59 protein-coding genes, 17 pseudogenes and 1 other annotated feature (1 of these 77 only partly in view) are annotated in these 56,840 nt (G+C 41.9%); of the genes and pseudogenes, 20 read left to right on the top strand and 56 right to left on the bottom strand.

Going from position 1 to position 56,840, the window contains the following annotated elements:
* From floA to rpsU, 4 genes and pseudogenes are all read right to left on the bottom strand, one after another.
* Positions 1-535, bottom strand: the 5' portion of a protein-coding gene (gene floA / locus JCM19055_RS08810; RefSeq protein ID WP_370543064.1) for a flotillin-like protein FloA. It extends 449 nt beyond the left edge of the window; only the first 535 of its 984 coding nucleotides appear in the window; its start codon is at positions 533-535; its stop codon lies off the left edge, out of view.
* Between the two features lie 56 nt (positions 536-591).
* Positions 592-1,200 carry an NfeD family protein gene (locus tag JCM19055_RS23375; protein WP_052366124.1) on the bottom strand — a complete coding sequence of 203 codons (609 nt, stop codon included), beginning with the start codon at positions 1,198-1,200 and terminating at the stop codon, positions 592-594.
* A gap of 31 nt (positions 1,201-1,231) precedes the next feature.
* Positions 1,232-1,888 carry a nodulation protein NfeD gene (locus JCM19055_RS23370; RefSeq protein WP_152549817.1) on the bottom strand — a complete coding sequence of 219 codons (657 nt, stop codon included), beginning with the start codon at positions 1,886-1,888 and terminating at the stop codon, positions 1,232-1,234.
* Positions 1,889-2,088: 200 nt separating this feature from the next.
* Positions 2,089-2,264: pseudogene (gene rpsU / locus JCM19055_RS08800) on the bottom strand (30S ribosomal protein S21).
* 177 nt (positions 2,265-2,441) lie between these two features.
* Between rpsU and JCM19055_RS08795 the strand changes: the two are divergent.
* Positions 2,442-3,368, top strand: a complete 927-nt coding sequence (locus JCM19055_RS08795) for a Na/Pi symporter (RefSeq protein ID WP_042359472.1) — start codon at positions 2,442-2,444, stop codon at positions 3,366-3,368.
* A gap of 112 nt (positions 3,369-3,480) precedes the next feature.
* On the opposite strand, the pseudogene mtaB reads toward JCM19055_RS08795, so the two are convergent.
* From mtaB to gpr, 15 genes and pseudogenes are all read right to left on the bottom strand, one after another.
* Positions 3,481-4,820, bottom strand: a pseudogene (gene mtaB / locus JCM19055_RS08790) (tRNA (N(6)-L-threonylcarbamoyladenosine(37)-C(2))-methylthiotransferase MtaB).
* 6 nt (positions 4,821-4,826) lie between these two features.
* Complete coding sequence (locus JCM19055_RS08785) at positions 4,827-5,576, bottom strand: 16S rRNA (uracil(1498)-N(3))-methyltransferase (RefSeq protein WP_042359471.1); 750 nt, start codon at positions 5,574-5,576, stop codon at positions 4,827-4,829.
* Positions 5,576-6,537: pseudogene (gene prmA / locus JCM19055_RS29080) on the bottom strand (50S ribosomal protein L11 methyltransferase). The gene JCM19055_RS08785 and the pseudogene prmA overlap by 1 nt, the downstream one beginning before the upstream one ends.
* Positions 6,538-6,609: 72 nt before the next feature.
* Positions 6,610-7,729 (bottom strand): annotated as a pseudogene (gene dnaJ, locus JCM19055_RS30880) (molecular chaperone DnaJ).
* 128 nt (positions 7,730-7,857) lie between these two features.
* Positions 7,858-9,705, bottom strand: a complete 1,848-nt coding sequence (gene dnaK / locus JCM19055_RS08770) for a molecular chaperone DnaK (RefSeq protein WP_042359470.1) — start codon at positions 9,703-9,705, stop codon at positions 7,858-7,860.
* A 61-nt stretch (positions 9,706-9,766) separates the two neighbouring features.
* Positions 9,767-10,333 carry a nucleotide exchange factor GrpE gene (gene grpE, locus JCM19055_RS08765; RefSeq protein WP_042359469.1) on the bottom strand — a complete coding sequence of 189 codons (567 nt, stop codon included), beginning with the start codon at positions 10,331-10,333 and terminating at the stop codon, positions 9,767-9,769.
* A 49-nt stretch (positions 10,334-10,382) separates the two neighbouring features.
* Positions 10,383-10,541, bottom strand: a complete 159-nt coding sequence (locus JCM19055_RS29065) for a hypothetical protein (RefSeq protein ID WP_265181964.1) — start codon at positions 10,539-10,541, stop codon at positions 10,383-10,385.
* On the bottom strand, positions 10,538-11,257 hold the full coding sequence (locus JCM19055_RS08760; protein ID WP_265181963.1) for a heat-inducible transcriptional repressor HrcA: 720 nt from the start codon (positions 11,255-11,257) through the stop codon (positions 10,538-10,540). The genes JCM19055_RS29065 and JCM19055_RS08760 overlap by 4 nt, the downstream gene beginning before the upstream one ends.
* Complete coding sequence (locus JCM19055_RS29060; protein WP_265181962.1) at positions 11,244-11,423, bottom strand: hypothetical protein; 180 nt, start codon at positions 11,421-11,423, stop codon at positions 11,244-11,246. The genes JCM19055_RS08760 and JCM19055_RS29060 overlap by 14 nt, the downstream gene beginning before the upstream one ends.
* A gap of 79 nt (positions 11,424-11,502) precedes the next feature.
* Positions 11,503-12,183, bottom strand: coding sequence for a coproporphyrinogen-III oxidase family protein (locus tag JCM19055_RS29055; RefSeq protein ID WP_052366120.1), 681 nt, complete (start codon positions 12,181-12,183; stop codon positions 11,503-11,505).
* On the bottom strand, positions 12,183-12,449 hold the full coding sequence (locus JCM19055_RS29050) for a radical SAM protein (protein WP_052366119.1): 267 nt from the start codon (positions 12,447-12,449) through the stop codon (positions 12,183-12,185). Before JCM19055_RS29050 ends, JCM19055_RS29055 begins: the two co-directional genes overlap by 1 nt.
* Before the next feature lie 221 nt (positions 12,450-12,670).
* A pseudogene (gene lepA, locus JCM19055_RS08750) lies at positions 12,671-14,499 on the bottom strand (translation elongation factor 4).
* Positions 14,500-14,601: 102 nt separating this feature from the next.
* Positions 14,602-14,871 carry a hypothetical protein gene (locus JCM19055_RS08745; RefSeq protein ID WP_042359468.1) on the bottom strand — a complete coding sequence of 90 codons (270 nt, stop codon included), beginning with the start codon at positions 14,869-14,871 and terminating at the stop codon, positions 14,602-14,604.
* Positions 14,868-15,751: pseudogene (gene spoIIP, locus JCM19055_RS29045) on the bottom strand (stage II sporulation protein P). The gene JCM19055_RS08745 and the pseudogene spoIIP overlap by 4 nt, the downstream one beginning before the upstream one ends.
* A gap of 314 nt (positions 15,752-16,065) precedes the next feature.
* Positions 16,066-17,164: pseudogene (gpr, locus tag JCM19055_RS08735) on the bottom strand (GPR endopeptidase).
* A gap of 188 nt (positions 17,165-17,352) precedes the next feature.
* Between gpr and rpsT the strand changes: the two are divergent.
* A pseudogene (gene rpsT / locus JCM19055_RS08730) lies at positions 17,353-17,618 on the top strand (30S ribosomal protein S20).
* Between the two features lie 66 nt (positions 17,619-17,684).
* Here rpsT and holA read toward each other — a convergent pair.
* Both holA and JCM19055_RS08720 read right to left on the bottom strand, forming a co-directional pair.
* Positions 17,685-18,482, bottom strand: a complete 798-nt coding sequence (gene holA, locus JCM19055_RS08725; protein WP_042359467.1) for a DNA polymerase III subunit delta — start codon at positions 18,480-18,482, stop codon at positions 17,685-17,687.
* Positions 18,445-18,726: a hypothetical protein gene (locus JCM19055_RS08720; protein WP_042359466.1), complete on the bottom strand. Its 282-nt coding sequence runs from the start codon at positions 18,724-18,726 to the stop codon at positions 18,445-18,447. Before JCM19055_RS08720 ends, holA begins: the two co-directional genes overlap by 38 nt.
* Before the next feature lie 346 nt (positions 18,727-19,072).
* On the opposite strand from JCM19055_RS08720, the gene JCM19055_RS25340 reads away from it, so the two are divergent.
* Positions 19,073-19,213, top strand: coding sequence for a YqzM family protein (locus JCM19055_RS25340; protein WP_042359465.1), 141 nt, complete (start codon positions 19,073-19,075; stop codon positions 19,211-19,213).
* A gap of 39 nt (positions 19,214-19,252) precedes the next feature.
* On the opposite strand, the gene JCM19055_RS08710 is transcribed toward JCM19055_RS25340, so the two are convergent.
* From JCM19055_RS08710 to JCM19055_RS08650, 16 genes and pseudogenes are all read right to left on the bottom strand, one after another.
* Positions 19,253-19,663, bottom strand: a complete 411-nt coding sequence (locus tag JCM19055_RS08710) for a ComEC/Rec2 family competence protein (RefSeq protein WP_370543060.1) — start codon at positions 19,661-19,663, stop codon at positions 19,253-19,255.
* Positions 19,555-21,594, bottom strand: a complete 2,040-nt coding sequence (locus JCM19055_RS08705) for a DNA internalization-related competence protein ComEC/Rec2 (RefSeq protein ID WP_042359463.1) — start codon at positions 21,592-21,594, stop codon at positions 19,555-19,557. The genes JCM19055_RS08710 and JCM19055_RS08705 overlap by 109 nt, the downstream gene beginning before the upstream one ends.
* Complete coding sequence (locus tag JCM19055_RS08700) at positions 21,595-22,872, bottom strand: homocysteine synthase (RefSeq protein ID WP_042359462.1); 1,278 nt, start codon at positions 22,870-22,872, stop codon at positions 21,595-21,597. It lies immediately after the preceding gene.
* A 61-nt stretch (positions 22,873-22,933) separates the two neighbouring features.
* Positions 22,934-24,562 carry a glutathione ABC transporter substrate-binding protein gene (locus JCM19055_RS08695; protein ID WP_042359461.1) on the bottom strand — a complete coding sequence of 543 codons (1,629 nt, stop codon included), beginning with the start codon at positions 24,560-24,562 and terminating at the stop codon, positions 22,934-22,936.
* A gap of 88 nt (positions 24,563-24,650) precedes the next feature.
* Entirely contained in the window at positions 24,651-25,289 is a 639-nt protein-coding gene (locus JCM19055_RS08690; RefSeq protein WP_052366117.1) for a helix-hairpin-helix domain-containing protein, read from the bottom strand.
* Between the two features lie 102 nt (positions 25,290-25,391).
* The gene (locus JCM19055_RS23345) at positions 25,392-25,709 is read right to left on the bottom strand and encodes a hypothetical protein (RefSeq protein WP_052366116.1); all 318 of its coding nucleotides are present in this window, start codon (positions 25,707-25,709) and stop codon (positions 25,392-25,394) included.
* A complete protein-coding gene (locus JCM19055_RS23340) occupies positions 25,675-26,151 on the bottom strand; it encodes a class I SAM-dependent methyltransferase (protein WP_052366115.1) in 477 nt (158 codons plus the stop codon). The genes JCM19055_RS23345 and JCM19055_RS23340 overlap by 35 nt, the downstream gene beginning before the upstream one ends.
* Before the next feature lie 13 nt (positions 26,152-26,164).
* A complete protein-coding gene (gene rsfS / locus JCM19055_RS08680) occupies positions 26,165-26,518 on the bottom strand; it encodes a ribosome silencing factor (RefSeq protein ID WP_042359460.1) in 354 nt (117 codons plus the stop codon).
* An 18-nt stretch (positions 26,519-26,536) separates the two neighbouring features.
* On the bottom strand, positions 26,537-27,106 hold the full coding sequence (yqeK, locus tag JCM19055_RS08675; protein ID WP_042359459.1) for a bis(5'-nucleosyl)-tetraphosphatase (symmetrical) YqeK: 570 nt from the start codon (positions 27,104-27,106) through the stop codon (positions 26,537-26,539).
* Positions 27,099-27,464 (bottom strand): nicotinate-nicotinamide nucleotide adenylyltransferase, encoded by a 366-nt coding sequence (locus JCM19055_RS29040; RefSeq protein ID WP_265181961.1) that lies wholly within the window; start codon positions 27,462-27,464, stop codon positions 27,099-27,101. Before JCM19055_RS29040 ends, yqeK begins: the two co-directional genes overlap by 8 nt.
* Complete coding sequence (locus tag JCM19055_RS29035) at positions 27,457-27,681, bottom strand: nicotinate-nicotinamide nucleotide adenylyltransferase (RefSeq protein ID WP_265181960.1); 225 nt, start codon at positions 27,679-27,681, stop codon at positions 27,457-27,459. The genes JCM19055_RS29040 and JCM19055_RS29035 overlap by 8 nt, the downstream gene beginning before the upstream one ends.
* A gap of 11 nt (positions 27,682-27,692) precedes the next feature.
* Positions 27,693-27,988 (bottom strand): annotated as a pseudogene (gene yhbY / locus JCM19055_RS08665) (ribosome assembly RNA-binding protein YhbY).
* Entirely contained in the window at positions 27,972-28,595 is a 624-nt protein-coding gene (locus JCM19055_RS08660; protein ID WP_052366114.1) for a shikimate dehydrogenase, read from the bottom strand. The pseudogene yhbY and the gene JCM19055_RS08660 overlap by 17 nt, the downstream one beginning before the upstream one ends.
* Complete coding sequence (locus tag JCM19055_RS23335) at positions 28,588-28,818, bottom strand: hypothetical protein (RefSeq protein ID WP_052366113.1); 231 nt, start codon at positions 28,816-28,818, stop codon at positions 28,588-28,590. Before JCM19055_RS23335 ends, JCM19055_RS08660 begins: the two co-directional genes overlap by 8 nt.
* A 10-nt stretch (positions 28,819-28,828) precedes the next feature.
* Complete coding sequence (yqeH, locus tag JCM19055_RS08655) at positions 28,829-29,935, bottom strand: ribosome biogenesis GTPase YqeH (RefSeq protein WP_042359458.1); 1,107 nt, start codon at positions 29,933-29,935, stop codon at positions 28,829-28,831.
* A gap of 14 nt (positions 29,936-29,949) precedes the next feature.
* A pseudogene (locus JCM19055_RS08650) lies at positions 29,950-30,449 on the bottom strand (YqeG family HAD IIIA-type phosphatase).
* Between the two features lie 227 nt (positions 30,450-30,676).
* Between JCM19055_RS08650 and JCM19055_RS31550 the strand changes: the two are divergent.
* The 10 genes and pseudogenes from JCM19055_RS31550 to JCM19055_RS08610 all read left to right on the top strand — a co-directional run bounded on the left by JCM19055_RS31550 (position 30,677) and on the right by JCM19055_RS08610 (position 37,440).
* Entirely contained in the window at positions 30,677-30,922 is a 246-nt protein-coding gene (locus JCM19055_RS31550; RefSeq protein ID WP_370543059.1) for a sporulation histidine kinase inhibitor Sda, read from the top strand.
* 284 nt (positions 30,923-31,206) lie between these two features.
* A pseudogene (locus JCM19055_RS08645) lies at positions 31,207-33,617 on the top strand (Na+/H+ antiporter subunit A).
* The gene (locus JCM19055_RS08640; protein ID WP_307189918.1) at positions 33,614-34,048 is read left to right on the top strand and encodes a Na(+)/H(+) antiporter subunit B; all 435 of its coding nucleotides are present in this window, start codon (positions 33,614-33,616) and stop codon (positions 34,046-34,048) included. The pseudogene JCM19055_RS08645 and the gene JCM19055_RS08640 overlap by 4 nt, the downstream one beginning before the upstream one ends.
* A 1-nt stretch (position 34,049) precedes the next feature.
* The gene (locus tag JCM19055_RS08635) at positions 34,050-34,388 is read left to right on the top strand and encodes a Na(+)/H(+) antiporter subunit C (RefSeq protein WP_042359457.1); all 339 of its coding nucleotides are present in this window, start codon (positions 34,050-34,052) and stop codon (positions 34,386-34,388) included.
* Complete coding sequence (locus JCM19055_RS08630; protein ID WP_370543058.1) at positions 34,381-35,583, top strand: proton-conducting transporter membrane subunit; 1,203 nt, start codon at positions 34,381-34,383, stop codon at positions 35,581-35,583. The genes JCM19055_RS08635 and JCM19055_RS08630 overlap by 8 nt, the downstream gene beginning before the upstream one ends.
* Positions 35,513-35,863: a hypothetical protein gene (locus JCM19055_RS31545; protein WP_370543057.1), complete on the top strand. Its 351-nt coding sequence runs from the start codon at positions 35,513-35,515 to the stop codon at positions 35,861-35,863. Before JCM19055_RS08630 ends, JCM19055_RS31545 begins: the two co-directional genes overlap by 71 nt.
* A 192-nt stretch (positions 35,864-36,055) precedes the next feature.
* Positions 36,056-36,352, top strand: a complete 297-nt coding sequence (locus JCM19055_RS29030) for a Na+/H+ antiporter subunit E (RefSeq protein WP_305047337.1) — start codon at positions 36,056-36,058, stop codon at positions 36,350-36,352.
* Positions 36,352-36,633, top strand: coding sequence for a Na(+)/H(+) antiporter subunit F1 (locus tag JCM19055_RS08620; protein ID WP_042359456.1), 282 nt, complete (start codon positions 36,352-36,354; stop codon positions 36,631-36,633). Before JCM19055_RS29030 ends, JCM19055_RS08620 begins: the two co-directional genes overlap by 1 nt.
* A 78-nt stretch (positions 36,634-36,711) precedes the next feature.
* Entirely contained in the window at positions 36,712-36,996 is a 285-nt protein-coding gene (locus JCM19055_RS08615; RefSeq protein ID WP_370543056.1) for a cation:proton antiporter, read from the top strand.
* A 168-nt stretch (positions 36,997-37,164) separates the two neighbouring features.
* The gene (locus JCM19055_RS08610) at positions 37,165-37,440 is read left to right on the top strand and encodes an HU family DNA-binding protein (RefSeq protein ID WP_042359455.1); all 276 of its coding nucleotides are present in this window, start codon (positions 37,165-37,167) and stop codon (positions 37,438-37,440) included.
* A 62-nt stretch (positions 37,441-37,502) separates the two neighbouring features.
* Here JCM19055_RS08610 and sigK read toward each other — a convergent pair.
* The 4 genes and pseudogenes from sigK to JCM19055_RS08590 all read right to left on the bottom strand — a co-directional run bounded on the left by sigK (position 37,503) and on the right by JCM19055_RS08590 (position 40,446).
* Positions 37,503-38,213, bottom strand: a pseudogene (sigK, locus tag JCM19055_RS08605) (RNA polymerase sporulation sigma factor SigK).
* Positions 38,214-38,429: 216 nt separating this feature from the next.
* Positions 38,430-39,434, bottom strand: coding sequence for a YncE family protein (locus JCM19055_RS08600; RefSeq protein WP_042359454.1), 1,005 nt, complete (start codon positions 39,432-39,434; stop codon positions 38,430-38,432).
* A gap of 80 nt (positions 39,435-39,514) precedes the next feature.
* Complete coding sequence (locus JCM19055_RS08595; RefSeq protein WP_042359453.1) at positions 39,515-39,730, bottom strand: hypothetical protein; 216 nt, start codon at positions 39,728-39,730, stop codon at positions 39,515-39,517.
* A gap of 119 nt (positions 39,731-39,849) precedes the next feature.
* Positions 39,850-40,446 carry a ParB/Srx family N-terminal domain-containing protein gene (locus tag JCM19055_RS08590; protein ID WP_042359452.1) on the bottom strand — a complete coding sequence of 199 codons (597 nt, stop codon included), beginning with the start codon at positions 40,444-40,446 and terminating at the stop codon, positions 39,850-39,852.
* Between the two features lie 207 nt (positions 40,447-40,653).
* On the opposite strand from JCM19055_RS08590, the gene JCM19055_RS31540 reads away from it, so the two are divergent.
* The 3 genes from JCM19055_RS31540 (at position 40,654) to JCM19055_RS08580 (ending at position 43,346) form a co-directional block, all read left to right on the top strand.
* Positions 40,654-41,175, top strand: a complete 522-nt coding sequence (locus JCM19055_RS31540) for a TolB family protein (RefSeq protein ID WP_370543055.1) — start codon at positions 40,654-40,656, stop codon at positions 41,173-41,175.
* Entirely contained in the window at positions 41,069-42,646 is a 1,578-nt protein-coding gene (locus JCM19055_RS08585) for a prolyl oligopeptidase family serine peptidase (RefSeq protein WP_370543054.1), read from the top strand. Before JCM19055_RS31540 ends, JCM19055_RS08585 begins: the two co-directional genes overlap by 107 nt.
* 76 nt (positions 42,647-42,722) lie before the next feature.
* Positions 42,723-43,346: a CoA pyrophosphatase gene (locus JCM19055_RS08580; RefSeq protein WP_042359501.1), complete on the top strand. Its 624-nt coding sequence runs from the start codon at positions 42,723-42,725 to the stop codon at positions 43,344-43,346.
* A gap of 49 nt (positions 43,347-43,395) precedes the next feature.
* Here the strand turns inward: JCM19055_RS08580 and JCM19055_RS27270 are convergent, their stop codons facing one another.
* The 14 genes and pseudogenes from JCM19055_RS27270 to alaS form a co-directional block, all read right to left on the bottom strand.
* A complete protein-coding gene (locus JCM19055_RS27270; RefSeq protein WP_042359451.1) occupies positions 43,396-43,575 on the bottom strand; it encodes a hypothetical protein in 180 nt (59 codons plus the stop codon).
* A gap of 117 nt (positions 43,576-43,692) precedes the next feature.
* Positions 43,693-44,394, bottom strand: coding sequence for a 5'-methylthioadenosine/S-adenosylhomocysteine nucleosidase (gene mtnN, locus JCM19055_RS08570; RefSeq protein WP_239575557.1), 702 nt, complete (start codon positions 44,392-44,394; stop codon positions 43,693-43,695).
* 73 nt (positions 44,395-44,467) lie between these two features.
* The gene (locus tag JCM19055_RS25330; RefSeq protein WP_265181970.1) at positions 44,468-44,812 is read right to left on the bottom strand and encodes a YrrS family protein; all 345 of its coding nucleotides are present in this window, start codon (positions 44,810-44,812) and stop codon (positions 44,468-44,470) included.
* 50 nt (positions 44,813-44,862) lie between these two features.
* Positions 44,863-45,084, bottom strand: a complete 222-nt coding sequence (locus JCM19055_RS08560; protein WP_042359449.1) for a hypothetical protein — start codon at positions 45,082-45,084, stop codon at positions 44,863-44,865.
* A 112-nt stretch (positions 45,085-45,196) separates the two neighbouring features.
* Positions 45,197-45,670, bottom strand: a complete 474-nt coding sequence (gene greA / locus JCM19055_RS08555; RefSeq protein ID WP_042359448.1) for a transcription elongation factor GreA — start codon at positions 45,668-45,670, stop codon at positions 45,197-45,199.
* Positions 45,671-45,806: 136 nt separating this feature from the next.
* Complete coding sequence (locus tag JCM19055_RS31535) at positions 45,807-46,058, bottom strand: hypothetical protein (RefSeq protein WP_052366112.1); 252 nt, start codon at positions 46,056-46,058, stop codon at positions 45,807-45,809.
* Complete coding sequence (locus tag JCM19055_RS31530; RefSeq protein WP_370543063.1) at positions 46,036-46,275, bottom strand: O-methyltransferase; 240 nt, start codon at positions 46,273-46,275, stop codon at positions 46,036-46,038. The genes JCM19055_RS31535 and JCM19055_RS31530 overlap by 23 nt, the downstream gene beginning before the upstream one ends.
* Positions 46,276-46,289: 14 nt before the next feature.
* Positions 46,290-46,448: a hypothetical protein gene (locus JCM19055_RS27265; RefSeq protein ID WP_193745365.1), complete on the bottom strand. Its 159-nt coding sequence runs from the start codon at positions 46,446-46,448 to the stop codon at positions 46,290-46,292.
* Positions 46,445-47,299, bottom strand: a pseudogene (mltG, locus tag JCM19055_RS08545) (endolytic transglycosylase MltG); the annotation flags it as partial. The gene JCM19055_RS27265 and the pseudogene mltG, both read right to left, overlap by 4 nt.
* Before the next feature lie 43 nt (positions 47,300-47,342).
* On the bottom strand, positions 47,343-47,621 hold the full coding sequence (locus JCM19055_RS29020) for a hypothetical protein (RefSeq protein WP_265181958.1): 279 nt from the start codon (positions 47,619-47,621) through the stop codon (positions 47,343-47,345).
* A 97-nt stretch (positions 47,622-47,718) separates the two neighbouring features.
* Complete coding sequence (locus JCM19055_RS08540) at positions 47,719-48,045, bottom strand: DUF1292 domain-containing protein (protein WP_239575558.1); 327 nt, start codon at positions 48,043-48,045, stop codon at positions 47,719-47,721.
* Between the two features lie 21 nt (positions 48,046-48,066).
* A pseudogene (gene ruvX / locus JCM19055_RS08535) lies at positions 48,067-48,493 on the bottom strand (Holliday junction resolvase RuvX).
* A 5-nt stretch (positions 48,494-48,498) separates the two neighbouring features.
* Positions 48,499-48,759: an IreB family regulatory phosphoprotein gene (locus JCM19055_RS08530; protein ID WP_042359446.1), complete on the bottom strand. Its 261-nt coding sequence runs from the start codon at positions 48,757-48,759 to the stop codon at positions 48,499-48,501.
* Positions 48,760-48,824: 65 nt separating this feature from the next.
* Positions 48,825-51,463, bottom strand: a pseudogene (gene alaS / locus JCM19055_RS08525) (alanine--tRNA ligase).
* A 47-nt stretch (positions 51,464-51,510) separates the two neighbouring features.
* Positions 51,511-51,719: a binding site (T-box leader), on the bottom strand.
* 198 nt (positions 51,720-51,917) lie between these two features.
* Between alaS and JCM19055_RS31525 the strand changes: the two are divergent.
* The 4 genes and pseudogenes from JCM19055_RS31525 to JCM19055_RS08510 all read left to right on the top strand — a co-directional run bounded on the left by JCM19055_RS31525 (position 51,918) and on the right by JCM19055_RS08510 (position 55,952).
* On the top strand, positions 51,918-52,187 hold the full coding sequence (locus JCM19055_RS31525) for a hypothetical protein (RefSeq protein ID WP_370543053.1): 270 nt from the start codon (positions 51,918-51,920) through the stop codon (positions 52,185-52,187).
* The gene (locus tag JCM19055_RS08520; RefSeq protein ID WP_370543052.1) at positions 52,132-53,232 is read left to right on the top strand and encodes a sigma-54 interaction domain-containing protein; all 1,101 of its coding nucleotides are present in this window, start codon (positions 52,132-52,134) and stop codon (positions 53,230-53,232) included. Before JCM19055_RS31525 ends, JCM19055_RS08520 begins: the two co-directional genes overlap by 56 nt.
* Positions 53,233-53,430: 198 nt before the next feature.
* Positions 53,431-54,978, top strand: a complete 1,548-nt coding sequence (pruA, locus tag JCM19055_RS08515; RefSeq protein WP_042359445.1) for an L-glutamate gamma-semialdehyde dehydrogenase — start codon at positions 53,431-53,433, stop codon at positions 54,976-54,978.
* A gap of 61 nt (positions 54,979-55,039) precedes the next feature.
* Positions 55,040-55,952, top strand: a pseudogene (locus JCM19055_RS08510) (proline dehydrogenase family protein).
* A gap of 5 nt (positions 55,953-55,957) precedes the next feature.
* On the opposite strand, the pseudogene JCM19055_RS29015 reads toward JCM19055_RS08510, so the two are convergent.
* Positions 55,958-56,808: pseudogene (locus JCM19055_RS29015) on the bottom strand (AI-2E family transporter).
* Positions 56,809-56,840: the final 32 nt, after the last annotated feature.

Below are 56,840 nucleotides of genomic sequence, written 5' to 3'. Positions count from 1 at the left end.
CGATCGTTGATACGATACCTTCACCTACACGGGCGATTACTGTATCTTCACCAGCACCACCGACGAGGCGGTCGATGTTCGCACGTACGGTAATACGTGATTTCGCTTTAATTTCAATCCCGTCCATCGCCACACCTGCAATAAATGGTGTTTCAATTACTTTCGGGTTTACACTCATTTGAACCGCTTCAAGTACGTCACGACCCGCTAAGTCAATTGCTGCTGCACGCTCAAATGTAAGTTCAATATTCGCTCGGTGAGCTGCGATTAAAGCGTTAATTACGCGGTCTACATTACCACCAGCTAAATAGTGCCCTTCAAGCATGTTAATCGTTACATCAAGGCCTGCTTTCTTAGCTTTGATCAATGGTTCTACAACTCGTTTTGGAACAACATTACGTAGTCGCATCCCGACTAACGTGAAGATCCCTACTTTTACATTGGCAGCGACCGCTGCAATCCATAAACGAACTGGAACGAAAGTAAACAAAATCGCGAACAAAATGATTACAATTGCAACAACTACAATAATCATAATGTTACCTGTGTTGAATAGTTCATCCATGTTACTAAATCCCCCTTAATTGTAGTTTACAGCTTTTCTCGTACAACAATACTTGCCCCGTTCGTCCGAACGACTTGAACTTCTTTTCCCCGCTCAACAAAGCTTCCCTCTGTGACAACGTCAATATTCTGACCGTTAAATTCACCGATTCCACCTGGACGTAGTGGGGTTAAAGCAACGCCAACTTCTCCAACGAGTTGCTTTTGGGTCAGGTGTCGCTCTTCAGATTCTTTCGTTGACAACTGATCTGCCAAGACAAATCGTTTCATCAAACCAATCCGACCGAAGTATTTAAATAACACGAAAGCCGCCGCTGCTGCAGCTGCTACTGCAATTCCGATCGAAACAAAAATCTGCGACGTATCAAAGGAGGCAAGGGAAATACTGCCGATAATAGCTCCAACACCTAGTAAACCAAACAATCCAAAGCCTGTAAACACTATTTCAATAACTATAAGAATTAATCCGACTATAAGAAGGATTAAACTTTCCCATCCAGCAAATCCTGCAAACAAATGACCAAAGAAAAATAACCCTAAGGATGAAAGACCGATTAAACCGGCAATACCAAATCCAGGAGTGAAAAACTCGGCAATTAGTCCAACTGCACCTACTGCAAGTAGAACCGAAATCATCGCTGGATGAGTAATCCATCTCGTTAGCGTCTCAAAAAAATGTAATCTCTTGCTCTACGATTTCCGCATCAGCAAGATCTAATTTCGCAAGCACTTCTTCCCGATGATCGACTTTTCCTTCAGCGTAGCCATTGTTAACAGCTTCATCAGCAGATAAAGAAATTGGTTTATCTGGATTCACCATCTCCTCTGCAATATCTGGTGGTCGGTCATGATCACTACTTTGCGCTGCTGTCCGCATCTCTGTTGCCCAGTTTTGAGCAACCTTTTGATCTGCTGCATTACCAGCACCATCAATCACACTCGCGTTTCCAATTTGAGCACCTGGCTGCATAAAGATATTGTCTGTATACAAAGCAATATAAGCACCCGCTGAAATCGCGCCGTAATTTTCACCTAGCACAAATGTAGTAATCGGAACTTCTGTCTCTTGTATTTTCCCTACGATATTCGTTGCTGCGTTCACAGCGCCGCCCGGCGTATCCATTTCTAGTAGAATATGGTCCGCGCCTTGTTCTACGGCAGTGTCAATCGCTCGATCTAAAAAGGCTTCAAGCCCCCGCTCTACCGTCTGTTCAACAGGGATCACATGCACGGTTTGATCACTTTGCGCACTTGATAAAAACGGCAAAAACATCCCTGCAACGAGCAGCAACAAAAACAGAGAAATTCGGTGCACCTTACTCATTTGTTCCCACCCTTCTATCGCTTACGTAACCGTTATCACCATTTTACACAACGAAGAAGCACGAAGACAAGCGCTGCCACTTGTTGCTTTACACTATTTACGTAATAAAACCCTTACGGGTTTCAAAAAAAATCGTACGAAAATGTGAAAAACCCTCGATACAATTGTACCGAGGGTTTCATACGCTCGTTTAGAAAAACTTAGAACTTACGCTTACGCGCAGCTTCTGATTTTTTTTCTTTCGTTTAACGCTTGGCTTCTCATAATGTTTACGCTTGCGGACCTCAGCTAGAGTACCGTCTTTCGAAACATTTTTCTTAAAACGGCGCAACGCTGAATCGAGCGACTCATTCTTTCTAATACGTGTTTCAGCCATTTTGAATCCCTCCCTCCGCAGTACCGCTCACAATCATGACCTCTTCGTATAAAGATCTTGTACTAGTGAAGTCATTTTACTAAATTGTACTGCATACTTAGTCAGTTTGCAAGAGTTATTTCAGTTTTTGAATATTCTCTTGTTGTCCTCATATAGATGAACTATGGAGGACGGGCTATGGAATCTTCGTTTATGATGATTGTCGTTTACATTTTTATTTTCTTATTCGGGATTGCACTAATACGTTTAGGATTAGAACGAGCCACACCCGCACGGGTGAAGACGATGATTTATACGAGTACGAGCCATCCATTGCTCGGATTTATCGTCGGCTTCGCTGTAACTGCAACGTTACAAAGCTCCACTGCCGTCATGGTTCTCGCAGTTAGTCTCGTCGCAGCTGGGCTGATTCCTTTTAGGCAAACGATTGCTATTATACTCGGCGCAAATGTCGGTACGACGATTACGCTAGAAATCCTCGTACTATCTGGAGAAACACTCGGAATTATCGCACTGGCACTCGGCTTTGTTTGTTTGCTTTCTCGCTATAAAGGTCTGTTTCTATTCGGGATGATTTTCAGTGGGATCGGTTGTATGTTTCTTGCGATGGATGGTATGGGCAATTGGGGTCAAAACTTGGCAACAACCTCAATTCTCCAAGCATTTCTAAACCAAGATTTTAGTAATTTATCTTCGTTACTTGGTGGTACTGTAATCGCATCTATTATTCAATCAAGCACGGCAACGATTGCCATCGCCATTCAATTGTATGCGAATGACTTGTTAAATTTAAATGAAGCCATCTCAATTATGATGGGTTCAAACGTTGGAACTTGTTTAACGGCAGTCATTGCCGCAATCGGAGCTGGACGAGGCGCGATGCAAACAGCGATGGCAAACGTCGTGCTAAATCTTGGTGGGGCACTATTGTTTTTACCGTTTGTTGGCTTATTCTCTGACATTGTTATGCACTTAACGAGTGATCCTGCGGCACAAGTTGCGCATGCATCGGTGATTTTTAATTTAGTTTGTTCTCTCGTACTGTTGCCGTTCATTCACCCTTTTGCAACGCTGATTGAGCGAATGACAGGCGGTAGAGTATAGAAAATTACTATATCCAACAAACACCTATCTCAATGGTTTATACAAAAAACCTTTTGATACTCGGAGCGCTTCATTGCTCCTTCATCAAAAGGTTTCTTTATGAGTACAAGCGTTAGATTGAAGCTGGCGCTTTCACGTCCATCACACGAACAAATTCCGCTTCGTTATGAGGATATCCGGCTTTCGTAATCTTTGCTTTTACGATTTGACCGACCATTTCTTCTGTCGCCTGTACTTTAACTTTCAAGTAGTTCGTCGTATAACCGACGTAAATGCCTTTTCCAGGTTGTTCTTTGTCTTCTTCTTCTGGGATGACTTCAACGACTTCGTCTTCAAACCTTAATGCATATTCTTTTGCCATTTGCTCAGATAGAGCAATGAGTTTATGCACACGTTCGTTCTTCGTTTCATCGTCTACTTGGTTTTGATGTCTCGCTGCAGGCGTGCCTGTACGCTTGGAGTACGGAAACACGTGAAGCTCAGAGTAACCAATCTCTTGAATAAATGCATACGTTTCTTGGAACTCTTCTTCCGTTTCACCAGGAAAACCGACAATGACGTCCGTTGTAATCGCTAGATCTGGGAAGATACGCTCCAAACGCGCAACGCGCTCACGATAGAATTCAGTCGTATATTTCCTTCTCATTCGCTTTAAAACCGTATCAGAACCCGCTTGTAAAGGAATGTGGAAATGGTTAACGATCTTATCAGATTGCTTAACGACCTCAACGACTTCGTCAGTAATTTGACTCGCTTCGATTGACGAGATCCGTAGGCGCTCGATCCCATCGACTTGCTCAAGTTCTCGAAGAAGTGCCGCAAAGTTGTAGTCTTTAAAGTCTTCGCCGTAACCCGCAGTATGAATGCCTGTAAGTACAATCTCTTTGTACCCTGCTTCTACGAGTTGTTTCGCTTGAGATAACACTTGTTCTGGTTCGCGAGAACGAAGTAAACCTTTTGCCCATGGAATAATACAGAATGTGCAAAAGTTATTGCAACCTTCTTGGATTTTCAAACTCGCACGCGTACGATCACGAAATGCTGGAACACCAAGTTCTTCATACGTACGTGTTTTCATAATGTTGCCAACTGCATTCATCGGCTCACGTGTTTTCCTGAACTCATCGATGTATCCAATCATTTTCTTACGATCTTGTGTACCGACGACAATATCGACGCCAGGAATATCCATAATTTCTGCTGAAGATGTTTGTGCATAACACCCAGTTACACAAATGACCGCTTCAGGGTTGTTACGAATCGCACGTCGAATGACTTGGCGACTCTTCTTATCACCTGTGTTCGTTACTGTACATGTATTAATTACGTAACATCCGCTTCATCTTCACCTTCACGTTGCGCGTAACCCGCATCTTTGAAGAGCTGCCAAATTGCTTCTGTTTCGTAATGGTTGACCTTACAACCGAGTGTATGGAATGCCACACTTGGCATAAAACTTCACCTCATTAATTCAAATTGATAACTGATCATGCTAAGTAATGCAAGAGATGCCGTTTCGGCACGCAAAATTCTCGGTCCCAAACTCACCGGCTGAAAGCCTTCCTTAACGAGTCGCTCATGCTCTTCTTCGCTAAAGCCACCTTCAGGACCAAATACAGCGAGCAAACGATCCCCGAATTGTACCTGCTGCATTGCTTCATATAAAGCCTCATGCTTACCGTCTCTTGCTGCGACTTCAGAAATAATCCAGCGATGGTCATATGAATCACTTAGGAGTGAATCGACGTTTGGAAAGTGCATAACTGAAGGAAGCACTAAGCGTTCCGATTGCTCGGCAGCTTCTTGAACGATCTTCTGATATCGAGAAAGCTTTTTCTCTTCTTTTTTGTTGTCCCATTTAACGACCGAATGCTTTGCAGAAAATCCGTGAAAGCGACTCGCACCAAGTTCTGTGCCTTTTTGGAGGACATATTCAAACTTGTCACCTTTAATATCAGCTTGAGCTATTGTAACATGAATCGAAAGTTCAACGTCAGATATCAATTCTTCTTCAAACTCGACAACGACGTGTTGCTCAGCGAGTGACTGAATCCGAAATACACCTGCAAGTTGGTCTTCTTTATTAACACAAACGACTTTGTCACCTTCACGCATTCGCATCACTTTTGCAATATGCTTCGCTTGCTCACCAGTGAGCGTCACCGTTTGTTTCGTCCACTCGTTTTGCTCAATGAAATATCGCTGCATTATTCGCCTCCAACTTCTGTTAGTCTACAACGAATAGCGACCCAATCTTTTTGCTCTAACACGTCATCAATTTGGAAGTTTTCCTGCTTTAACACGTCAATGACTTCTTGTTCTTTTTGCTTAATAATTCCACTAACTACAAGCTTTCCACCGACTTTCAAGTGACGGTGAATATCAGGAGCAAGCGCGATGACGAGGTGTGCGAGAAGATTGGCTACGACAATGTCTGCTTTTTGTTCGTTTGATGATTCACTTAACAAATCACGTTGTTCAATCGTTATACGTTCACTTACGTTGTTCGCTTCACTATTTTCCTTTGCTACTTGAACCGCTAGTGGATCAAGATCAACGGCATGAACAGCCTTTGCCCCTAGTTTAGCCGCTGCGATGCTAAGTATACCAGAACCTGTACCGACATCAATGACTGTATCCCCATCGTTCACAATATGTTCTAAAGCTTGTAAACAGAGTAAGGTTGTTTCATGTGTACCTGTCCCAAATGCCATACCAGGGTCCATTGTGATGACGTGTTCATCTTCTCGACGTTTCTCATAACTTTCCCAAGTCGTACAATGCTCATCGTCTCACTCACTTGCACCGGTTTGTAATACGCTTTCCACGCCTCAGCCCAATCTTCTTCATGCACTGTCGTAAGCAGAATTTCAGTCTGTGCGACCGGTTGATTTGTTGTCGCTTCTAATTGAACGAGATCTTTTTTCACAGCACTTAATGTCGCTTCGAGCGTACCGTCATCAGGGAAATAAGCTTTTACAACGACACCATCGGTCGGCAAATGTTCCGTCTTTGGCTTTCCAATAATATCGGTCCACGGCTCCGGGGTAAAATCTTTCCCGCGACTATCTTCTAAAACGGTTCCATTCGCTCCATGCGTAATAAACAGTTGTGCGATTAATTCATGTGCTGCATGTGTTGTATGTACACGACATTCAATCCATTGCATCAACAATCCCTCGTTTCTTCACTTAAAAAATAGAACGGGACTCCCTAAAAAGGAAGCCTCGTTCTTCATTCATCAATCACCACGAAATGCTCGTTTTACCTTATCGAAGAAGCTGTCGCTATGCTCATCAACGGTTTCTCCACTTTCCTCAGCAAACTCTTTAAGCAATGTTCGTTGTTTGTCCGTAAGCTTCGTTGGTGTAATGACACGCACCGTAATAATTTGATCTCCAGTACCACGACCATGTACATTTCTTGCACCTTTACCACGAAGTCTAAATTGACGCCCAGATTGTGTTCCTGCTGGCACTTTGATTTTCACTTTACCACTTAAAGCAGGAACTTCAATCTCGTCCCCGAGTGCCGCTTGGGTAAACGTCAGTGGCATTTCACAACGAATATCATCGCCATCACGTTCAAAGAACTCGTGAGGCTTTACATTAATGACAATATACAAATCGCCTGGAGGCCCACCGTTAACACCAGCTTCGCCTTGCCCTGCTTGACGCATTTGTTGACCGTGATCAATGCCTGCTGGAATGTTTACGCGCACTTTTTTTGCGTTTTTGCACACGACCATCGCCACCACACGTCGTACACTTGTCTTTAATCGTTTGTCCTTTACCTTCACACGTATCACACACTCGACGGTTAACAACACGCCCAAACGGAGTATTTTGCTCAACGTTTAGTTGGCCGCTACCACCACATCGGTTACACGTGTCAGGTGATGTTCCTGGTTTCGCACCTGAACCTGAACACGTATTACAGCTTTCTTCTCGCGGAATTTCAATTTCTTCTTCTTTACCGAAAATCGCTTCTTTAAATTCAAGCGTCATCGTGTACTGTAAGTCAGCACCTTGGCGTGGAGCGTTCGGATCGCGTCTTCCGCCACCGCCACCAAAGAACATATCGAAAATATCACCAAAACCACTGCCACCAAAGTCAGCACCACCACCGCCAAATCCTTGGTTTGGATCGGTATGACCGAATTGATCATAGTGGGCTTTCTTTTGTGGATCGCTCAACGTATCATAGGCTTCTTTTACTTCTTTAAATTTATCCTCGGCATCGCTTTCTTTGTTCACATCTGGATGATATTTACGCGCCAATTTACGGTACGCTTTTTTTATCTCATCACCTGATGCACCTTCACTTACACCGAGCACTTCATAGAAGTCTCGTTTACTCATTCTCCGTTTCACTCCCGTTCCTTCTCACATGACGATTATCTTACAGGGAATTACAAAAACCCGCAAGGTGTAGACACTATGTAAAAAGCCAAAGTCAAGCGAACCTGACTTTGACTTTTTACGTAGTGTTACTTGTTCTCTTTATTATCTTCGTCGTCTTTTACTTCTTCAAACTCTGTGTCAACGACGTCATCTTCTTGCTTTGTGCCTTGCTCTTCGCCTTCAGCACCTTGCGCTTGTTGCTCTTGTGCCATTTGCTCATACATCTTTTGAGAAAGAGCGTGGACACTTTCTTGAAGTTCATCTTTTGCAGTACGGATAACTTCTAAATCCGTTCCTTGCAATGCTTCTTGAAGCTTCGTTTTCGCAGCTTCTGCTTTTTCTTTGTCTGCTTCTTCTACGTTTTCACCAAGATCTTTGATCGTTTTATCAACAGTGAAGATTAGGCTGTCCGATTCATTGCGAAGCTCTGCTTCTTCTTTACGAGCTTTGTCGGCTTCAGCATTTTCTTCAGCTTGTTTAACCATGTTTTCGATCTCATCATCAGAAAGACCTGAAGAAGATGTGATCGTAATGGATTGTTCTTTGTTCGTGCCTTTGTCTTTCGCACGAACGTTAACGATTCCGTTCGCATCAATATCGAAGCTTACTTCGATTTGCGGAACACCACGTGGTGCTGGTGGAATCTCATTCAATTGGAAACGACCGAGTGTCTTGTTGTCACCAGCCATTTCACGCTCTCCTTGAAGAACATGAATATCTACTGACGGTTGGTTATCAGCAGCCGTTGAGAATACTTGAGACTGGCTCGTAGGGATCGTTGTATTACGCTCGATTAAACGAGTGAATACGCCACCCATCGTCTCAATTCCAAGTGAAAGTGGTGTAACGTCTAAAAGAACAACGTCTTTTACGTCACCTGCAAGTACACCTGCTTGAACCGCAGCACCAAGTGCAACGACTTCGTCAGGGTTTACACCTTTGTGAGGATCTTTCCCTGTAAGTTTCTTAATTCCATCTTGTACAGCTGGAATACGAGTCGAACCACCTACAAGAATGATCTTGTCGATCTCAGATGCAGAAAGACCAGAATCTTGAATCGCACGGCGTGTTGGTTCCATTGTACGCTCAACGAGATGTGAAGAAAGCTCATCAAACTTCGCACGTGTAAGGTTCATCTCAAGGTGCTTAGGACCTGATGCATCTGCTGTAATAAATGGTAGTGAAAGTTGAGTATTCGTTACACCTGAAAGATCTTTCTTCGCTTTCTCAGCTGTATCTTTAAGGCGTTGCATCGCCATTTTGTCTTGTTTTAAGTCGATGCCGTTTTCTTTCTTGAATTCTTCTACCATATGATCAATGATTACTTCGTCAAAGTCATCTCCACCGAGCTCATTATCACCAGATGTTGACTTAACTTCGAAGAATCCATCGCCAAGCTCTAGAATGGATACGTCAAACGTACCACCACCGAGGTCATATACGAGAATCGTTTGATCTTCGTCTTTCTCAAGGCCATATGCAAGTGCCGCTGCTGTTGGCTCGTTTACGATTCGCTCAACTTCAAGACCTGCAATTTTACCAGCGTCTTTTGTTGCTTGACGTTGAGAGTCATTGAAGTAAGCTGGAACGGTAATAACTGCTTTAGAAACCGTTTCACCGAGGTATGCTTCCGCATCAGACTTAAGCTTTTGAAGGATAATGGCAGAGATTTCTTGTGGTGAATAATCTTTACCTTCTACTTCTTCTTTGTGGTCTGTACCCATATGACGCTTGATTGATAAAATCGTGTTAGGGTTCGTGATCGCTTGACGTTTAGCGACTTCCCCTACTTGGCGCTCTCCATCTTTAAATGCAACAACTGAAGGTGTTGTACGGTTACCTTCTGGGTTAGGAATGACGACCGCTTCGCCACCCTCCATAACTGCCACACAGGAGTTTGTTGTTCCTAAGTCAATACCAATTACTTTACTCATCGCAAATGTCCTCCTTGAATCTCCATTACATCATAATCAAATTCATCTATCGCCAAAACGCTTACGCGTTGACTTTCACCATTGCAGGTCGCACGACCCGGTCTTTTAGTAGATAACCCTTTTGAAGTTCTTCCACTATTTGATTGCTTTCAAACCCTTCTTCTTCTACTTGCATCACTGCTTGATGAATAGTTGGGTCAAATGCTTCACCTTCAGTTGGAATTTCTTCTAAGCCCTCAGACTTCAATGCTTCAACGAGTTGGTCGTATACCATAGCCATCCCTTTATGGATGTTCTGACCTTCCTCAGTTTCAGCTTCGTGCTTCAAAGCACGAGAGAAATTGTCCATAGCAGGTAGAACAGATTCGATTAAGCGTTGAGAGCGATATTTCGCATCCGCTTCCTTCTCTTGTCTCGTACGACGACGGAAGTTATCGTAATCTGCTTGTTGACGTAGAAGCTTGTTACGAAGCTCCGTAATCTCAGCTTCTTTAGGGTCGTCACTATCTGTTTCTTCTACCTCTGTGTCACCGTCTAAGATTTCTACGTTCTCATCCGTAGAGTCTTCAACTTGTTCATCGATGACCGTCTCTTCTTCTCGTTGTTCGTTGTTCTTATCTTCAGTCATGCGAGGCACCTCCAAACGTATCCACGTCTCTTATTGTAACTTAATCTTGTTATGCATCGTGACGATACAATCTCGTCAATGATGTGGATAAACCGTCTGCCATCTGAGTAATAATTTGAATCGCTCGTTCATATTGCATGCGAGTAGGGCCAATGAGCCCAATACTACCGACCGTATCACCATCAATGGCATACGTCGCAGTAATCATGCTAATGTCATCGAACAGTTCAAAACGATTCTCCTCACCAATTTTGACGGTAAGTCTTTTGAATTCATTGCATTTAACAATGAATAGACTTCTTTCTTATCTTCAAGCCACTCTAGCATTTGCCTGATCTTCTCAACGTCTTTAAACTCTGGTTGAGCAAGCAAATTCAACATGCCATTATAGAAAATCTGCTCATTTACTTTCGGTTTAAAAGCAGCAGACAAATCTTGATGGATCTTCTCATAATGATCAACATGCTGTCTAAGGAGACGCTCGATTTCATTCGACATTAAAGCTTCCCATTGTTTAATTGGACTATCAGCAAGCTGTTCGTTTAATATATTTACGAATTTCTCCAAGTCGCTTAACGACATATTATGGGGAATATCAAACGTACGATTCTCAACATGACCAGAGTCTGTAACGAGAATTGCTACAGCTTGAGTCGTAGATAATGGGATAATTTGAAGTTGTTTCAATTTCGTATTCGACATTGCTGGACCTAATACGACAGATACGTAATTCGTCATCTCTGAAAGCACCGCAGCCGTTTTTCTCATGACTGCTTCAACTTCAGAAACTCTTGAATCAAATAGTTGTTGCACAGAAGTGATCAATCCTAAATGATTGTTCTCTGTTACATTTAACAGTTGATCTACGTACAGGCGATAACCTTTATGAGAAGGAATACGTCCAGAAGAACTATGAGGTTTCATTAAAAAAACCCATTTCTTCTAAATCCGCCATCTCATTTCGAATCGTAGCTGCGCTAAAATCCACATCTTCACGTTTGGAGATGCTTCTTGAGCCTACTGGTTCAGCTGTTTGAACGTAATCATCTACAATTGCTTGTAAAATGTATAGTTGACGACGACTTAACATACGCCTATCACCCCTGTTAGCACTCGAATATCTTGAGTGCTAAATCTACTCAATAATTTATCAAAAGCGATTCGGTTTGTCAACGAATCGCTTCTTCATCTTTTGGTAGTAAAAATTGGGCAAAGACTTCATTGCCAAGTAGTTGACCTCGCTCCGTTAAACGAAGGCAATCACCGTTCCACTCAACGAGTCCATCTCGTAACAACCGTTCAATGGCTTCCCCATAAACCGATTGCATCGTCACTTCATATTTACGATCGAAATTCGCTTGGCTTACTCCTTTTCGAAGACGTAATCCTAAAAACATCTCTTCTTCCATCTGTTCATTTTTTGAAATGCGATCTACTTTTCTCGTTGGTAATTCTTCGTTTTCAATCGCTTTTAAATAATGGGGAATCGGACCGATGTTTTGGTAACGCTCGTGCTCAACATAACCGTGAGCACCAGCGCCGAGCGCTAAATACGATTCATTCTCCCAATACAAGAGATTGTGACGACTCTCTTTTCCTGCCTTAGCAAAATTGCTAATTTCATATTGGAAGTAGCCAGCTTTCTCTAGCTTGTTAATGAGCAACTCATACAGATCTGCTTCATCATCTTGATCCATTGCGACAATTTGACCAGATTTTTGCCAGTTATGAAATTGCGTTTTTGGCTCAATTTTTAACCCGTACGCAGAAATATGATCGGGTTGTAGTTCTATCGCTCGATCAACGGTTTGAAGCCAGCTCGCTTCTGTTTGTCCCGGTAAAGCGTACATCAAATCAATGGAAATGTTATTAAACCTAGACCACGTGCCTTCTCAAGCAATGCATGTACGTCAGCAACACTATGCGTCCGACCAATTGTCTCAAGCAATGTCGGGTCAAAGGTTTGCACACCTACACTGAGTCGATTAATGCCGTGTGTGCGAACAACTTCAAGCTGTTCTGTAGTTACACCATCGGGATTTACTTCTAACGTGACTTCACTCGCTTCATCCCAGCTAATCCCTGCTTTATGCAAGTTTGTAAACAACTGATCCAATTGGTTCGCTGACAGCGCCGTTGGTGTTCCTCCTCCAATGTAAATCGTATTGGAGTGATACGTATTCCCACGAAGCCGTAAGCGCCTTCGGTTAAAAGAGCACTTACATACGCATCTACGGGTTGGTTTTTGACGAGCACTTTATTGAAATCACAATAATGACAGATCTGTTTACAAAATGGGATATGAACATATAACCTTGTTTCATCGCAATCAACCTCTTATTTTTGGTCGTCCATTTTTAGTACACTCATGAATGCTTCTTGAGGAACTTCGACACTTCCGACGTTCTTCATGCGCTTTTTACCTTCTTTTTGCTTCTCAAGAAGTTTACGCTTTCTCGTGATGTCTCCTCCGTAACATTTTGAAAGGACGTTTTTACGGAGCGCTTTAATTGTCGATCTCGCGATCACTTTGTTTCCGATACTCGCCTGTACAGGCACTTCAAATTGCTGCCTTGGAATGAGTTCTTTTAATTTATCTACGATGATCTTCCCGCGATCATACGCCATGTCACGGTGTACGATAATCGATAAGGCATCGACTTTTTCGCTGTTCAACAAGATGTCCATCTTCACAAGCTTAGACGTTCGGTATCCGATCATTTCATAATCAAATGACGCATACCCTTTTGTATTTGATTTTAATTGATCAAAGAAATCGTAGACAATTTCAGTTAATGGTAGCTCATAAATCAAATTCACACGATTGGCATCCATGTACGTCATATCGATAAAGTTGCCTCGCTTCTTTTGGCAAAGATCCATGACAGCTCCAACGTAATCATTTGGTACCATCACTGTACTTTTCACGTACGGTTCTTCAACAAAATCCACTGACTGAGCATCTGGCATGTTGGACGGGTTATCAATTTGAACCTTTGATCCGTCTAATAGCGTCACATCATAAATTACACTCGGTGCCGTCGTAATAAGATCGATGTTATATTCTCGTTCAATTCGCTCTTGAACGATCTCCATATGAAGAAGACCGAGGAATCCACAACGGAAACCAAATCCAAGTGCTTGTGACGTTTCCGCTTCATACTGAAGAGCACTATCATTTAACTCAAGACGCTCTAGTGCATCTCGCAATGCGTTATAGTCACTTGCATCAATTGGGTACAACCCACAGTACACCATCGGGTTCATGCGCTTGTAACCTGGTAACGGCTCATCTGCAGGGTTGACGACTGACGTAATCGTATCCCCGACACGAGAATCTCCAACGTTTTTGATTGATGCTGTTAAGAAGCCAACATCTCCAACCGTCAACTCTTGTGTTGCGATTGGTTTTGGTGTCATAATCCCTACTTCATTGACTTCAAATTCTTTACCAGTTGCCATCATGCGAATCTTATCGCCTTTTTTTTGACAGTCCCTTCAACGATTCGTATGTACGCAATCACGCCTCGGTAAGAGTCATAGAGAGAATCAAAAATCAACGCTTTTAATGGCGCTTCAGGATCACCCGTTGGTGCAGGAACTTTCTCGACGACTTGCTCTAGAATATCGCCGATTCCAATACCACTTTTTCCAGAAGCATGAACCGCGTCTCCTGCTTCAAGTCCAATGACATCTTCGATCTCTTGTTTCACGCGCTCAGGTTCAGCACTCGGTAAATCGACTTTGTTAATGACAGGCAGAATTTCTAAGTCGTTATCTAGTGCTAAGTACACATTCGCAAGCGTCTGTGCTTCAATTCCTTGGGAGGCATCCACAACGAGTAAGGCACCTTCACAAGCAGCCAAACTTCTCGACACTTCGTATGAAAAGTCGACGTGGCCTGGTGTATCAATTAAATGAAAGATGTATTCCTCGCCATCTTTTGCAACATATTTCAACTGTACAGAATTCAGTTTGATCGTAATGCCTCGTTCACGCTCTAAATCCATTGCATCTAGCAACTGATCTTGCATCTCACGCGCGGATACGGTTTTTGTTTGTTCTAAGATCCGATCGGCAAGCGTAGATTTACCATGGTCAATATGAGCAATGATAGAGAAGTTACGTATTCTCTTTTGTCGCTCTCGTCTTTCTTGATTGTTCATTCCATCACTCCTGATCTTAAAGAACCTCGTCCTCAATTGAAAACTACCCTACATTATAGCAATACGACACACATACAGCAATTATAAAGCAAGAAAAAACACTCAGCGAGGCGAACCTCCGAGTGTTTTACCGAGATCTGAAAAGAAGTTCGACGAGTCATTTTGACGAAGCTGTTCTTGACGTTCTGAAAGGTTCATACCTTGATCTTCCATGCCTTCAGATTTTTCTTTTAGCACTTCTTCATCGACGACTCGTTCATCATGGTACACTTCTCCCCATTGATAATACGCATAATAATGACCACTTAAAACGCCACTTAAAAACAGCACGAGTCCAAACATTAGCAGTGATGCGCCACGCTTTAGCCTCATTCGCCTTCCTCCTCTTCTAACTGTTCATAAATATACGTTTCTACAATCGTTGCGAACGCTTCTGCACTACGGTTTAATTCATCAAATGTATTATCAATGCCACCCATTTCAATGAGCATCGCGTTTGGGGAGAGGTCTTGATTGAAAACTCCATTTGTTCCTGCTCCTCCACGTTCCAACACCCCACGACTTAAACCTGGATACTCGTCTTCAAGGCGATAATGAAGTTCCGTTGCAAGCGCCTTGTTACGTTCGTAGTCAGGATGGTCGGTTCCTACAACAAAGAACGTTCTTGCCATGCTTCGCCATTGATTGTTGCGGTCGTAATATCGTGTGGCTGAGAGTCGCGATGAACATCGATGAAAAACTCCAAGTTGTCATTTTTATTTTTCGCATCTACAACAACGTCTCTTGAAACATCATACGACCTACTAAAATGCAAACCTCGATCAATGAGCATCCCGTGAATGTCATCTTCATTTACATCCACTGGAATTCCCGCTTCATCTAAATGTCTTCCGATTTCTTTTCCAACTTCAACGATGTTTTGTTCAGTGGCGTAGTTCTCACCACCACTATATGGATGAAAGGCTTCTCGGTTGTGTGTATGGACGATGTGCACGAGCGCATCTTCATGAGAGAGCGAAGGTCTTACTTCTTCTTTTTCTCCCTTATCCTCTTCTTGATCTATAAAAGCATCAGGAGGTGGAGAAGATTCAATAGACATCGTTGTTAAGTCTGTTCCTTCCCCTGCTACGACAATCGTGTCATCAAACACTTCAAACCCAGGGAGTTCCCGTCCTAGAAAGGTTCTCGGATCCTCTAGATTCACTTGTGTTGCTAGTTCTAAAGCGACGCTTGATAGGTTCGGTGTACTCATCTCTGGTGCAGCTTCCAGGTAATGTCGATTCTCTGTGCCAATGACATGAATAAACAGTTCGCTTTGTAGCGAAGACGTAAAATCGTGAACCGCCGTTGATGCAAAACGGCTATAATTCCCTGCCGTTGTTAACATAGCAATCACAACAAAGGAAACGATGACAAACGCGATCACTGTAATGACGAGTGACTGTATCTGTATTTTCGAAACTGTAATAACGTGTGACTGTTGGTAACGCAAGAGCACTCCCCCTTACGCTACCATTCTATGAGCATGTCGAACGAACAGAACTAAAACTTGTACAATTACTAGAATTAATTGTGAGTATAGTGACCACTGTTCTCGTCGGTGACCGCTTCGTGTAAGGCAATGTTCAATCCTTCAGCAAGCACATTAGCCATATCATCCATAAATGTATCAACCTCTTTTGGGGTTACCATCAGATTGTGACCTAGTGGATTTAGCACCTCTTCAATAAGCTGACGTTTATCAGCTTCTGGTAGTTTCCCGACAATGCCAAAGTATTGTTCCCGTTCTTCTTCACCTAGTTGGTCTTCATCGGTTAGTTTCTTTCGCTCACCAAAAGTCATTCCACTCGGCACGAGTGAAGAGGACGGTTTATCTTGGTCTTTAATTTCTCTACCAAAGTGTTTGAAAAGAAAATCAATCGTATCACTCGTAATCGAAACGGCATCTACTACGGTTGGAATTCCAATGGCAATGACGGGTACGTGAATGGTTTCTTCATTAATTTTTTTGCGAGCATTTTGAACACCTGAACCTGGATGAATGCCTGTATCTGAAATTTGCACAGTCGCATTTACACGTTCAATGGAGCGCGCTGCTAGTGCATCAATCGCAATTACAAAGTCAGGCTTTACTTTTTCGACCGTCCCGTAAATAATTTCTGATGTTTCAATCCCAGTCACACCCATCACCCTGGTGCAATCGCTGCAACCGAACGATAACCGTCACTTGCTTCTTTATGACCAAGCTCTAGCAGGTGTCTAGTGATTAACAATTGATCAACCGTTCTTGGACCTAATGCATCTGGCGTGACATCACGGTTACCAAGGCCAACGATCAAACAAGTGCTCGTTTTCTTAATTCCTGCTTCATCTAGAAACTTCATCAACTCTCTACTAAATACTTTAATAAAATCCCCTTGTAGCTTCGGATCTTTTTGCCGGATTCCTAATGCTTCTAACGTCAAATACCGACCCGCTTGTTTCCCTGTCATCTCCGCTGCTTTCTCATCGATTGTTACATTCGTGATGGTGATTTCATCTTCTTCATGTTCTTCAACGTGGATTCCATCTCGATGACGATTCGGTAAGACGTTTCATCTTCAACTGCCAAATCCGTTCTACGAAAAAATGTTACTTTACTATTATCAAATTCTTGCTCAGACATGTCGTTATCCACCTCAACTTCATCAAATGTATTTTTAGGCTTTCCTAGTCACTATTTTTTATCCTAAGATCAGCTTGCATCAGTCGGTTGGATTTGGTACAATTCATCTGTCATACATTGGATACATGCGATGATTTTATATAAACGTATTAATCTGTAGCATGAAGTAAGTTGGGGAGGTGAATGATTTGGCTAACATTAAATCAGCTAAGAAGCGTATTCTTGTTAACGAACAAAAACGTGTTAAGAACCAAGCGTTTAAGTCTGCGATGCGTACAACAATCAAAGAATTCGATAAGAAAATCGATCTAACGATGTTGAAGGTGCAAAAGCAGTATTTTTACTCGCTGAGCAAAAAGTAGACAAAGCTGCGAACAAAGGGCTTATTCATAAGAACAAAGCTGCTCGCAAAAAGTCTCAAATGGAGCGTAAACTAAACGCTGTTGCTAAATAATGTAACGACTCTAGCGAGTCGTTTTATTACTTAAAAGACCCCTGAACTTTGTTCAGAGGTCTTTTTTTAAGCTTCATGTAATTGTTGACTAAGCCTCGCAATATAGGTAACCATAGCGGTCTCCTTATCAGCGTAACCCGTTTTCATCTTGTAATCGACTTCTGCTAGAGTTGACAGCGCCTCATGTAGTGCACGAGGATTAAGCCCTGTCGTTTTCTTGCGAATCTTACCGGCGACAAATGGCGGCACACCTAAACCTTGCGCCATCTTCTGTTGAGAATATCCCCGTTCTTCCATATCAATAATAAGACTCATCATTCGTAGTTGTCTTCCAATTAACGCAACGAGCTTAATCGGCTCTTCACCTTGAAATACAAGATCTTGATACATCATCAGCGCTCGTTCTGCTTGTCCGCTTGAAATCGCATCGATTAATGTGAACACGTTATCTTCCAAGCTTTTTGAGACGAGTTCATTGACAGTATCCTTCGTAATTGTCCCACCGGGACCTACGTACAATGCTAATTTCTCAATTTCGGTTTTTCTCGCTTGCAAATCTGGTGTCGTTACTTCAAGAAATAACGTAATCGCCTCGTCCAAAAACGTCACGTCGTATTGCTTTGCTTGTGAATTGACGAATCGTTCAAGTTCTGTACCGGCAAGTGGCGCTGCTTGTACCACCGTTGCATGCTTTTTTAGCTTTTTTACGATTTTCTTTCGTTCATCTAACTTTTCAGCTTCAACTGTAAAAATGACATAATCATGCTCTTGATCTTCTTTGTCCAAGTACCGCTCAAATTGACGTAAATCATGTTCAGCACTATCTTTACGTTTCTGGCCGGTTAACAAGAAGGCATGTTTCATAACGATGACTTTTTCCGTGCCGAAAAAAAGATGGTGTTTCAATATCTTCTAATCCGACTTGAATGGCTGTGTCACGTAGATCATATTGTGACAAGTTAAATTCTGCATCGTCTTCACGTAACACCTGTTTGACAATCGATTGTGTAAGATCATCAATCATGTACGTTTCCATTCCATAAATAAGGTAAACCCGACTTAACTTTCCTCGATCAATGTCCTTTTTTGCTTCTATGTAAGAAGTCATGATCTCACTCTTTCATGCATACACTTTGCGTATTCGTTTCATCATATCTATTGTATCACCAATTATGTATTAGAAGAAATGGGAGAAGCAGTCTAGATTTCTCTACACTGCCTCAATTTATATGAACGCTTGCCAGAGAGACCTAGGAACTGTCCGGCAAACGGTAATCATGAAGAACTTCTGCTTTTATCGTATCCTATGCCATCGTTCTTTATGGGTGACAACTCTTAACAAAAGTGAGAAATCACACTTCACATCCCTTAAAAAAACTAAGGTATTTTTATGACAAGAGTAGATTTTTTTTCATGCTTGTCTTATACTTGACGATGAATGAGGAGGGTCACGAATGCATAACAATTTTGAAAAAGAAGTGCAAAGTAAACGTAACGATTTCAACGACGCGATCGTTGGAGTGGCTGTTTCCTTCGGCTTTTTCGCAACGATTTTTGTCATTGGAGTTATCATTGAGTTCGCAAGTAGAATGTAGCACGTAAAAAGACCTTCCTATTATTAAGAAGGTCTTTTTTTAATGTACTAAACTTTTCTTCACCTCCACCCTCCAAGAATAACCATCGTGTATAAAGCGAATGGCCCCGTTTTCATGAGTGCCAACGACTTGGACATCGTGCTCTCGAAACGTTTCAACAACGTCAGGGTGAGGGTGATTAAAGCGATTGTTTTCACCTGCCGTAATCACCGCTACATTTGGTTTGATATGAGCGATAAAGGCATCCGTTGATGAGGTTCGACTACCGTGGTGCCCAGCCTTTAAAACATCTACTTGCAATGTCGGATACTCCCCTATAAGCTGTCGTTCACCTTCTTCTTCTAGATCGCCAGTAAACAACCAAGTAAGTCCACCAATTTCAACGAATAAAACGAGCGAATGGTCGTTCTTATTGTCAATCGTACCTGTTGTCTTCTTCGGGTGCAGCACCTGGAAGTTCGCATGAGAAGTGACAATGACATCCCCCTTGCTTGCAGCTTCACAGTCGCCCCTCGCTCCAATGCACGAGTAAGTAACCGTTGTTCAACTTCCCCTTCAAGCTCTATATGAGGGTATATAATCGTCTTAACATTGAACTGTTCTATGATTTCAAATAGACCACCAACATGATCATAATCAGCGTGTGATGCAACGACATAATCGACTGTCTTGATTCCCCTCGCTTTTAAATAAGGAGCTACGCTTTGCCTACCTGGGTCAGGTGCAACTTTCCTTCTCTCCCAATCTTCCATTGGAATCGGTAAGTAGCCACCCGCATCAATTAACATCGTCTCTTCCCGCCTTGGAAGTTCAATAAGAATGCTATCCCCTTGTCCAACATCAATAAACGTAATGACGGTTTCATTGCTAAAATATGGAGAATACAGTGGATAAAGCAGACTACTAACATAAGCAACTGTTACGATTACTAGTAGCTTTCGCTTTCTACGTACTAGCAAAATCAGCATCACAGTCGTCAATAGAAGTAGTAAACCTACCCAAAGCGTTGATGTCTCGCCAAATGCCGTCCATCCTGTAGGCACTGTTGCACCGAGACAAAAAAAGTGATGAATAAACTGAAGAACATGCTCTAGTACGCAATCACCAAACTTCATTAATGGCATCGAAAAAAAGGATACGAAAAACAAACCCCACAAAATAGGCAGTAGAAACACCGATACAAACGGAACATACATAATATTGAGTACTAAACTCCATAGGGAATACGTATGGAAATAATAAACGATGATTGGAAATGAAAAGAGTTGCGTAAGAACACAAATAAAAAGGGATTGCAGAATTTTCGTTCGAAGTTGTTGCATGTAATGTACGGAGAGGATAATTGAGAACGTTAAACTAAACGATAATTGAAATCCAATATGGAAAAGGTAATAAGGATTCATGATTAACATTACACAAGCCGCGAAGCTCAAATTATGAACAGAAAATGCTCGCCAATGCATTCGAATCGCAGCAAAAACGATCATGGTCATCGTCACCGCACGTATAACTGAAGGCGCTCCTCCAGCAAGTACGGCATACACCGGTAATAATACAAGTAAAATTTCGGCTGATCGCTCTTTCGTAACTCCACTTCGTTTTAGCACATAGTAAGCCATCCCACTTACGATCCCTACGTGTAGTCCAGAAATGGCGAGTAAATGTATAATACCGAGGTCTTGATACGCAGTTAGTACGTCTACGCCGATGAATGAGCGATCACCGAATAAAAGAGCGGTCATGACACCACTCACATGCTCACTAAACCGTTCATCGATCACAGTAAGCGCATAGAGTCGCCATTCATGAATACGGTCCCAACTAAGGAGATTTGCACGTTCCTCACAACTCATTTCTGCACTCGTTGTCGATAAGATCCAGTGTATGTGTTGCAAGTAAAGGTACTCCTCATAGTCAAAACCATGAAAGTTGCGTGATGGACTCGGGCTTATGAGTTCTCCGGTAATATGACAGACCTCACCTACTTTTGTAGTCTTAAGTAAGTGTTGATCTTCCACCGAATCAATGCGCAAACGCACAGCAACCCGTTCGTTCTCTTCTAGCGTTTTCACTTGAAAAGTCGCAAGGTTACCGTCCACTTGAATGAGAGAGTTCAACTCAACATGAAATTGTTGCATGTCTTCATGTAATTGCGTCTCATTCCGTTCATCAAAATGAAGAGTATACATGTACATAAACAAGAAGCTACCTACTGTTGAGATGATTAATGGAGGGGTTTGCTTAGGTAAGTAGTAGAAGAATAAAAGGAGTGCACCTAGCAACAAGACAATTGCGCTTTGTGCACTCATGAAAACGAGGAGTATAGCAATAATGATCGCAATGCTACACGGAAATGTGTGGCGAAGAATTGTCGTTAACAATTACACCTCACGAAACGCTTGCTCTAGGTCCTCAATAATATCATCAGCATGTTCAATCCCAACTGATAGACGAATCAATTCAGGACTTACTCCCGCTTGCTTTTGTTCGTCTTCGGTTAGTTGCTGATGAGTTGTACTTGCTGGGTGGATAATAAGAGACTTTGCATCGCCTACATTCGCAACGTGTGAGTGTAGTTTCACGTGATTGATGAACGATTTACCAGCTGCATGCCCACCTTTTATGCCGAACGTAAGAACAGCACCAGGACCGTAAGAGAAATACTTCTCTGCTAATGAGTAGCTTTCATGTTTTGCAGAGCCCGCATAACTCACCCAATCTACGGATGGATGCTTCTCCAAATACTCTGTAACTTTCTTTGCGTTTTCAACGTGTCGTTCCATTCGTAAATGCAATGTTTCAAGGCCTTGCAACATCAAAAATGCATTTTGTGGTGAAATTGCAGGTCCCAGATCACGTAGCAGACGCACTCTCGCTCGAATAATATACGCAAGCTCTCCTACTGCCTCACTAAAGACGACACCGTGATAACTCGGGTCGGGCTCAGTAAACATCGGGAAGTTCCCATTTGTCCAATCAAAACGACCACTATCTACGATCACACCTGCAATGGACGTTCCATGACCACCGATAAACTTTGTTGCTGAGTGAACAACAATGTCTGCCCCATGTTCAATAGGTCGACATAAGTACGGGGTAGCAAGTGTAGCATCAACGATGAGCGGGAGGCCTGCTTCATGCGCTACGTTAGCAACGGCCTCGATGTCTAAGATTTTGCCATCTGGGTTTCCGATTAGCTCGCCATATACCGCTTTTGTTTTATCAGTGATTGCAGCTTTGTATGCGTTAGGATCATCAATGTCAACAAAGCGTACGTTAATGCCCATTTCCGGCAACGTATGCTTAAATAAATTGTATGTTCCACCGTATAAAGAGCTTGATGCCACCACTTCATCGCCACTACGGCAAATGTTCAAGATGGCAAGATGAATCGCTGAACTTCCACTTGCCGTCGCTAAAGCGGCGACCCCACCTTCAAGATCAGCAATCCGATCCTCAAATACAGCTTGTGTCGGGTTCATGATCCTCGTATAGATGTTTCCATTCTCTTGTAGTGAAAATAAGTTTGCAGCATGGTCAGCGTTGTCAAAACCGTAAGATGTCGTTTGATAGATCGGCACTGCTCTAGCACCAGTTGATTGATCGATCTCTTGACCAGAATGAATCGCCTTCGTTTCAAGCTTCCATGTTTCACTCATAAACTTCACTCCAATAGTACCTCATGGACCTACGAAATTAGATCCATGAGGAAAAGTATAATTAATACGAGCTGTCACCAGCTTCTTCACTAATTGAAATTTGCCAGAATGGGAATTGGCCATTCGGATAATGAATAAAGTCATTCACTGAATCTGCAACCCCAACCACATAGTCAGTGTGCAACGTATAAATCATTGGAGCTTCATCAGCTAAAATTTGTTGCGCTTGTTGATAAAGTTCTTGTCTAGCATCTTCATCCATCTCTTCACGAGCAGCATCTAAAAGCTCATCAAGTTCATCGTTTTCAAAGAACGTCTGATTTCCGTTAGCACCTACGTTATCTGAGTGGAACAATGGGTGCAAGCCGTTATCAGCATCCCCTGAGGAGATTGACCATCCAAGAATGAACATTTCAGTATCACCACTGTCAACGCGATCTAAGTACGCGCCCCATTCCATTTGCTCAATGGAAATGTCAATGCCTAACTCACCAAACTGATCTTGTGCTAGCTCTGCGATTTGAACGCGCATTGGGTTCGCATCATTCGTAATTAACGTTGCAGAGAATCCATCTTCATAGCCGGCTTCAGCTAATAATTCTGCTGCTTGCTCAGGATCATACTCAAGACCTTCTACGTCTGCGCTTGCACCGTTAACGATATCGTTCAATGGATTCGTTGCGACTTGTCCATAACCTTCATATAATCCATTCACAATTGCTTCACTATCAAGTGCCATCGACAATGCTTGACGAACTAAAGGATCATCAAACGGTTCTACTGACGTATTAAAGCCGATATAGTCAATTCCAAATCCTTCTTGCGTAACAACTTCAACGTTGTCTAACGAATCAATTCTACCAACATTCGCCGGTTCAATTTGTTGCATAAAATGTGCTTCACCTTGCTCAATCATCGCCATTCTCGTTGATTGCTCAGGAACAACTTTGAGTGTAACGTTGTCTAAAATAGCACTGTCACCCCAGTAGTCTTCATAGCGAGCAAGTACGATCTCATTGCCTTGCTCCCAATTCTCAAGCTCAAAAGGGCCTGTCCCAACAGGATTTACCGTAATATTCTCATCTGCTTCAATTGCATCCGGACTAATAATTCCAGCAGAGCCGTGAGCCAAGTGAGGAATTAACGGAGCAAAAGGTTCATCAGTAGTAATTTGTACGGTAAATTCATCAATCGCCTCTACCGATTCAATAGGCTCAAACAACGATGCACGTGGTGACGCTGTCTCAGGATCTAAGAATCGATCGAAATTTGTGACAACTGCATCCGCATTAAATTCCGCGCCGTCATGGAACGTAATTCCTTCTCTTAAGTAAAATTCCCACGTTAAATCATCAATTTGCTCATATGATTCAGCAAGGACTGGTTGAAGTTCCATATCCTCATCGAACATGATTAAATTTTCGTACAAATTAAGCGTTACGATGTGAGATGGCACGTCTGTAATTTGGTGTGGGTCTAGAGTAACGGCGTCAGCAGGCATCGCCAAAACAAAGTTGCCCCCTTCTCCACCTGCAGCCTCTCCATCTTCTTCAGCCTCTTCTGAATCTTCTGCCGATCCAGAATCCGTTTCAGTTCCTTCATTTTCTCCTTCAGTTGGATCTGAACTACATGCAACAAGTGCAATACTTGCAATAGCAAGTGGTACGAAAGATCGCTTAAACTTTTTCATATCTATATCCCCCTTCAATGCGATGTTCTGATTGTAATATAGTAAATCTCGAAAAACAATGACTATTTATGGATTCGTCAAATAATTATTACACTTCTATTAACAATTCTAGATTTGTAAACGTTTTACTTCCAAATCCAGGAACATTTGTTAATTCTTCAATCGTTTGAAACGGTCCATTTTCTTCGCGATACGAAATAATTGCAGCTGCTTTTGACGGTCCGATTCCTGGTAATGTTTGCAGCTCTAATTCATTGCTTTGGTTCAGGTTTACTCGCGTTGATTCTTCAGCTTGCCCTACATTCGCTTCCCAAATTTCTCCTTGTTCAAGATCATCGTCAATGTGAGGAACGTAAATAACCATTTCGTCAACAAGCTTTTGCGCATAATTAATCGCAAGATCGCTCCCATTTTCCGAAAGCCCTCCTGCAATATATATAGCATCAACTATGCGGTCATCGTGTTGTAGTTCGTAGACGCCAGGTTTTCTGACTTCTCCTTTTACATCCACAAATAATGTTGTAGGCAACACCAGATCTTCTTCCGGTTCCAGCTCTTCTTTTCCCTCAATTTGTTCTAAAGATGTGAAGAGCATCTCCTCGTCATTACTTTGAACAGCCGGTTCAGATAAAAATTGCCATAACAAAACACTACCAATTAAACCAATTACAATCGGTGTGGCAACAAACCATTTCCAATTTTCTTTTAAACGTTCGAATGAAATCACCTCCAGATACAAATTGTGAGCAACAGTTGGAATAAAGAATAAGGAAGGGACGTACGAGGAAAAGACTGTAGTTACTTAGTAAAAGTATACTACAGCCTCATTTTACTGATCAATTTGTTTTTTAGCTACGAAAAAGATCCGTTCATCTTGATCACTTGCACGATCATGCGTGAAGTCTTTAACGACACTAATTTCTGTAAAGCCAGCTTCTTCTAACCAAGATACATAGGTTTCAATAGCGAAGCTCCGTTGTGTATGAAGTTCATCATAACGTTTGTATAGTCCTGATGAAGTTTCTTCAAAGAACGATAGTTCATGCTCTACAGCCCCATGAACATCTTCAATGGCATAACTGTTCCAAATTAAACTCTGTGCAGGATCGTTATCACCATAAGAAAAACCAGGAAACTCTTCTGTCATTTTTTTGAATGGAATGAACATCAAACAGTAACATTCCATCGTGATTAAGATGCTCATAAAACTTCATTAACGCCTGTTGTACGTCCTGCTCTTCAATCACATAATTCAAAGAATCACATAAAACTGTAATGACATCATAGGTTTGTGGCAATGAGAGCTCCGCCATGTTCTGACAAGATAATTGCGGCACTTGATTCGTCTCACGACGAATCTTCGAATCAGCAATGGCTAACATGTCTTCTGACACATCTACCCCAGTTGCATCGTGACCATCACGCATTATAAGTGACATAAATGTTCCAGTGCCACAGCCAACGTCTAGAATCGACTGTGGTCCCGTTTTGTTTGCCATGTGTAATCGCTCATCGACCCACATTTTCCAACGCTCATATGGCGCTTCATTCATTAGAAAATCATAATAACTCGCACCTTCACGGTACACTGGCGACCACTCCTTATGCGAGCATTTGACTAATCTCGACTTGATCAGCTTCGCCCCACAGTTTTTCAATGTTGTAGTATAGGCGGTCTTCTTCATGGAAAATATGTGCAACAACATCACCAAGATCAACGAGTACCCAACGACCTTCTTGATATCCTTCCATACGCTTCACTTCAGCACCAGCTTTTTCAGCCATCGATTTCACTTCATTGGCAATCGCTTGAACTTGCTTCACTGATCCTCCGTGACCAATGATAAAATAGTCGGCAAGGATGGAAATTCCTTTCATGTCTAATGCCATGAGGTTCTGTGCGTTTTTACCGTCCGCTGCTTGGACAGCAACCTTTAACAATTCTTTATTATTCATACGTTCGTAAACGCTCCTTTACTTTGCTGTTCTCACTTGATCGTTATATGCGGATAATGTTAATGGATGAATTAATACATGCTTTGCTGACAAATGTTGAATCGTGCTACGTAAGCTTTCTAAGACAGCTAAATCAAGGTCTTTTTCTGCTAATTTACGTACTTCATGCACACCAGGGAAATGTCGTCCTGGCTCGATAAAATCAGCTAGGAAGATAATCTTCTCGAACAAGGACATCTTCGCTCTGCCAGTCGTATGGTAGTAGACGGCATGAAAGATTTCCTCATCCTCAATCCCAAAATCTTCCTTTAATAAATACGCAGCTACAGGTCCGTGTAATAAGACGCCACCGTAGCTGGAAAAATCCTCATCCGGTTCATACTGCTGTAATAGCTCTGTAAGCTCTACTCTACCGAAAGGTTTCTTATAGTCATGCACTAAGCTCGCACGTTCTAAAGAAGCTTCACATAACGTTGGTGCAAATCTAGCACCTAACTCTATTGCCGTTTCAGCGACACCAAGCGTATGTTTATATCTTTGTTCTGGTAAAACGTCTTCGACTATTTTTCGAATCTCTTCGTTATTCATAAAGGCCATGCTCCTTTACAAACACTCGAACGTTTTCTGGCAACAAGTAACGAATGCTCTGATTCAATTTAACCCGCTCGCGAATCGTTGATGATGACAAATCCAATTGAGGAATCGACACATAAATGAACGCAGGGTTCATCTTTTGTTTATGTGATAAAGGGTCATTGGGTCGTTCTGCAACGATAAACGTCACGAGCTTCTTTAACTGTTCAATCTTATACCAATCTTCTAGTTGATTGACCATATCCCCGCCAATAATAAAGAAAAACGTATCGTCTGGATAAGCACGTTGAAGTTTTGCAATCGTATCAATCGTGTAAGAAGGACCTGAACGTTCAAACTCAACATCACTCACAAAAAAAACGCTCCTGGTCTTTAATTGCAAGCTCAGCCATCTTGAGTCGCTGTTCTTTTGTAGCCATGCCTTCATTTTTCTTGTGTGGCGGTACGTTTGTCGGCATAAACCAGATCTCATTGACTTGCGTTTGATCTAGGACTTGTTCTGCCAAGACAAGATGGCCGTAATGCGGAGGATCAAATGTACCTCCAAGAATGCCAACCTTTCTGCGCATAAAGTAGCTCCTTATTGCGGTAACTGAATTTGCTTGTTCTCTTTTGAAGGTTTGTAGAGCACAATCGTATACCCAATCACTTGTACGAGCGCTGCTCCACTTCTCTCCGATACTTTCGTAGCGACAACAGATTTGTCTTCAGGGCAGTTTTGCAACACACTAACTTTAATTAATTCCCTTACTTCAAGAGCATCTTTTACTTGGTCAATAAGATTCGGATTCACTCCTGCTTTGCCGACTTGAAAGATCGGCTTCAATGCATTCGCTTCTCCGCAAGGTATTTTAACTGCTTATTTGTTAACTTCATGTTCAATTCCCAGCTTTCTTTTTACTAAGTTTTCCATAACAGGTCGATCTGCACGTTTGCCTGTCCAATATTCATAGGCAAGTGCCGCTTGCTCAACAAACATCCCGAGTCCGTTTTGAATCGCACGTGCTTTATGTTTGTTCGTATTCAGCCAAGTTGTCACGTCAGGATTATAAATTAAATCGCTTAAATACACGCCTTCTTTTAACTTATTCGATGCTAAGAAATTCAAATCTTCTCCGTTTAAACCGATTGACGTTGTATTAATGACAAGATCAAACTGCTCAAGACATTCATTGGCTTCATCTAAGGTTAAGCTATTTATCGTTCCTACTTCAATAAAGTCACGCTGCATCTCTTCAATCTTTAAGGCGGTACGGTTTGTCACTGAAAGCTTTGTAACGCCATAATCCATAAGTCCGTAAACGACCGCCCGCGAGGCACCACCCGCTCCGACAACGAGCACATTCATCTCTTTTAACGACTCTCCAGTCATGGAGAGGAGGGCGTTTAAATACCCTCTTGAATCGGTATTGTATCCAATCAGCTTTCCATCAACTTGAACGACAGTGTTCACTGCACCGATTCGAGCTGCTTCTTCACTCAACTCGTCTAAAAAAAGGCATAATCGCGATTTTATGCGGAACCGTGACATTCCAGCCTCGAACCTTTAACGTCTTGAACGCTGCAACCGTTTGTTCTAACTCACTCAAGTCCACTTCATAGGCCGTATAATATGCAGCATCGTTTTGTTGGTCAAAATGGGCATTGTGTAGAAATGGCGACATGGAATGATGAATCGGTTTTCCGATTACTGCATAATTGTCCATATGATCCTCCTTAAATGATCGCTTCTCTTAAGGTAACCTTAATATTCTCAGGAGCATGAACGGTAACGACCGCTCCTTTATGACCAACAGTTACCCAGCCAAGACCAGGAATGACGATATCTGTTTTGTCGTGTGCAATCGTAAACGTCTCTGCTTTTAAAGGTGGTACTTCTTCTAATGCTTCCTTAGAAGGGGGTGAAAGGATTGTTTCACCTTTATGACGTGCATACAAATCATCTGCTTGTGACAATTTCGTTCGATGAGGTGTGAATTTCTCCGGGAAGTAACAAACGAAATGGTTCGCCTCACCTGACACAAAATCAAACCTTGCTAAACTACCAATAAACAGTGTTTGTTCTTCTTTCAATTGAAACACAATCGGTTTAATTTCACGTTTCGGTTGTAGCAACTTCATTTCTTTTTGAGGAATAGAACGGTACATTTGATTTGGGTTAATGATGCCTGGCGTATCGTACATTTTGCTTCCGTCATCAAGTGGTAAGTCAATGAACGCAAGTGTCGTACCTGGATAAATCGACGTTGTAATCAACTGGTCTTCATCCCCATCAAACGCACGGATGATTTGGTTAATAAACGTTGACTTCCCTACGTTTGCACTGCCGATGATATAAACATCTTTGCCATTACGAACTTGATCAATCAATGCTGCAATGCGCATAACGTCAGCCTTTTTATTCGCACTCATCAAATCGATCTTCTCAGGTTTATACCCTCGCTTCATCGCTTCTTTCTTAAGCCACAACTTGATTTTGTTCTCATTCACAGAATGTGGAAGCAAGTCGAATTTGTTACCGACGATGACTAACGGTAAATGATTAAGGTCTTTACGTTTCATCATCCAACTACCTTCAACGTCAAAGAGGTCGACAATCATCACAACTACTGCATCACTTTTTGATACATCATCTAGAAGCTTATCAAAGTCTTTGTCCGTAAGTGGAACGTCAGGCACTTCATTATAGTGGGTAAGCCGATAACAACGCTGGCACACAATAACGTCCCGTTCTAATGCCGCTTTAGGAGCGTACCCCGGCTTGTCACTGTCTTTCGTTTGAACTGGAATCCCACATCCAGAACAGATGATTTGCTCGTTCAAAAGTAAAAACTCCTTTATTCTTTGTGTTTTTCAAGTCGCTTCATGACCATACGTTCTACTCTTCGATTCGCTTTTGTAAACCAACCGTCTGTCTTTGATACTGGGACAACGAGAATTGTATGATAGCCTCCCCGATTTCCACCAAATACATCAGTAAGCAATTGATCTCCAACGACAACGACTTGATCTTTCGTCAAATTCATTTCTTTTGTAGCACGGCGAAAAGCTCGTGTTAATGGCTTTTTTGCGGAGTGAATCCAAGAAACACCCGTCGGTTCAGAGAATGTACCGACTCGCTTTTTCTTGTTGTTCGATACAATCGTGATCTTAAAGCCTTCACTTTGTACCATTTCGATCCATTCAAGAAGCTCTGGCGTTGCATCCGCTCGATCCCATTCGACAAGCGTGTTATCAAGGTCTGTAATAACCCTTTAATGCCTTGTTGTTTTAACTCTTCAAAATCTATGTCATAAATGCTTTCCGCAAACTGATCAGGAACCATAAAACCTAACAATAGAGCGCCTCCTCAACGTTATCACTAAACTGAAAGTATACCGCCTTTCCCTTGTTATTTCAATCTTTACCGTCTCTTTCGCTCAACTTTTAAGAAAAACTAGAATTACTTTTCGACAATTCTTGCATTCTGAAATCTGTGGATAATGTTATCCACTTATTCTTGCTAATATTTATAAGGGATAAACTACAATTTCAACAATCTACACACATGTTATCCACTCTATTATGTGGATAACCGTGAAGTTGTTCGCTTTCACGGTTCGTGATAGGATCATAATAGATTATAAGAGAGGCAATGATGTAAGAGGAGGTGTACCCGCTCATCGCGGCTTAACTATGCGAAACCTTTCAGATGAAATGTTACTTGAAGCATATGAAAAGGCACTCTATTTAAGGCTAAGTGATGACTTTATCGCAATTATTCGTTCTGAAGTAGAACGGCGATCGCTTACACCCGCTCTTAACCATTAGTTTGAATTGAAGATAATAGGGGTATACCTTCTTGAGTAGTGCACAAGGTGCACTACTTATTTTTAATTCGATTGCTTTCTACTTGTATAATGCTGGAAATATACCCATTATAGGAAATTAGAACTAAATCCATGAAAGTGAATCGTTTTGTTCCTATTTAATGACACAGATAGAAAGCGAATGTTTACTAATGCAAGGGAGGTAGAGCATAGGTTATACTTTTTTTTAAATTGGCGCAAGCTAATAATTAGTTATCTTATGATGAATAAGGAGGGGCGGAGTCCATGTCGCTAACGCTTTTCGCAGTACTTCTACCATTTGTTGCAGCGATTTTCATCCCACTGCTCTACAAATGGTTACGCTCCGTTCACACGGGTTGGTTCGTATTTGTTGTTCCTCTCGTGTTGTTTGGATACTTTTTAACATTCATTCCTGATGTAATGAATGGCAACTACTATTATCATTCTATTTCATGGGTCCCAACGCTCGGAATGGACTTTTCCGTTTTTATAGATGGATGGGGGCTTTTATTTGCTCTCTTAATAACCGGAATTGGCTTTTTAGTCGTCCTTTATTCCATTTACTACCTTGATAAGAAACGAGAGGCATTACATAACTTTTATGTATATCTCCTATTATTCATGGGTGCAATGCTCGGGGTTGTTTTAAGTGATAACATCCTCGTTTTATATGTTTTCTGGGAGATCACGAGTCTTTCTTCAATGCTTCTCATTAGTTATTGGTATAAACGCGAAGCATCAATTGAAGGCGCACAAAAGTCTACGCTTATTACGGTTTTTGGTGGCTTCACAATGCTCGGTGGTATTGCTTTACTATCCATTATTACCGGTACACTTAGTATTCAAGAGATGATTGCTCAAGCGGATACAGCAGTTAACCATCCGTATTTCTTGGCTGCAATGATTTTAATTCTCGTTGGAGCATTTACGAAGTCTGCACAGTTTCCATTCCATATTTGGCTACCTGACGCCATGGAAGCGCCGACACCCGTTAGTGCGTACTTACATTCAGCCACGATGGTAAAAGCAGGAATCTACCTCGTTGCGCGGTTTACACCATTTTTCGGTGGAACAGCAGAATGGTTCTGGATTCTATCTAGCTTCGGTTTGATTACGTTATTGTACGGTTCACTATCGGCCGTTCGTCAGAAAGATCTTAAAAGCATACTCGCCTTCTCTACGATCAGTCAGCTCGGAATGATCATGAGTTTACTAGGCATCGGGTCTGCAGCACTTTATTTTGATGTTCCTAATGAAATCTACACAGGTGCAGTATTAGCTGCCGTCTTCCATCTCTTTAACCATGCAACATTTAAAGGTAGCCTCTTTATGGCCGCTGGAATCGTTGACCATGAAACCGGTACAAGAGACATCCGAAAGCTCGGCGGGCTTATGACGATCATGCCTGCGACGTTCACGATTTCCGTAATTGGTGCGGCTTCAATGGCTGGATTGCCACCTTTTAATGGTTTTCTAAGTAAAGAAAAATTCTTTATGGCACTCACCGATGTGACCGAGTACAGCATCTTCTCGATTGAAAGTGCAGCCATTTGGTTCCCTATCGTCGGGTGGGTCGCGAGTATATTTACATTTTTATATTGTGCCATATTCGTTTTCCGTACGTTTGGTGGCAAATTTAAACCTGAGAACTTCTCAAAGCACGTTCATGAAGCACCAATCGGGATGCTTATCAGTCCAATTATTCTCGTAACCATTGTAGTGATCGTTGGGATCTTCCCAAATATCATTTCACCCGTGTTATTAGAACCAGCGATCGCATCAATTATGCAAGGTGTTCCTCAAGATCATCCAGCATTTAATGTCGACATTTACCATTGGCACGGATGGGAACTTGAACTGTTTATGACGATTGCCGTTGTTGTTCTAGGTTCACTGTTGTATGCCACGATGAGAAAATGGCAGAACCTTTCTATTTATCAGCGAGAGCGCGATCCAGTCAACGGTCTCTATGACTATGGATTAAAAGGGCTTGTGTCAAGTTCAACAGGCGTTACAAAGCTACAAATGACCGGAAGATTACGAGACTACCTATCCTTTATCTCTGTATTTTTAATCTTGCTTGTCATGTACACAATGTTTAAGTTTGATGCTTTCGGGCTCAATCTTGCAGGAATGAGTGAAATTACGGTTTATGAAGCAATTTTAGTGCTGTTCTTTATCGTATCTGTATTAGCCATTCCATTTATCCAACAGCGTGTTGCAGCTGTTGCTGTTCTCGCTTTGTCGGTTTCTATATTGCTTTGTTTTTCGTTATCTTCCGTGCTCCGGACGTTGCGATGACTCAATTGCTCGTTGAAACTGTAGTTGTCATTTTATTTATGCTTGCGTTTTACCACCTTCCTGGTCTCAGGAAAGAAAAAGACAAACCAACCTTTGCATTCCCAAGAGTAATAATCTCAGTTGCTGTTGGTATTACAGTTACTGCAGTTGCTCTCGGCGCTAACGCTTATCAGCAAGGACATGACTTAATTCCAATCTCAAACTATCAAGTCGAAAACTCTGCAGATCTTGCCGGTGGTTACAACGTCGTTAACGTCGTTCTCGTCGACTACCGTGGTCTTGATACAGTACTTGAGTTATTAGTTCTTGGTATAGCAGCACTAGCTGTAGTAACGCTCGTAAAACTTCGAATGAAGGAGGGTGAAGATTTATGAGCATGAAATGGAAAACAAATAATTTACTTTTCATCCATGTCACTCGTGTAACGGCATTTCTAATCCTTGCACTTTCCATTTATTTATTCTTTGCAGGCCATAATGATCCTGGTGGTGGTTTTATCGGAGGATTGATGCTCGCGACAAGCATCTTACTCCTCTACCTCACCTTTGACCGACGCAAAATAAATAAAATGCTACCGATGAATTATGCAAATTGGATCGGTGCAGGCATCTTAATATCTTTGCTTACAGGACTGATAGGAACGATCGTCGGTAAACCTTATCTCACCCAGTTCTTTGATTATTTCACATTACCCTTTTTCGGAGAATTTGAGCTTACTACTGCAGTTTTATTTGACTTTGGAATCTATTTAGGTGTTGGTGGTTCTGCTCTAATCATTATTTTGGCGATAGCGGAGGACACATAATATGGAACTACTCATGTCGATTAGCATTGGGGTTCTATTTATGGTAGGAACCTATCTATTATTATCTAAAAGTATTATACGTGTCGTAATGGGTCTGCTACTTCTTTCTCACGGAGCGCACTTGTTATTATTGACGATGGCTGGGTTAAAACAAGGAATGCCAGCTCTTGTTGACCGTTATGATCAAGCATTTACCGACCCACTACCTCAGGCATTAATTTTGACAGCGATCGTTATTAGTTTCGGTATGACTTCGTTTTCACTTGCTATTGCCTATCGTACGTATAAATTCCATAAAACCGATAACCTTGACGAATTAAGGGGGTCAAACGATGACTAATCTCGTCCTCCTGCCACTGTTAATCCCTGTCATCATGGGTGCCGTGTTGATCTTTTTCTCCAAAAATGAAAAAGCACAAAAGATCATTAGTGGAATAACGATGATTGCATTATTAATTGGCAGTATAACTTTATTTATTGCAATTGCTGTAAACGGTACGCTCGTTATGGAGCTTGGTGACTGGCAGCCACCATATGGCATTCCCCTAGTCATCGATCGCTTAGCAGCATTTATGTTGCTCGTATCAGCAATCGTTGCAACATCTACATTGTTCTTTGCTTTTAAAACGATTAGCCCGATTCGATCTCGATATTTCTTCTACCCGTTTTTCTTTTTCCTACTAACAGGAATTAACGGGTCTTTCATGACAGGTGACTTATTTAACTTGTTCGTGTTCTTTGAAGTGATGCTCATCTCTTCTTACATTTTGATGGCACATGGTTCAACAAACTTTCAGTTACGAGAAACATTTAAGTACTTTGTCATTAACTTGTTTGCATCGATGCTCTTTCTTGCAGGAGTCGCTTATATTTATGCAGCGACTGGAACGCTAAACTTTGCACACCTCGGAGTTCGTGTCGCTGAGCTTGGACAAGATAACATACTTAACGTTATCGCCGTTCTCTTTATCGTTGTATTCGGTATTAAAGGTGGCTTGTTCCCTCTTTACTTCTGGCTACCACGAGCATATACAGGTCCTCCAACAGCGATTGCAGCACTATTTGGCGGCTTGCTGACGAAAGTTGGACTGTATGCGATCATCCGTATGTTCACAGTCGTGTTTAATCACGACCCTGACTTTACGCACACTGTACTTCTCGTTATGGCTGCATTTACAATGATCCTTGGAGTTCTTGGTGCAGTTGCTAGTTATAACTATAAGAGCATTCTTGCATATCACTGTATTAGTCAGTATGGCTATATTATGATGGGCTTTAGCATCTTTTCACCGATTGCGATTGCCGGTGCGATTTATTTCATTGCACATCACAGCATAGTAAAAACTGCTTTATTCCAATTTGCAGGTGTTACTGAAAAAAATAACTGGAACGTCCGATTTGAAAAAAATGGGCGGTATTCTTTCCAGTCACCCATGGCTCGCTTGGTTGTTCTTCATCGCAGCGATGTCTCTGGCTGGCATTCCGCCTCTTGCTGGTTTCTTTGCAAAATACCCGCTCGTGTTAGGTGGTCTTGAGGAAGGAAATTATATCGTAGTTGCGGTTGCACTCTTTGTCGGTCTCCTCACACTCTATTCGATGATTAAAATCATGAAATTTGTGTATTGGGGCAAAGCAAAACACGATGAAGAAAGACAAAAAGTCTCAGTACGTAAACTCCTTTACTCCGTTGCTCCACTCGTCATCTTAACGGTCGTCATTGGCTTTGGTGCAGAACCTGTTTTACAGTTCACAACGGAAATTGCCGATGAGATTCTAGATCCAACGATTTATATCACTTCGGTGTTAGGAGAGTAGATCATATGGGATTTCAATTTCTAATTAACATCTTAATCATGCTACTTTGGGCTTCTTTACAACAAAGTTATCATAGTTCCGATTTACTCATCGGCTTTGTAATTGGAGCGATAATTGTATACTTTTTAAGGGGAGCACTCAATCAAACCTTCTACATGAAAAAAAGTATGGGCACTCACTAAATTAGTAGGCTTGTTTATTAAAGAGCTCGTCACAGCTAATTACGACATGATCAAGATTGTACTAAATCCTCGGCTAAATAAAGACATCAAGCCTGGAATTATAGCTGTACCAACGACGCTAAAGTATGATTGGGAAATTACTGTCCTCTCTATGCTCGTCACATTAACTCCAGGAACATTAACAATGGACTATTCATCCGATGCAAGGACGCTATATATCCATAGCATGCACGTAGATGACAGACAGAAAGTAATTGACGACATCACGAATAGTTTTGAACGTGCCATAAGGGAGGTGGGCGAGTGATGTTTGAGCTAGTTATGGATATTGGTCTCGTGATCTTGTCCATCTCAATTGGTCTTTGTTTAATTCGTGCGTTAATCGGTCCCACAACTTCAGACCGAATTGTTGCACTTGACTCATTCGGTCTCAATTTAATTGGTTTGATATGCATTATTATGATCCAACAAGATTCAACTGCCTATGTAGAAGTTACGATGATTATCGGAATTCTAGCATTTATCGGTTCCGTAGCTCTTGCAAAATTCTTAGAAAGAGGTGTCGTCATTGATCGAGATTCTCATTAGTATATTCATCATTGGCGGTTGCTACTAAGCTTATTAGGTTCGCTTGGGATCATACGCCTCAAAGACATTTACGGGCGTATGCACGCAGCTACAAAAAGTGCTACACTCGGTGTGATTTTAATCATCATCGGTACGTTTATTACGTTTATGGGCAGAGGGACACTTTTGTTCTCACTGTTTTTCACGATTTTATTCGTTTTCCTAACGGCACCCGTTGCGGCAATGATTATTTCAAGGTCTGCACATCGCATCGGTGTCGAGTTATGGGAGAACACACAATTCGACGAACTACACGACAGTTACCCCGATGAACTTAAGCCAGAACGGGACAATGCAAAGGCTGAAGAAATATCTACACGGTAAGCATTGAAAGAGTTATGGCGGAGACGATTGAAATGAATATTACTCGGCTATACTGTTTTTAATCACTTCAATTGACTTAAATATCCCTTGAACACTTGACATAGCAAGGTTTCATGAGTAAATTTGTAGTGTACCCGGATTAAACTGTAATGAAAGGGAGTTATTTCAATGAATAAGACTGATTTGATCAATGCTGTTGCAGAACACGCAGATCTTTCCAAAAAAGAAGCTTCAAAAGCCGTAGACGCAGTATTCGACAATATTACGGACACGCTTAAGACTGGTGACAAAGTTCAACTAGTAGGTTTCGGAAGCTTTGAAGTACGTGAGCGTGCTTCACGTAAAGGCCGTAACCCACAAACTGGTGATGAAATTGAAATCCCAGCAACTAAAAACCCTGCATTCCGTCCAGGAAAGCAACTTAAAGACGCTGTTAACGAATAGTCTACTTATAGCGTTAAAAAAAAGGACAGGCCGATGATTCGGCTCTGTCCTTTTCTCTTTCTTTAGACTTGCTCTCCCTTTTGCTTCTTATAGAACGCTTGAAATAGCTTTAATAACGCTCGTTTTTCAATTCGGGATACATAGCTCCTTGATATGCCTAAATCCTTCGCAATCTCCCTTTGCGTTCGTTCCTCGTCTTCTCCAAGACCAAACCTACCTATGACGACTTCTTTTTCTCGATCGGTTAATACATGTATACACTCATAAATTTGTTTTTTTCTCCATTTTTAATTGCAGCGCTTCAACAACATCAGGTGCGTCGTCTTGAAGGATTTCAAGTAAACTTAATTCATTACCTTCTTTATCCGCTCCGATGGGTTCATTAATGGAAACATCTTTACGTACCTTTTTCAAAGAACGCAAGTGCATGAGTATTTCATTCTCAATACAACGTGCTGCGTATGTCGCAAGCTTCGTCCTTTGTTCGGGGAATAGCTTTCAATTCCTTTGATCAGTCCGATCGTTCCAATGGAAATTAAGTCTTCTGTGTCTTCTTTTGTACTTTCAAATTTCTTTACGATGTGAGCCACGAGTCGTAAGTTATGTTCAATTAATTTGTTACGTGCTTCTTCATCCCCTTCTTTCATCTTCTCAAGACATTCTTTCTCTTCTTCTTTAGAAAGCGGCTGCGGGAACGCGTGATTTTTCACGTATGAAACGAACATCATCAATTGCTTAATAAGCAATGCAGCGCCTGCAAGAATTCCAGACATAGTAATCCCTCCCCAAGTCACCTCAAGTCATCCTATGCGACACACAGCTTGGGTGGTGACACATTTGGAGAAGATGTTTTTACGACTTCATAAATACCTCGTTAAACGTAAAATTGTGTGAACTTAAATACTCATGTACAGAGATGTATTGTGAGGAAACATAAATCCTCTTCATCACAAAAAGCCCCTTTCCTGATCGGGGCCTCTCTGTTTTTACTAGCATTCGTAATGATATAGCGCTAGTCTCCTCGGTGCTCTACCCACTTCAGTCGTTTGAATTACGGAAAATGTTGTTAGATCAATTATTGAAACAGTGTTCTCATTTAAATTGGCAACATAGGCAATGTTTCGTTCGTCGTCCACAACGACCGCTCTAGAATAATCACTCACCTGGATTCGATTCGTGACCGTGTTTGTAACCCCATCAATTTCGACAAACTCACCATTCGTTAAAGTCACATACACTTTATTCGTAACCGGATTAATATCAATTCCAAACGGGCTTCCTTGTACGGTGATCGTTGTAATAAGTGTATTCGTAACTGTGTCTATGACGGCAACGCTGTTATTTCCTCGTAACGATACATAGGCGCGTCTCGTCGTTGAATTTAACGCAATTTCTACTGGGTTACTATCAGCTGCCCCGACAATGATTTGAGCAATTTCTGTACTTCCATTTATCACAGACACATAATTTGACCGGGTAGCTGGCGCATAAACTAGACCCGTGTTATTATCAATCGCTAAATAGACAGGAACTGGTACATTAACTCGCCCAACTTCCTCAAACGTCGTTCCATCATAAATGACAATTTCATTACTTCCTTGAGACACAACATAATAAAGATTTAAACTCGAATTAAATAGCACCTCACTAAGTGTTGTTACATTGACCTGAATTTGATACGTAATTGTATCTGTGTCAGGATCAATAATGACGAGTTCATTGATATATGCTAAAGAAACAAAAATTCGGTTTGTATTGGAATCATAACTAATATATAGCGGACTCCCATTCAAGTCGATCGTAGTAATCACTTGACCCGTAACTGTATCCATAACACTGACTGAGTTACCTAACTGATTCGCCACATACACCTTCCCACAAATAGACGGTACAGGCGGTTCGGGTGTTGGTGTTGGCCACGGTTGTGGCGTTAACCCCGGACCATTGATTAAGTTATTATTAATTTCAATTCTTTTGCAATGGTTATAGGACATGTTTTCACCTCCTGGCACATGCGTTCTACTTAGCGTATGCACGTTTTCTTCCTAGAGGTGGTCAGTTTCCTTACGACATGTCACCAATTTACTTGTTCTTCTTCAATTCGAATTTCCCTACGCCTTGTTATTTCAACGATCTCTACGATCTCTCTGTACATTTCTTGCTCTAATCTCTGATAGAATAAGTTCTCCACATCTCTAACATCTGTTGATTTTGTCACGATGTTTAGCTTTCTAAACTTTCGATCCAAGCCGATCCATATCACGACCCAAAATTGAACGGTGGTAAACATTGCGATCACTCCTAAAATAGACCGCCCCTCTAGCTTGCATCATCTCTTTTAATGGGTATTCTGTCATTTATTTACATACCCTCTTTACAATATCATTAAGCCTTACGAAATCGTATGAGTTAAAATTCATTCACAAGAATTTCGACGACTTTCAATTTCACGCGATCATCAAGCTCACGAAATCCTGGTAACGCACTGACTGTCGCAACGACTTGCAATGTTTCAACTTCAATTTTGTTTTCTCGGTAATTATGGATCAGGAAATTCTTCAAATCTTGATGTACATTCAACTTTCGGATCCATTGATCGGACGGTTTACCTTTTACTTTGTTCGTTAAATACAACGTCTTTAACTGGGCATCCTTCTCTTCTTGAGCCGCATCTAACCAACTGACAATCAGCTGAATCATCGTGTTTTTCGTTAGCGACTTTGAATTAAGACCAAGCAGTAACTGACGTAACAATCGATTTCCTGCACTTGTAATTGGATAGATTAAGCATTGGACGCTCGTTATTCCGAGCAGCTGCAGTGCTTCGTAACGGCGATGACCATCTACGAGGATATAATCATGTTCACTTGCTTTTTCAACGATTAATGGTGTTACAATCCCTGTTAGCTGAATGCTTTCAACTAGCGTCTCTATATCCACCTGTGAACGCATCTGATTTTCTAATGAAATATCGTGTAATAAAACTTCATTACAATATGAATTCATCCTCTGCCTCCTCGACCTACCGTGTATAAACTTATGCAATCACGACTGGAGGATATTCGAGCATGAACAAATCGATGTGAAGAGTTTTTCGGGTAATTGAACGAAAATTTTATTTCGACTTTCTAAATAACCGTTGTCATGAGGCATCTCTTCTTTTAAAATGAGAACTAGTGTGAATTGACTTTATTTTTGAAGGGGACATGATAAATGGAAAAGCGAGCACTTACGATTCATGATTTGTCAGAATTAAAACGTATTTCTGACGTTCAAATTCATCCAGATGGCAATCAATACATATATGTACAAACCTCTGTTAACGAACAAGAGTCTTACAATAGTCATTTATACGTTGGACAATTGCAAGAACAAACGATTAGCCATGCGTGGACGTTTGGTGATGTAAAAGATCATAGCCCCCGCTACTCACCAGATGGAAAATCTGTCGTCTTCCTATCAAACCGTAGTGGTACGTCCCAGCTATGGATGATGCCGACAACAGGTGGAGAGCCTCAACAATTAACCTTTTTACGTCACGGTGCAGGTGCACCAATTTGGTCTCCAGACGGTCAACAGCTTTTATTTAGTGCACCTGTCGCTGCAGGCACAATTGTCTATAACGAAGGTGAACGTACACGAGAAGAGAAAAAAAGAAGCACAGGAAAAGAAGGCAAAAGAACCTCTTCGTGTTACGAGATTAAAGTACAAGTCCGATGCAAAAGGGTTTCATGATGATACGGTTCTGCAATTGTTCTTATACACCGTCGATACGAGAGAAACTACGCAACTAACGAAAGAGGATTTCGACCGCAATGCAAGTAGCTGGCACCCAAACGGGAACATCATTAGCTACACAGCCAATCGTTACAGCGACCATGAGCTCGTCAGTGACGTCTATCAGCTTGATTTAGAAACACATAAGAGTGAGCAAGTGACAGATGGAAAAGGGACATACGGCCTCCCTGCTTGGTCACAAGATGGGCAATCGTTTGCTTACGTCGGTAATAAGAAAACACATGCAGGTGCGACTCAAAACGAATTATATGTCGTTAAAGACGGCAATACAGTAAATCTTACACAAGACTATGACATGCAATTTCCAGATAGTATGATTTCTGATTTTAATAGTGGCAGCAGTAGTCCAGGCTTCATATGGAAAACAAACGACACACTGTACATTACAGCGAGTAGCAACGGTCGAACTGGGCTCTACACAATCGACTTAAATCAATCGTTGCAACCCGTATTTTTAGAAGATGCACACGTCTTTGATTTTCATTACAATCACGTACAAGATGAAGTTATTGCAGGTATTAGTTTCCCTACCGAACCTGGTGATTACTACCTTCTAAATGAAAAAGCACCTAAACGATTAACTGAGATTAATCAATCACTCCTTGAAAACGTACAGCTTATAGAACCAACGACACTCTCCTTCACCGCTCATGATGGGACAACAATTGAAGGCTGGCTCTTAAAACCATACGATTTCAAAGAAGGAGAAAAATACCCACTCATTACAGAAATTCACGGTGGTCCGCATGCGATGTACGGATATGCCTTCTTTCATGAGTTACAAACGCTTGCAGGAAAAGGATACGGTGTATTGTATACGAACCCTAGAGGAAGTTATGGCTATGGCCAAACCTTTGTTGATCTTGTACGAGGAGATTACGGTGGCGATGACTACCGAGACATTATGTCCGCCGTCGATCAAACGATCGAGTCGTTCGATTGGATTGATGTCGACCGCCTCGGTGTTACAGGCGGAAGCTATGGTGGCTTTATGACGAACTGGATTGTCACGAAGACAAACCGCTTTAAAGCAGCCGTTACCCAGCGCTCGATCTCTAACTGGCTTAGCTTCTACGGTGTGAGTGATATCGGCTTTTTCTTTACAGAGTGGGAAATTGGCGCTCACTTACATGAAGATCCAGAAAAACTGTGGAATCATTCACCGTTAAAGTATGCGAAAGACGTCGAAACACCGCTCCTCATCTTACACGGAGAACTCGATTATCGCTGTCCAATTGAACAAGCCGAGCAATGGTTTATTACCCTTAAACATCTCGGTAAAGAAACGGAATTTGTTCGCTTCCCTAACGCCAACCATGAATTAAGCCGTAGTGGCCCTCCTACGTTACGTAAAAAAAGACTTGAAGAAATCATCATGTGGTTTGAAAAATACGTAAAAAACGCATAACATAGAAGTACGGTGCGCATGCATGTTGCATGACGCACCGTCTTTATTTACACGACTTTCTTGCAGAACTATTCCGATGAAAGGGCTGACGTCTGTGGACCAAATAATCAATTATAATGCACTTCGAAAGCGCCTACCTGGTGTTATTGGAGAAGACACCGCACGTAAGTTTGCGGTTGCCCTGCCTATTATGCACGTGAATGGTGAGCCTAATCTTCTCTTTCAAGTTCGTAGCCAAAAAATGCGCCAACAACCTGGAGACATTTGTTTTCCTGGAGGAAAGATGGAGTTATCAGATTTAACGTCACGTGAAGCGGCCGTGCGTGAGTTAAGTGAAGAAACGGGCATCCCAAGAGCGAAAGCCGCACATATCGGCGAATTAGACCGATGGTTAACCGCATACGGAATTGTCGTCTATCCCCACGTCTTTATGATTGATGATGTCACGTTAGCCCCTAACGAGGAAGTGGCAGAACTGTTCACCGTTCCCATTGCAAGCCTCCGAAATCAACATCCAGACCAAATCATCATTCCTATTACACCTGATCCACCGGACGACTTCCCTTACGAAAAAATCGCCGGCGGACGAGACTATCAATTTCGTAAATCATCCATACCGGAGCTTTTCTATGAATATGAAGGTCGACATATTTGGGGTTTAACCGCTCGAATCCTTCAACACTTCTTGAAAATAACGTAAGACCTAACCCAAGTAAATGGATTAGGTCTTAATGTATGAGAATCTATCTTTATTGCTGATTTTCTTTATCTAATTGGCTTTGAAAGCGATGACTCACGACCATACAAAGTAATGCTCCTCCGAGTGCAGTCATCCATAATGTTATACCTGGCAACGTTCGCATTTGCTCTGACGGTTCAGGCAACAAAAACCCAACCGATAAAAACAATGCAAGCATCAGAAAAATCATGCAAAGCGTTGATAATCTTTAATTCGAACTGTTTTACGATCTGTTTGTTTCATCGGTTAGCCCTCCTTGCATGTCACTATCATTCTAGCATGCAAAGAGTCGCGTTTTAGCAGGTAATTATTGCAAATCTTGAATGATCGTTTGTACAAGATCTGCAGAAATTTTGGCAGTCGTATCTAAGAACGATTCATACGAGTGAATCGCCTCGTCCCCTGCGATGTCACTTAAAGCGCGGATAATGAGGAATGGACACCCGAAACGATGGGCCACTTGCGCAATCGCCCCTGCTTCCATCTCCGTACATAATGCATCAGGAAACGCTTCTTTAATCATCGCAATTCGCTCTTCATCATTCATAAACGAATCTCCAGATAAGACGAGTCCGGATTTCACGTCAATTCGGTTTTTCTTTGCAGCAGCGAGAACCGCTTCGTGTGTCTTCTCATCTGCCTTATAAGCAGCTGGCATCGCTGGCACTTGGCCGAACTCGTAACCAAAGACTGTCGCATCAACGTCATTGTAACGAACTTCTGTCGAAATCACTAAATCGCCAACACTCATCGTGCGATCCAAACCACCAGCAACCCCACTGTTCACGACAACATCAGGCTTATACAACTCAATCATCAGTGTCGTACCAATGGCAGCGTTTACCTTCCCGATTCCTGATTGCATAAGAATAACTTCTTTGCCGTATAAATTACCCTCATAAAAATAACAACCTGCAATTTCTTGTTCCTTACGATTCTCTAAATTCGCGGCGATTGTACGAACTTCTTCTTCCATAGCTCCAATAATACCGATTTTCACACTTTCCATCCTCTCTTAGTAAGAACATGTATGTATACCTTAAAATTGCCTGGAATTGTATGAGCAATTCCAGGCATCTCTATTATCCGATTGAAACGTTCAACGGCATCCAGCCTTCACCTTCAACCCATTCCATTTCAATCTCATATTGAACCCCTTCATAGAAAATACGACCGAGAGCTTGACCAACGCCACCATTATTCTCAATTCGATCAAGGTAATCCCAATCTGATTCAGGAATTCCTGTAGCATACTCAATGGCACGCATCATTTCATAACGGTTTTGTGTACCCTCAGTAAACGTAAAATCAAGCGATTCTTGTTCTGTGCCTACTGGCTCAAAGTTGCCGTCTTCAGGAGGTCCAAGCGGTGCATCGTTGTCACCATCATTGCCTTCACCGTCTTCATTAACCTCATCTTCTTCGATCGGCTCTGTTAACTCTTCTTCAGAAAGCTCCTCTTCAGAGTCACTCTCTTCTATTGCATCGTCGTTCTCATCAACCTCATCGTCGGTTTCAATCTGTTCAGGTGCTGGTTCTCTTCGTCTGCGACTTCGTCGCTACTAGAAAAGAGCAAATGATACATGAAAAAGCCAATAAGGACAACAACTACACCGATCGATACGTTCATAATCCGGTTCATCGTACGTTTCTTTCTTAAATCGTTTCGACTACTACGGAACTCGTTTTGTTCATCCATTGAGCAATCACCTTCATTACAATGTTTCGTTGATTAAGAAAAGCAATTCATGTTCTCTTCTACTATAAAGGATTTGTCAATCAGATGATAGAGCCATTTGTCGGAATTTGAACTATTGGATGTTAATAATCTCAACTTCCATGTCGCCACCAGGTGTCGATACGTTCGCTACATCTCCAACACGCTTACCGAGAAGGCTTTGTGCCATCGGTGAATCATTCGAAATCTTTCCTTCTAAAGGATCGGATTCTGCGCTCCCTACGATCGTATACACTTCTTCATCACCATCAGGAAGTTCTTTAAACGTTACAGACTTTCCTAGACTTACCTCATCGTTGTTGCCATCATCTTCAATGATGACAGAGTTACGAATCATATTCTCAATTTGGTTAATTCTACCTTCGATAAAGGCTTGGTCTTCTTTGGCTGTATCATACTCGGAGTTCTCCGATAAATCGCCAAAATCACGAGCCAATTTAATACGTTCGACAACTTCTTGACGTCTTGTCGTCTTAAGGTGCTCAAGTTCTTCTTCTAACTTTTGTAAACCTTCTTCTGTCATATAATACTTCTTATCCTCTGCCATGCCTTTCACTCCTCTAAATCTTTAAGAAGAACGTGACTCTTCTCTTATTTTATATGAATTTCATCATACGCATTCTATTACGAAAATACAATTGCTTTGCAATAATTTACCATTAATCAGTAATAAAAATACATACTTACTGTTTAATTGCGACTGCCATCCCATCACCGATCGGGTGAATGGTCGTCTTAAACTGTGGGTGCTTCAGTAACCATTCGTTAAACGAAGCCATTTTTTTGGCGAGTGGTTGTAGCCGTTTCGGAGCCTCTGACGGTTCATACGTCCACCCTTTAAACAAGACGTTGTCGACAACCATCAGACCACCTGGCTTTAAATACGGCGAGAACGTTTCTACAAAGCGTATGTTATGACCTTTTGATGCATCCACAAACAAAAAAATCATAGGATCCTTGTAATTCTTCAATTCGCTCAAAAGCATCTCCTTCAATAAGTTGTATCTGATCTTTTGTAACGCTTTTTTGAAGGAATGCACGTGCATCTTGTATGCGGGTTTCATCTCGCTCAAATGTCGTTACTGTGCCCTGAGCAGTCGCATGTGCCATCGTAATTGCTGAATAACCAATCGCAGATCCTAATTCTAGAATCCGTGTAACACCCTTTAATGCGATAAGCTGTTGTAAAAAAAACGAGCACTTTCTAAATCAATAATGGGAACGTGGTGTTCAAAAGCATGTTGTTCCATTTCTTGTAGAAGTTCATCCTCGTTTAAACGGGGATGAACTTCATGTAAATACGATTGTAACCGATCCATCGTCATTCGTCGTCTTCCTCATCATCAGCTTGACCTTCAATCCATTCATCACGGTATTGTTGGTGTACTTCATTATGCTCTTCATACGTCTCTGAGTAAATTACCTCTCCACCAAAACGTGCATAGAAGAACAAATACTCACTATCAGTGGGCTCAAATACCGCTCGGATTGAGTCTTCACCAGGACTTGCAATCGGTCCTGGAGGCAAACCACTAAAACGATACGTATTGTAAGGATTGTCTGTTTCTAGATCGTCGTAACTCGTCATGTAACGATGTTCACCAATCGCATAGGCAACGGTAGGGTCGACTTCTAGACGCATTCCCTCTTCTAAGCGATTATGAAGAACTCCTGAAATTAATCGCCGGTCTTCAGCAGTTGCTGCTTCTCTTTCAATAATTGAAGCCAGTGTCAAAACTTCATGAACACTTAATTCAGCAGCTGGACCTTCAATTCCTTCTTCCTCGCTATAGTCTTGTACAATTGTTTCATAAATTTGAGCCATCCGAGCGACCATCGCTTCAATGATCTCTTCAACCGGTGTATCTTCACTTAGAAAGTCATACGATGCTGGAAACAAATATCCTTCCAACGCATAACGCACATCATCGTCTTGCACTTCTTCAGTTAATAACGGATATTCTTCCATCAACTGTTCACTAAACGCTTCATCCGTTAACACATCTAGCACTTCTTCCTCATCGTAATCAATCTCAGAAGCAATGCGTTCACCGATTTGCTCTAATTGCAGACCTTCTGGAATTACAAACGTAAACGCGTACTCTTCCATATATACCCCGTCTTGAAGTGACGTCATAATCTCTTCAAGATCCATGGCACGGTTTAACTCATAATTCCCTGCTTGAAATCCAGAATAGTTCTGGTATCGAGCGTAATATCTAAAAAAAAGTTGCGTTCGTAATTAAGCCTTCATCTTCAAGAATCTGACCAATCCCCATTGTTGATGATCCGATCGGGATCTCAACTTCTACCGTCGACTCGTCCTCTTCATCCATCGCTGAGACGGCTGATTGCAGATAAACATATCCCGATAAAATTACGACTGCTACGAGTAAAACAATAGAAATTAATGCAATAACCACGATTTTACGTACTTTACGCGCAGTCTCCACCTGCCTTGACACCGCATCTACTGGTTCCTTCGATTCTTCTGTCAAGAGGGTCCCCTCCCCCACCTAAGCTTCTATAGTTCTACTGCAATACGAACAGAAATCCCGGTCCCAGAAAAATTCCTGGGCCGGGACGATCCGTTCATTATTCCTTGTCTTCGGCTTCGCCATCAACAAGCAACGTTTCATCGTCTTCTAGAAGTGTGTTGATCATTTCTTCGACCATTTCCCACTCTTCATCAGACTCGATTTGGTGCAACGTATATCCTTCCGGATCCTCAGCACTTTCTTCGTATTCAAATGCGAAAATCTCAACTTCTTCATCTTCTTCCTGATCGTCTTCAACGACAGGCGTTACGACAACGTATTGCTTTTCGCTATCATCGACTTCAAACGTGAACATGACTTCAAATACATGTTCCCCTTCGCCATCCGGGTCTGGTAATACGATACGCTCATTTTCTTCTAACATGATAATTACTCCTTTTATCCTTTAAAGGCTTGTTTTGTGTGCAGTATTGTCTAAAAATCCTTGAAGTATAAGGACAGCCGCTATTTTATCCACGACTTTTTTTTCGTTTAGAACGACTAACGTCTGCTTCTAAGAGAGTACGTTGTGCAGACATCGTTGTCAAACGTTCGTCCCATAGCTTCACCGTAACATGTAGTCGCTCTTCTAGAGCTTCTTTGTACCTGATTGATTTTTCGGCACGAGGACCAATCGTACCATCCATGTTTTTCGGATAACCGACCACAACCGTTGTCACTTCGTTATCATGAATGAGTTGCTCCATCTCATCTAATGAAGAGTTTATGGACCGAACTTGAATCGTGTCGAGTCCTTGTGCCGTTAGTCCGAGTAAATCGCTAACGGCAACACCAATTCGTTTATCTCCAATATCAAAAGCCATTGTTCTCATTCGTATTAATCGGTACCTTTCAAATAATGTCTCACAAGCTCCTCAATAAGCTCATCTCGTTCGAGGCGACGAATTAATGAGCGGGCATCATTATGCCTAGGAATATACGCTGGATCACCCGATAGTAAATATCCGACAATTTGGTTGATCGGGTTGTATCCTTTTTCTTCCAATGCATTATAAACGTTAAATAATATTTCTTGTACGTTTACTTCCGCCTGTTCATCTTGGACATTAAACTTGACTGTGTTATCCTTCGAGCTCATAGAAGGCCACCTCGTTTCTCGATTTTCCAACATAACTTGACCCTATTGTACATGATTTACAAGATTTATGAAATGGAACGCACGATACTAGGCACAGCTTCAATCGCTGATTGTAGTTTTTCAGGGTTTTTTTCCACCTGCTTGTGCCATATCTGGTCGGCCACCGCCGCCACCGCCACAAAGTTTCGCTGTCTCTTTAACGATCTCCCCAGCTTTGTAACCTGCTTGAATAAGATCTTTACTTACGGTTGTGACTAAGTTAACTTTCCCATTTTTGCTCGTACCTAAAACGACAATTCCAGAATCTAGTTTTTGTTTCAATTCATCTGCGATTGAACGAAGCGCATCCATATCACGATCTTCGACAATTGCAGCAACGACTGGAACACCGTCTACATCTTGCTTGTCATCTAGAATCTTTAATGCATCCATGTTGCCAAGTTTATCGGTTAACGATTCGATCTCACGATCTTTTGCTTTCAACTCATCGTTTAATTGAACGATTCTTCTTGGCACATCTTTTGTTGTTTTTACTTTTAATGCTTCTTTTGCTTCGTCTAACAACGAAAGTTGTTCGTTCATATAGACGTAAGCCCCCGTACCTGTTACCGCTTCTATTCTTCGAACACCAGCACCGATTCCCGTTTCAGTAACGATCTTTAACAATCCAATTTCTGAAGAGTTTTGAACGTGGCAACCTCCACAAAGCTCAATACTATAATCGCCAATGTGAACGACGCGAACGACACTCCCATATTTCTCACCAAACAGAGCCATTGCACCTTTTTCTTTTGCGTCTTCGATGCTCGTTTGCTCAGTTACAACAGCGATATTGTCCGCAATCTTGTTGTTAACAATTTGCTCAATCTCTGATAACTCTTCTGCTGTAACAGACCCGAAGTGTGAGAAATCAAATCGCAAACGGTCAGGACCAACGTATGATCCTGCTTGGTTGACATGTTCGCCTAGTACGTCCTTTAACGCCTGATGCAACAAGTGTGTCGCACTGTGGTTTTTCTCTGTTTTTGCACGTGCCTTATCGTTAATCGATGCCGTGACTGTTTGATCAAGTTGCAACGTTCCGCTTGTTACCGTCACCTCGTGCATCGGTTGTCCATTTGGAGCACGCAACACATTTTCGACAGTCGCTTCAAAGTTGTCACCAGAAATAATCCCAGTATCAGCAACTTGTCCACCACTCTCAGCATAAAACGGTGTTTGGTCGAATAAGACGATTGCACTTTCTCCAGCCTCAATGACTTCTTTTGATTCTTCCCCTTGGACAATCGCAATGACATTGGCTGAAACTTTTGTTTCGTCATAACCGACAAACGTACTCGTTTTTGTAAGCGTTCGTAGCGTTTCATTTTGACTTTGCATTGAACCGTCTTCTTTACGAGCAGCACGTGCACGCGCACGCTGGGCTTTCATTTCTTCATTAAACCCATCCATGTCAATTAAAAAGCCTGCTTCTTCAACGTACTCTTCGGTTAAATCGACCGGGAAACCGTACGTATCATAAAGTTTAAATACGTCTCGTCCATCGATTTGGTTAACACCTTTAGCTTTTGCCGTTTCAATAACATCGTTTAAAAGCGCAAGACCTTCTGCTAACGTTTCATGAAAACGCTCTTCTTCATTCTTAATGACTTTTTGAATGAAGGCTTCGTTTTCTTTTACGTCAGGATAGTAAGACTCCATAATCTCACCAATGATTGGAACGAGGCGGTACATGAATGGCTCATCGATTCCAATTGCTTGAGCGTAACGAACAGCGCGGCGTAATAACCTACGAAGAACATAGCCCCTTCCTTCATTTGAAGGAAGTGCCCGATCACCAATGGCAAACGAAACCGTGCGGGCATGGTCAGCGATCACTTTAAATGCTGTGTCGTCCAACTCATCATTCCCATAATTCTTCCCAGATATTTTCTCAGTTTCTTTAATGATTGGCATAAACAAATCGGTTTCAAAGTTTGTCTTCGTATCTTGAATAACCGAAACCATTCGCTCTAGACCCATTCCCGTATCGATATTCTGGTTCGGAAGTGTGTGTACGTGTCATCAGGGTTGTGATTAAACTGAGAAAATACGAGGTTCCAAATTTCTAGGTAACGTTCATTTTCCCCACCCGGATAAAGCTCTGGGTCACTTTCGTCATCTCCATAAGCAGGTCCACGATCATAAAAGATTTCAGAGTTCGGACCACTTGGTCCTTCACCAATGTCCCAGAAGTTCTCTTCTAAGCGAATGATTCTCTCTTCAGGGAGTTTAATATTTATTTTCCAGTAATCATAAGCTCCATGTCCTCAGGATGGACCGTAACACTAAGCTTTTCAGGATCAAAACCAATCCACTTCTCACTCGTTAGAAATTCCCAAGCCCACTCAATCGCTTCTTCCTTAAAGTACTCTCCAATTGAAAAATTCCCGAGCATTTCAAAAAACGTGTGATGTCTTGCCGTCTTTCCGACATTTTCAATGTCATTCGTACGAATTGATTTTTGTGCATTTACAATCCGAGGTTCTCAGGGACCACACGTCCATCGAAATATTTCTTAAGTGTTGCTACACCACTATTTATCCATAAAAGCGATGGATCTTCGTGAGGAACGAGTGATGCACTCGGTTCAACGTCGTGTCCTTTTTCCTTAAAAAAAGTCAATAAACATTTGGCGTACTTCAGCAGATGTTAAAGATTTCATTGATATGACCTCCAATCGTTTTGTAAACACAGAAAAGCCCCGTCCCAAAAAGGGACGAAGCATTTATTCGCGGTACCACCCTTGTTAAGCACACCGGATCGTGCGCCTCACTCTGCTGCATTAACGCTGCAAACGGCAAGGTTTACTTGCACTCAGGAGTAGCCTTCAATGAGGGGCATGCACTCTCTTTCAGCCTAAGGAGAATGTCTCTATCGTTCAATGCCACATCATTTACTCGTTCCTTCATCGTGTTCTTTCATATCTTTTCTTATAATACAACGACTAATAGGTTCATGTCAAGTTTTGCCGATCGCTTGACTTCTATTCTTCAGTCCGCCCTCTCTTCACGGAATGAAACGATAAAAGATTGCCAAATTTTTTTACTTCACACTTCTTTAATGCAAAATTTTTTTGCTACACTACGTTTACACTAGACGAAGTGCAGGTGACAACGATGGATGAGCAACTACACACACTGTATGAACAAGTTTTTGAGAAGATCGACATCGGCGTTCGTATCATTAACCGCGACGAAGAACCGGTCATTTATAACCGTAAAATGAGAAACATTGAAGAAATGACGACTGCTGACTTTGCTGGTCGTTCGTTGCTTGATGTGTTTCAATTTAAATCCGAACAAGAAAGCCGATTACTACGTGCCTTGCATCATGGTGAATCAACAAAAAAACCAAAAACAAACGTATTTCAATTCACGAGGTCTTGAAATTACAACGATGAATCACGTGTATCCAATCTATCATAACGAGCACATTATCGGTGCAGTTGAACTTGCTAACGACATTACGAGGATGGAAAAAATGCTTCGTGATAAACGGACGAATGAGCATGCCTCTCACTATCAATTTGCCGATATGATTGGCTCTTCTCAATCGTTCCAAGCGGTAATTGAACAAGCAAAACGGGCATCACGTACATCTTCAACCGTATTGCTAATCGGTGAAACAGGCACAGGTAAAGAACTGTTCGCACAAAGCATTCATAGTGCTAGTCGTCGCAGTCACGAACCATTTGTCACACAAAACTGCGCTGCCCTCCCCGAAAGCCTTATTGAAGGGATTCTATTTGGCACATCGAAAGGTGCATTTACTGGGGCTCTTGACCGTCCAGGACTTTTTGAACAAGCGGATGGAGGAACATTGTTACTCGATGAAATTAATTCATTACCCGTTCATTTGCAACCGAAATTGCTCCGTGTAATTCAAGAACAGAAAGTTACACGCATCGGTGAAAGCAAAGAACGTACCATCGATGTGAGACTGCTCGCTACGATGAACGAAGATCCCATTGATGCGGTATCCGACGGTCGGTTACGCAAAGATTTATTTTACCGCCTAAGCGTCGTTAGCTTGTTTATCCCATCCCTGAAAGAACGTAAGGATGACATTATTCCTTTATCTACTTTCTTTCTGAAGAAATACCGTGAACGATTCAATGTTTCCATGCACACACTCTCACGCGAAGTGATGGAATCGTTACGTGACTATCATTGGCCAGGGAATGTTCGTGAGTTGGAACACGTCATTGAAGGGGCACTGAATGTCGTCAATGGCGAAGAAACGATGACCCTCCATCACTTGCCTCACCATTTGTCACATCATACTCAACCTGTTCATGCGTTGCATCACTCACCGTTACAAGAAACAGAAACGTTACCCGAACGTTTACTAAAAGTTGAACAACAACTAATTGCCGAAGCCATGGACATAGAACAGCACAACATTTCACGTGCAGCGAAACGACTCGCTTAAGCCGCCAAAATTTGCAGTACAAACTCTCAAAATTCCAAGTACGATAGTAAAAAGCAAAAATATTTGCGTTAAACTGCAAATATTTTTGCTTTTTTGTGTTCTTCGCATTCGCAAAAGCCTTATTATTCGCGAATTTAAAATTGGCATCGTTTTTGCAATTAACCAGCAGTGAGTCTATAAACTTTAAGGAGTGATCTCATGGTCGTCCCATACACACACGAACCATTTACAGATTTTACAGTTAAAGAAAACAAACAAGCAATTGAAGAAGCAATTCAGTATGTGAAAGGACAACTCGGCAAAGATTACCCTCTCATCATCGGTGGCGAACGCATTACAACCGAAGACAAAATTACATCGTACAACCCAGCAAATCATTCTGAAATCATTGGTACCGTTTCAAAAGCAAACCAAGACCTAGCTGAACAAGCAATGGAAAAAGCGCAAGAAGCGTTCAAAACATGGAGCCGCTGGACACCTGAAGCACGTGCAAACGTTCTCTTCCGTGCTGCTGCAATCTCCCGCCGTCGTAAGCACGAGTTTTCTGCTTGGATGGTGTATGAAATTGGAAAGCCTTGGAAAGAAGCGGATGCAGATTCTGCTGAAGCGATTGATTTCTTAGAATTTTACGCACGCCAAATGCTCGAATACAAAGACGGAGCGGAAATTAACAGCCGTCCAATCGAGCACAATGCATTCACTTATTTACCACTTGGTGTTGGTGTAACTGTATCTCCTTGGAACTTACCGTTTGCCATTATGGCCGGTACAACAGTTGGTCCAATGGTTGCAGGAAACACGATCCTTCTAAAGCCTGCAAGCTTAACACCAGTGATTACGTATAAATTTATGGAAGTACTTGAAGAAGCGGGCATGCCTAAAGGCGTCGTCAACTTTATCCCAGGAAGCGGCAGTGACATTGGTGACTACCTCGTTGAACATCCAAAAACACGCTTTATTAACTTCACAGGTTCAAAAGAAGTCGGTACGAGCATTTACGAGAAAGCTGCGAAGATTCAACCTGGGCAGAACTTCTTAAAGAAAACAGCCATTGAAATGGGTGGAAAAGACACGATCATCGTTGATCGCGAAGGGAACCTTGACATTGCAACAGACGCAATCGTACAATCTGCGTTCGGTTTTAGCGGTCAAAAATGTTCTGCGTGTTCACGCGTCGTTGCGCACGCTGATGTGTACGAAGAACTCATTGAGCGTGTGAAGGCGAAAACGGAAGAATTAACGATTGATGCACCACAACATGCGAGCACGTATATGGGGCCAGTATGCGAGGAGTCTGCATTCGATAAGATTCTTGAGTACATCGAAATCGGGAAATCAGAAGCAACTCTCGTTACAGGTGGAACAGGTGACAAATCAGAAGGTTACTTCGTGAAACCGACGATCTTCAAAGATGCTGACCCGAATGCCCGCATCATGCAAGAGGAAATCTTCGGACCAGTCGTTGCTTTTACGAAAGCGAATGACATCGATGAGCTCATCGACATTGCGAACAACACTGATTACGGCTTAACAGGAGCCATCATCTCTGACAACCGTGATCATTTAGAGAAAGCTCGCCATGAGTTCCACGTCGGTAACCTCTACTTCAATCGTGGTTGTACAGCTGCGATCGTCGGATATCAACCGTTTGGTGGGTTTAAAATGTCAGGAACAGACACAAAAGCTGGTGGACCTGGCTACATCCTACATTTCATGGAGCCAAAAACGGTTTGTGATCAATTCTAATTAGGATCTGTTGACCCCTCTTAAATGAAGGGTCAACTTCCTTTTCAAAAGGGGTATGGCAATGCATAAATTAAACCGAGATTTCTTTTTATATTTGTCGAAAAATAAACTCTTAAACAAAAACGCGAAGCGATGGGGCCTTAAATTAGGTGCTTCCAAAGTCGTCGCTGGTTTAACCATTGAAGATTCATTACAACCATTGCAGGAACTAAACGAAAGTGGGCGAATGATCACACTTGATCATTTAGGTGAGTTTGTTTATGAAGAAGAGGAAGCAATTGAAGCCTTCCAATCAAGTATGGAAGCGTTAGATTTCATCAAGGAAAACGATATTGATTGCTATCTTTCTGTAAAGTTAACAAAACTCGGTTTAGACGTAGACGAAGGTTTATGTATGAAACACATTCGTGCCTTGCTTGAACGTGCCAAACACTACGACACGATGATCAATATTGATATGGAAGATTACGCTCATTACGATCAAACCCTTGATTTGCTTGATGAATTGCGTAAAGACTATGACAACATTGGTATCGTTTTACAAGCGTACATTCACTCTGGTGTGGAAGACACAAACCGCCTTAAAGGAATGAAAATTCGCTTTGTCAAAGGGGCTTACAAAGAAGACGCAAGTGTCGCCATTCAAGATAAGAAAAAAAATTGATGAACATATGCTAGAAATGATTAAAACCCACATGCTTAATGAGAGTTATACAGCGATTGCCACACACGACCATGAACTAATTGAAAAAGTTAAAACATTTGCATTAGAAAATGGTATTCCCCGGGAAATGTTTGAATTCCAAATGTTATACGGTTTTCGCAATGATGTGCAACTCCAACTCGTTAAAGACGGCTACCGCTTCCGGACATATGTACCATACGGTAAAGATTGGTACGGCTACTTTATGCGCCGGTTAGCAGAACGTCCACAAAATGTAGCTTTCGCCTTTCGAGGTATGCTCTCAAAATAAAAGGATCAGACCCTTTGTTCTGATCCTTTTGTATGTCTAAACACTTTAATAATTTCTGATGCGATTACAAATAACGGTACAGCAACAAGCAATCCGATCACACCAGCGAATTCATAACCTAATAACAAAGCAAACAGAATAATGAGTGGATGTAAATGTGCACTCTTGCCAACAATCATTGGCGACAAGACATTCCCTTCAATCTGTTGGATGATTAAGATTGCGACTAACGCAAACAGTGCCGTTTGCCATGATACGGTAAGTGCAATGATGAGTGCCGGAATGGCCCCGAGAATCGGACCAAAATAAGGAATTAAATCCATCACCCTAATAAAATCCCAAGTACAATCGGGTAAGGGACACCTGCAATCCAAAGTCCAATAACAGAAAGAACTCCCACACAAATGGAAACGAGCAACTGCCCACGAATATAACTTCCAAACGCATGATCTGCCGCTTTTGCCACTTTCTCGCCCGTTTCTCGAAACCTTTTCGGAGTTATAAATACAACTGCTTTCTCTAATGCCCGCAAGTCTTTTAGAAAATAAAACGTGACGAATGGCAATAAAAATAAAAACGCAATCCCTTCTAAAATGAGTGGCAATCGATCGACCACGCCATTCATCATTTCACTACCCTCATTTTCTAAACGCACGACGCCACTTTCAATTTGATCATGAATACTCGGTGGCAATGAATCAATCTGACGGTGAATGGTCAACAGTTGATCATTAAAACTACGAACCCAAGTAGGTAGCGTTTGCAACAACTCTTTCGTCTCTTCAAGTATTTTCGGTGCCGTTTCTATAATAAGCCAAGCACCACCCCCGAAAAAGATCGTATAAATGATAAACACTGACAAAAAAACGCGGAGAACCTTGTCGTTCC

The organism is Geomicrobium sp. JCM 19055, from assembly GCF_000698185.1.
Taxonomy (GTDB): domain Bacteria; phylum Bacillota; class Bacilli; order Bacillales; family Marinococcaceae; genus Geomicrobium_A; species Geomicrobium_A sediminis.
The sequence above is the reverse complement of the archived record's forward strand: the minus strand, read 5'-3'. Positions and strand labels throughout refer to the sequence as shown.

Bases quoted from the DNA above. Each gene is read 5' to 3' on its own strand.
- JCM19055_RS23375 (WP_052366124.1), bottom strand. From the start codon at position 1,200: ATGATTTCGGTTCTACTTGCAGTAGGTGCAGTTGGACTAATTGCCGAG.
- JCM19055_RS23370 (WP_152549817.1), bottom strand. From the start codon at position 1,888: ATGAGTAAGGTGCACCGAATTTCTCTGTTTTTGTTGCTGCTCGTTGCA.
- JCM19055_RS08795 (WP_042359472.1), top strand. From the start codon at position 2,442: ATGGAATCTTCGTTTATGATGATTGTCGTTTACATTTTTATTTTCTTA.
- JCM19055_RS08785 (WP_042359471.1), bottom strand. From the start codon at position 5,576: ATGCAGCGATATTTCATTGAGCAAAACGAGTGGACGAAACAAACGGTG.
- dnaK (WP_042359470.1), bottom strand. From the start codon at position 9,705: ATGAGTAAAGTAATTGGTATTGACTTAGGAACAACAAACTCCTGTGTG.
- grpE (WP_042359469.1), bottom strand. From the start codon at position 10,333: ATGACTGAAGATAAGAACAACGAACAACGAGAAGAAGAGACGGTCATC.
- JCM19055_RS29065 (WP_265181964.1), bottom strand. From the start codon at position 10,541: ATGATTACTGCGACGTATGCCATTGATGGTGATACGGTCGGTAGTATT.
- JCM19055_RS08760 (WP_265181963.1), bottom strand. From the start codon at position 11,257: ATGAAACCTCATAGTTCTTCTGGACGTATTCCTTCTCATAAAGGTTAT.
- JCM19055_RS29060 (WP_265181962.1), bottom strand. From the start codon at position 11,423: ATGTTAAGTCGTCGTCAACTATACATTTTACAAGCAATTGTAGATGAT.
- JCM19055_RS29055 (WP_052366120.1), bottom strand. From the start codon at position 12,183: ATGTACGCTTTACCGGGACAAACAGAAGCGAGCTGGCTTCAAACCGTT.
- JCM19055_RS08745 (WP_042359468.1), bottom strand. From the start codon at position 14,871: ATGAGGCTAAAGCGTGGCGCATCACTGCTAATGTTTGGACTCGTGCTG.
- holA (WP_042359467.1), bottom strand. From the start codon at position 18,482: ATGAAACATGCCTTCTTGTTAACCGGCCAGAAACGTAAAGATAGTGCT.
- JCM19055_RS08720 (WP_042359466.1), bottom strand. From the start codon at position 18,726: ATGACTTCTTACATAGAAGCAAAAAAGGACATTGATCGAGGAAAGTTA.
- JCM19055_RS25340 (WP_042359465.1), top strand. From the start codon at position 19,073: ATGCATAACAATTTTGAAAAAGAAGTGCAAAGTAAACGTAACGATTTC.
- JCM19055_RS08700 (WP_042359462.1), bottom strand. From the start codon at position 22,872: ATGAGTGAAACATGGAAGCTTGAAACGAAGGCGATTCATTCTGGTCAA.
- JCM19055_RS08695 (WP_042359461.1), bottom strand. From the start codon at position 24,562: ATGAAAAAGTTTAAGCGATCTTTCGTACCACTTGCTATTGCAAGTATT.
- JCM19055_RS23345 (WP_052366116.1), bottom strand. From the start codon at position 25,709: ATGACAGAAGAGTTTCCTGGTTTTTCTTATGGTGATAACGATCCTGCA.
- rsfS (WP_042359460.1), bottom strand. From the start codon at position 26,518: ATGAATAATAAAGAATTGTTAAAGGTTGCTGTCCAAGCAGCGGACGGT.
- yqeK (WP_042359459.1), bottom strand. From the start codon at position 27,106: ATGAATAACGAAGAGATTCGAAAAATAGTCGAAGACGTTTTACCAGAA.
- JCM19055_RS29035 (WP_265181960.1), bottom strand. From the start codon at position 27,681: ATGCGCAGAAAGGTTGGCATTCTTGGAGGTACATTTGATCCTCCGCAT.
- JCM19055_RS23335 (WP_052366113.1), bottom strand. From the start codon at position 28,818: ATGGACAATTATGCAGTAATCGGAAAACCGATTCATCATTCCATGTCG.
- JCM19055_RS31550 (WP_370543059.1), top strand. From the start codon at position 30,677: ATGTGGATAACCGTGAAGTTGTTCGCTTTCACGGTTCGTGATAGGATC.
- JCM19055_RS08640 (WP_307189918.1), top strand. From the start codon at position 33,614: ATGAGCATGAAATGGAAAACAAATAATTTACTTTTCATCCATGTCACT.
- JCM19055_RS08635 (WP_042359457.1), top strand. From the start codon at position 34,050: ATGGAACTACTCATGTCGATTAGCATTGGGGTTCTATTTATGGTAGGA.
- JCM19055_RS08630 (WP_370543058.1), top strand. From the start codon at position 34,381: ATGACTAATCTCGTCCTCCTGCCACTGTTAATCCCTGTCATCATGGGT.
- JCM19055_RS31545 (WP_370543057.1), top strand. From the start codon at position 35,513: ATGTCTCTGGCTGGCATTCCGCCTCTTGCTGGTTTCTTTGCAAAATAC.
- JCM19055_RS08620 (WP_042359456.1), top strand. From the start codon at position 36,352: ATGTTTGAGCTAGTTATGGATATTGGTCTCGTGATCTTGTCCATCTCA.
- JCM19055_RS08615 (WP_370543056.1), top strand. From the start codon at position 36,712: ATGCACGCAGCTACAAAAAGTGCTACACTCGGTGTGATTTTAATCATC.
- JCM19055_RS08610 (WP_042359455.1), top strand. From the start codon at position 37,165: ATGAATAAGACTGATTTGATCAATGCTGTTGCAGAACACGCAGATCTT.
- JCM19055_RS08600 (WP_042359454.1), bottom strand. From the start codon at position 39,434: ATGTCCTATAACCATTGCAAAAGAATTGAAATTAATAATAACTTAATC.
- JCM19055_RS08595 (WP_042359453.1), bottom strand. From the start codon at position 39,730: ATGTTTACCACCGTTCAATTTTGGGTCGTGATATGGATCGGCTTGGAT.
- JCM19055_RS08590 (WP_042359452.1), bottom strand. From the start codon at position 40,446: ATGAATTCATATTGTAATGAAGTTTTATTACACGATATTTCATTAGAA.
- JCM19055_RS31540 (WP_370543055.1), top strand. From the start codon at position 40,654: ATGGAAAAGCGAGCACTTACGATTCATGATTTGTCAGAATTAAAACGT.
- JCM19055_RS08580 (WP_042359501.1), top strand. From the start codon at position 42,723: ATGAAAGGGCTGACGTCTGTGGACCAAATAATCAATTATAATGCACTT.
- JCM19055_RS27270 (WP_042359451.1), bottom strand. From the start codon at position 43,575: ATGATTTTTCTGATGCTTGCATTGTTTTTATCGGTTGGGTTTTTGTTG.
- mtnN (WP_239575557.1), bottom strand. From the start codon at position 44,394: ATGGAAAGTGTGAAAATCGGTATTATTGGAGCTATGGAAGAAGAAGTT.
- JCM19055_RS08560 (WP_042359449.1), bottom strand. From the start codon at position 45,084: ATGGATGAACAAAACGAGTTCCGTAGTAGTCGAAACGATTTAAGAAAG.
- greA (WP_042359448.1), bottom strand. From the start codon at position 45,670: ATGGCAGAGGATAAGAAGTATTATATGACAGAAGAAGGTTTACAAAAG.
- JCM19055_RS27265 (WP_193745365.1), bottom strand. From the start codon at position 46,448: ATGACGATGGATCGGTTACAATCGTATTTACATGAAGTTCATCCCCGT.
- JCM19055_RS08540 (WP_239575558.1), bottom strand. From the start codon at position 48,045: ATGTTAGAAGAAAATGAGCGTATCGTATTACCAGACCCGGATGGCGAA.
- JCM19055_RS08530 (WP_042359446.1), bottom strand. From the start codon at position 48,759: ATGAGCTCGAAGGATAACACAGTCAAGTTTAATGTCCAAGATGAACAG.
- JCM19055_RS31525 (WP_370543053.1), top strand. From the start codon at position 51,918: ATGGATGAGCAACTACACACACTGTATGAACAAGTTTTTGAGAAGATC.
- JCM19055_RS08520 (WP_370543052.1), top strand. From the start codon at position 52,132: ATGGTGAATCAACAAAAAAACCAAAAACAAACGTATTTCAATTCACGA.
- pruA (WP_042359445.1), top strand. From the start codon at position 53,431: ATGGTCGTCCCATACACACACGAACCATTTACAGATTTTACAGTTAAA.